The sequence below is a fragment of the Streptomyces atratus genome (genome assembly GCF_040655115.1).
GTDB classification, from domain to species: Bacteria; Actinomycetota; Actinomycetes; order Streptomycetales; family Streptomycetaceae; genus Streptomyces; species Streptomyces atratus_D.
On sequence record NZ_JBFAJH010000004.1, the window covers coordinates 214065 to 265268 of the forward strand.

General features: G+C 69.0%; 46 protein-coding genes and 9 pseudogenes (1 of these 55 cut by a window edge). 30 read left to right on the forward strand and 25 right to left on the reverse strand.

The genetic code is table 11. The annotated features are described in order from the left end of the window. The 6 genes and pseudogenes from AB0I23_RS07825 to AB0I23_RS07850 all read left to right on the forward strand — a co-directional run. A pseudogene (locus AB0I23_RS07825) lies at positions 1–8 on the forward strand (SPFH domain-containing protein); it begins 1004 nt to the left of the window's first position. Then, the gene (locus tag AB0I23_RS07830; RefSeq protein WP_359107831.1) at positions 5–904 is read left to right on the forward strand and encodes a hypothetical protein; all 900 of its coding nucleotides are present in this window, start codon (positions 5–7) and stop codon (positions 902–904) included. The pseudogene AB0I23_RS07825 and the gene AB0I23_RS07830 overlap by 4 nt, the downstream one beginning before the upstream one ends. A gap of 18 nt (positions 905–922) precedes the next feature. Next, positions 923–1126, forward strand: coding sequence for an ATP-binding cassette domain-containing protein (locus AB0I23_RS07835; protein ID WP_359107833.1), 204 nt, complete (start codon positions 923–925; stop codon positions 1124–1126). A gap of 177 nt (positions 1127–1303) precedes the next feature. Further along, positions 1304–1429 (forward strand): annotated as a pseudogene (locus AB0I23_RS07840) (DNA mismatch repair protein MutT); the annotation flags it as partial. A 1149-nt stretch (positions 1430–2578) separates the two neighbouring features. Further along, positions 2579–4360: a histidinol-phosphate aminotransferase family protein gene (locus AB0I23_RS07845; protein WP_359107835.1), complete on the forward strand. Its 1782-nt coding sequence runs from the start codon at positions 2579–2581 to the stop codon at positions 4358–4360. Beyond that, positions 4357–5160: a phosphatidate cytidylyltransferase gene (locus tag AB0I23_RS07850; RefSeq protein WP_359107837.1), complete on the forward strand. Its 804-nt coding sequence runs from the start codon at positions 4357–4359 to the stop codon at positions 5158–5160. The genes AB0I23_RS07845 and AB0I23_RS07850 overlap by 4 nt, the downstream gene beginning before the upstream one ends. Here AB0I23_RS07850 and AB0I23_RS07855 read toward each other — a convergent pair. After that, positions 5119–5583, reverse strand: coding sequence for a hypothetical protein (locus AB0I23_RS07855; RefSeq protein ID WP_359107839.1), 465 nt, complete (start codon positions 5581–5583; stop codon positions 5119–5121). The genes AB0I23_RS07850 and AB0I23_RS07855 overlap by 42 nt on opposite strands. Before the next feature lie 188 nt (positions 5584–5771). Here AB0I23_RS07855 and AB0I23_RS07860 point away from each other — a divergent pair, with 188 nt between their 5' ends. Beyond that, complete coding sequence (locus tag AB0I23_RS07860) at positions 5772–5912, forward strand: hypothetical protein (RefSeq protein ID WP_359107841.1); 141 nt, start codon at positions 5772–5774, stop codon at positions 5910–5912. Positions 5913–6042: 130 nt separating this feature from the next. Here AB0I23_RS07860 and AB0I23_RS07865 read toward each other — a convergent pair whose 3' ends face one another. Together AB0I23_RS07865 and AB0I23_RS07870 are read right to left on the reverse strand one after the other, a co-directional pair. Further along, complete coding sequence (locus AB0I23_RS07865) at positions 6043–6408, reverse strand: DUF2750 domain-containing protein (protein WP_359107843.1); 366 nt, start codon at positions 6406–6408, stop codon at positions 6043–6045. Positions 6409–6873: 465 nt separating this feature from the next. Further along, positions 6874–7437 carry a transposase gene (locus AB0I23_RS07870; protein ID WP_359107845.1) on the reverse strand — a complete coding sequence of 188 codons (564 nt, stop codon included), beginning with the start codon at positions 7435–7437 and terminating at the stop codon, positions 6874–6876. Between the two features lie 13 nt (positions 7438–7450). Between AB0I23_RS07870 and AB0I23_RS07875 the strand changes: the two are divergent. Beyond that, positions 7451–7921 (forward strand): annotated as a pseudogene (locus AB0I23_RS07875) (site-specific integrase); the annotation flags it as partial. A gap of 152 nt (positions 7922–8073) precedes the next feature. Here the strand turns inward: AB0I23_RS07875 and AB0I23_RS07880 are convergent. From AB0I23_RS07880 to AB0I23_RS07890, 3 genes are all read right to left on the reverse strand, one after another. Then, complete coding sequence (locus AB0I23_RS07880) at positions 8074–9039, reverse strand: alpha/beta hydrolase (protein WP_359107846.1); 966 nt, start codon at positions 9037–9039, stop codon at positions 8074–8076. 95 nt (positions 9040–9134) lie between these two features. Further along, entirely contained in the window at positions 9135–9581 is a 447-nt protein-coding gene (locus AB0I23_RS07885; RefSeq protein ID WP_359107848.1) for a nuclear transport factor 2 family protein, read from the reverse strand. Continuing rightward, positions 9578–10426, reverse strand: coding sequence for an NmrA family NAD(P)-binding protein (locus AB0I23_RS07890; protein ID WP_359107850.1), 849 nt, complete (start codon positions 10424–10426; stop codon positions 9578–9580). The genes AB0I23_RS07885 and AB0I23_RS07890 overlap by 4 nt, the downstream gene beginning before the upstream one ends. A gap of 75 nt (positions 10427–10501) precedes the next feature. On the opposite strand from AB0I23_RS07890, the gene AB0I23_RS07895 reads away from it, so the two are divergent. Further along, positions 10502–11479 carry an AraC family transcriptional regulator gene (locus AB0I23_RS07895; protein WP_359107852.1) on the forward strand — a complete coding sequence of 326 codons (978 nt, stop codon included), beginning with the start codon at positions 10502–10504 and terminating at the stop codon, positions 11477–11479. Here AB0I23_RS07895 and AB0I23_RS07900 read toward each other — a convergent pair. Next, positions 11454–11768 (reverse strand): hypothetical protein, encoded by a 315-nt coding sequence (locus AB0I23_RS07900; RefSeq protein ID WP_359107854.1) that lies wholly within the window; start codon positions 11766–11768, stop codon positions 11454–11456. The two genes, AB0I23_RS07895 and AB0I23_RS07900, sit on opposite strands and share 26 nt — an antisense overlap. A gap of 200 nt (positions 11769–11968) precedes the next feature. Between AB0I23_RS07900 and AB0I23_RS07905 the strand changes: the two genes are divergently transcribed. Both AB0I23_RS07905 and AB0I23_RS07910 read left to right on the forward strand, forming a co-directional pair. Next, positions 11969–12148, forward strand: coding sequence for a hypothetical protein (locus tag AB0I23_RS07905; RefSeq protein ID WP_359107856.1), 180 nt, complete (start codon positions 11969–11971; stop codon positions 12146–12148). Positions 12149–12366: 218 nt separating this feature from the next. Beyond that, positions 12367–12861 (forward strand): FBP domain-containing protein, encoded by a 495-nt coding sequence (locus AB0I23_RS07910; protein ID WP_359107858.1) that lies wholly within the window; start codon positions 12367–12369, stop codon positions 12859–12861. 196 nt (positions 12862–13057) lie between these two features. Here the strand turns inward: AB0I23_RS07910 and AB0I23_RS07915 are convergent, their stop codons facing one another. Further along, positions 13058–13189 (reverse strand): hypothetical protein, encoded by a 132-nt coding sequence (locus AB0I23_RS07915; RefSeq protein ID WP_359107860.1) that lies wholly within the window; start codon positions 13187–13189, stop codon positions 13058–13060. A 368-nt stretch (positions 13190–13557) separates the two neighbouring features. Between AB0I23_RS07915 and AB0I23_RS07920 the strand changes: the two genes are divergently transcribed. Together AB0I23_RS07920 and AB0I23_RS07925 are read left to right on the forward strand one after the other, a co-directional pair. Next, positions 13558–14220 (forward strand): response regulator transcription factor, encoded by a 663-nt coding sequence (locus AB0I23_RS07920; RefSeq protein ID WP_359108033.1) that lies wholly within the window; start codon positions 13558–13560, stop codon positions 14218–14220. Next, positions 14217–15587 (forward strand): sensor histidine kinase, encoded by a 1371-nt coding sequence (locus tag AB0I23_RS07925; RefSeq protein ID WP_359107862.1) that lies wholly within the window; start codon positions 14217–14219, stop codon positions 15585–15587. The genes AB0I23_RS07920 and AB0I23_RS07925 overlap by 4 nt, the downstream gene beginning before the upstream one ends. On the opposite strand, the gene AB0I23_RS07930 is transcribed toward AB0I23_RS07925, so the two are convergent. Both AB0I23_RS07930 and AB0I23_RS07935 read right to left on the reverse strand, forming a co-directional pair. Continuing rightward, entirely contained in the window at positions 15568–16377 is an 810-nt protein-coding gene (locus tag AB0I23_RS07930; RefSeq protein WP_359107864.1) for a COG4705 family protein, read from the reverse strand. The two genes, AB0I23_RS07925 and AB0I23_RS07930, sit on opposite strands and share 20 nt — an antisense overlap. A gap of 222 nt (positions 16378–16599) precedes the next feature. Beyond that, positions 16600–17826: a cytochrome P450 family protein gene (locus AB0I23_RS07935; RefSeq protein ID WP_359107866.1), complete on the reverse strand. Its 1227-nt coding sequence runs from the start codon at positions 17824–17826 to the stop codon at positions 16600–16602. A gap of 107 nt (positions 17827–17933) precedes the next feature. Between AB0I23_RS07935 and AB0I23_RS07940 the strand changes: the two genes are divergently transcribed. Continuing rightward, positions 17934–19166, forward strand: a complete 1233-nt coding sequence (locus AB0I23_RS07940) for an FAD-dependent oxidoreductase (RefSeq protein ID WP_359107867.1) — start codon at positions 17934–17936, stop codon at positions 19164–19166. Positions 19167–19512: 346 nt separating this feature from the next. Here the strand turns inward: AB0I23_RS07940 and AB0I23_RS07945 are convergent, their stop codons facing one another. The 3 genes from AB0I23_RS07945 to AB0I23_RS07960 all read right to left on the reverse strand — a co-directional run bounded on the left by AB0I23_RS07945 (position 19513) and on the right by AB0I23_RS07960 (position 23138). Then, positions 19513–20943: an amino acid permease gene (locus AB0I23_RS07945; RefSeq protein ID WP_359107869.1), complete on the reverse strand. Its 1431-nt coding sequence runs from the start codon at positions 20941–20943 to the stop codon at positions 19513–19515. Positions 20944–21520: 577 nt separating this feature from the next. Next, positions 21521–21940 carry a hypothetical protein gene (locus AB0I23_RS07955; protein WP_359107871.1) on the reverse strand — a complete coding sequence of 140 codons (420 nt, stop codon included), beginning with the start codon at positions 21938–21940 and terminating at the stop codon, positions 21521–21523. Positions 21941–22151: 211 nt separating this feature from the next. Further along, a complete protein-coding gene (locus AB0I23_RS07960; protein ID WP_359107873.1) occupies positions 22152–23138 on the reverse strand; it encodes an NAD-dependent epimerase/dehydratase family protein in 987 nt (328 codons plus the stop codon). Positions 23139–23548: 410 nt separating this feature from the next. On the opposite strand from AB0I23_RS07960, the gene AB0I23_RS07965 reads away from it, so the two are divergent. Beyond that, complete coding sequence (locus AB0I23_RS07965; protein ID WP_359107875.1) at positions 23549–24106, forward strand: lamin tail domain-containing protein; 558 nt, start codon at positions 23549–23551, stop codon at positions 24104–24106. 767 nt (positions 24107–24873) lie between these two features. Here AB0I23_RS07965 and AB0I23_RS07970 read toward each other — a convergent pair. After that, entirely contained in the window at positions 24874–25494 is a 621-nt protein-coding gene (locus AB0I23_RS07970) for an NIPSNAP family protein (RefSeq protein WP_359107877.1), read from the reverse strand. Positions 25495–25764: 270 nt separating this feature from the next. Between AB0I23_RS07970 and pip the strand changes: the two genes are divergently transcribed. Further along, positions 25765–26724, forward strand: a complete 960-nt coding sequence (gene pip, locus AB0I23_RS07975; RefSeq protein ID WP_359108035.1) for a prolyl aminopeptidase — start codon at positions 25765–25767, stop codon at positions 26722–26724. Between the two features lie 114 nt (positions 26725–26838). Here the strand turns inward: pip and AB0I23_RS41615 are convergent, their stop codons facing one another. Then, a complete protein-coding gene (locus AB0I23_RS41615; RefSeq protein WP_436846893.1) occupies positions 26839–27714 on the reverse strand; it encodes an SCO2400 family protein in 876 nt (291 codons plus the stop codon). A 185-nt stretch (positions 27715–27899) separates the two neighbouring features. On the opposite strand from AB0I23_RS41615, the pseudogene AB0I23_RS07980 reads away from it, so the two are divergent. The 3 genes and pseudogenes from AB0I23_RS07980 to AB0I23_RS07990 form a co-directional block, all read left to right on the forward strand. Continuing rightward, positions 27900–28079, forward strand: a pseudogene (locus AB0I23_RS07980) (alpha/beta hydrolase); the annotation flags it as partial. Between the two features lie 654 nt (positions 28080–28733). Then, positions 28734–29573: pseudogene (locus AB0I23_RS07985) on the forward strand (IS5 family transposase). Between the two features lie 136 nt (positions 29574–29709). Next, a complete protein-coding gene (locus AB0I23_RS07990; protein ID WP_359107879.1) occupies positions 29710–30804 on the forward strand; it encodes a barstar family protein in 1095 nt (364 codons plus the stop codon). Positions 30805–30916: 112 nt separating this feature from the next. On the opposite strand, the gene AB0I23_RS07995 is transcribed toward AB0I23_RS07990, so the two are convergent. The 3 genes and pseudogenes from AB0I23_RS07995 to AB0I23_RS08005 all read right to left on the reverse strand — a co-directional run bounded on the left by AB0I23_RS07995 (position 30917) and on the right by AB0I23_RS08005 (position 33071). Next, on the reverse strand, positions 30917–31018 hold the full coding sequence (locus AB0I23_RS07995) for a DUF5958 family protein (RefSeq protein ID WP_359108037.1): 102 nt from the start codon (positions 31016–31018) through the stop codon (positions 30917–30919). Between the two features lie 177 nt (positions 31019–31195). Continuing rightward, positions 31196–31929 (reverse strand): annotated as a pseudogene (locus AB0I23_RS08000) (transposase); the annotation flags it as partial. 212 nt (positions 31930–32141) lie between these two features. Then, entirely contained in the window at positions 32142–33071 is a 930-nt protein-coding gene (locus AB0I23_RS08005; RefSeq protein ID WP_359107881.1) for an NADP-dependent oxidoreductase, read from the reverse strand. A gap of 89 nt (positions 33072–33160) precedes the next feature. Here AB0I23_RS08005 and AB0I23_RS08010 point away from each other — a divergent pair, with 89 nt between their 5' ends. The 6 genes from AB0I23_RS08010 (at position 33161) to AB0I23_RS08035 (ending at position 38529) form a co-directional block, all read left to right on the forward strand. Further along, complete coding sequence (locus tag AB0I23_RS08010; RefSeq protein WP_359107883.1) at positions 33161–34096, forward strand: AraC family transcriptional regulator; 936 nt, start codon at positions 33161–33163, stop codon at positions 34094–34096. Between the two features lie 178 nt (positions 34097–34274). Continuing rightward, positions 34275–34703 (forward strand): DUF6228 family protein, encoded by a 429-nt coding sequence (locus AB0I23_RS08015; RefSeq protein ID WP_359107885.1) that lies wholly within the window; start codon positions 34275–34277, stop codon positions 34701–34703. Positions 34704–35152: 449 nt separating this feature from the next. Then, entirely contained in the window at positions 35153–35881 is a 729-nt protein-coding gene (locus tag AB0I23_RS08020; RefSeq protein WP_359107887.1) for a hypothetical protein, read from the forward strand. A gap of 34 nt (positions 35882–35915) precedes the next feature. Beyond that, positions 35916–36536, forward strand: coding sequence for a HEAT repeat domain-containing protein (locus tag AB0I23_RS08025; RefSeq protein ID WP_359107889.1), 621 nt, complete (start codon positions 35916–35918; stop codon positions 36534–36536). Positions 36537–36790: 254 nt separating this feature from the next. Next, positions 36791–37603: a phytanoyl-CoA dioxygenase gene (locus tag AB0I23_RS08030; protein WP_359107891.1), complete on the forward strand. Its 813-nt coding sequence runs from the start codon at positions 36791–36793 to the stop codon at positions 37601–37603. A 59-nt stretch (positions 37604–37662) separates the two neighbouring features. After that, positions 37663–38529, forward strand: a complete 867-nt coding sequence (locus tag AB0I23_RS08035) for an AraC family transcriptional regulator (protein ID WP_359107893.1) — start codon at positions 37663–37665, stop codon at positions 38527–38529. Positions 38530–38721: 192 nt separating this feature from the next. On the opposite strand, the gene AB0I23_RS08040 is transcribed toward AB0I23_RS08035, so the two are convergent. The 5 genes from AB0I23_RS08040 to AB0I23_RS08060 all read right to left on the reverse strand — a co-directional run bounded on the left by AB0I23_RS08040 (position 38722) and on the right by AB0I23_RS08060 (position 43400). Then, the gene (locus AB0I23_RS08040; RefSeq protein WP_359107895.1) at positions 38722–39819 is read right to left on the reverse strand and encodes a hypothetical protein; all 1098 of its coding nucleotides are present in this window, start codon (positions 39817–39819) and stop codon (positions 38722–38724) included. Between the two features lie 90 nt (positions 39820–39909). Next, positions 39910–40497: a hypothetical protein gene (locus AB0I23_RS08045; RefSeq protein WP_359107897.1), complete on the reverse strand. Its 588-nt coding sequence runs from the start codon at positions 40495–40497 to the stop codon at positions 39910–39912. Positions 40498–40499: 2 nt separating this feature from the next. After that, positions 40500–41678 (reverse strand): tyrosine-type recombinase/integrase, encoded by a 1179-nt coding sequence (locus AB0I23_RS08050; RefSeq protein WP_359107899.1) that lies wholly within the window; start codon positions 41676–41678, stop codon positions 40500–40502. A gap of 93 nt (positions 41679–41771) precedes the next feature. Next, positions 41772–42212: a hypothetical protein gene (locus tag AB0I23_RS08055; RefSeq protein ID WP_359107901.1), complete on the reverse strand. Its 441-nt coding sequence runs from the start codon at positions 42210–42212 to the stop codon at positions 41772–41774. 741 nt (positions 42213–42953) lie between these two features. Further along, positions 42954–43400, reverse strand: a complete 447-nt coding sequence (locus tag AB0I23_RS08060) for a hypothetical protein (RefSeq protein WP_359107903.1) — start codon at positions 43398–43400, stop codon at positions 42954–42956. 103 nt (positions 43401–43503) lie between these two features. Between AB0I23_RS08060 and AB0I23_RS08065 the strand changes: the two genes are divergently transcribed. Continuing rightward, positions 43504–45534 carry a glycoside hydrolase domain-containing protein gene (locus tag AB0I23_RS08065; RefSeq protein WP_359107905.1) on the forward strand — a complete coding sequence of 677 codons (2031 nt, stop codon included), beginning with the start codon at positions 43504–43506 and terminating at the stop codon, positions 45532–45534. 4 nt (positions 45535–45538) lie between these two features. Here the strand turns inward: AB0I23_RS08065 and AB0I23_RS08070 are convergent. Continuing rightward, positions 45539–46408, reverse strand: a pseudogene (locus AB0I23_RS08070) (transposase); the annotation flags it as partial. A 235-nt stretch (positions 46409–46643) separates the two neighbouring features. On the opposite strand from AB0I23_RS08070, the gene AB0I23_RS08075 reads away from it, so the two are divergent. Together AB0I23_RS08075 and AB0I23_RS08080 are read left to right on the forward strand one after the other, a co-directional pair. After that, the gene (locus tag AB0I23_RS08075) at positions 46644–47267 is read left to right on the forward strand and encodes a hypothetical protein (protein WP_359107909.1); all 624 of its coding nucleotides are present in this window, start codon (positions 46644–46646) and stop codon (positions 47265–47267) included. 359 nt (positions 47268–47626) lie between these two features. Further along, positions 47627–48055, forward strand: a complete 429-nt coding sequence (locus AB0I23_RS08080; protein ID WP_359107911.1) for a hypothetical protein — start codon at positions 47627–47629, stop codon at positions 48053–48055. 94 nt (positions 48056–48149) lie between these two features. On the opposite strand, the pseudogene AB0I23_RS08085 reads toward AB0I23_RS08080, so the two are convergent. After that, a pseudogene (locus tag AB0I23_RS08085) lies at positions 48150–48509 on the reverse strand (transposase); the annotation flags it as partial. Positions 48510–49083: 574 nt separating this feature from the next. On the opposite strand from AB0I23_RS08085, the pseudogene AB0I23_RS41620 reads away from it, so the two are divergent. Beyond that, positions 49084–50018, forward strand: a pseudogene (locus AB0I23_RS41620) (IS701 family transposase); the annotation flags it as partial. A 278-nt stretch (positions 50019–50296) separates the two neighbouring features. Continuing rightward, on the forward strand, positions 50297–51204 hold a 908-nt coding region (locus AB0I23_RS08095; protein WP_359107913.1), incomplete at its 3' end, for a pentapeptide repeat-containing protein.

The following is a 51204-nucleotide window of genomic DNA, read 5'->3' on the forward strand; positions in this document are numbered from 1 at the left end:
GCGCGTGAGCCTCGCCCCGCGCGCGGTGCTCGTGCACCGCACCACCGAGTACGAGGAGTTGCTCGCCCGGCACGGAACGCACGGCCAGGCCGCGTTCTTCCTGTCCACTCGCGGCCGCTCCATCGAGGAGGTGGCACGGCGGCACGGGCGAACGCAGCAGGCGCTCGCCGATGTGGCGGCAGCCGTACCGCTCCACTGGCGCCAGTCGCGGGTCGAGCGCGCGGACCTCGACCGCTTCCTCTTCGCTCCGGAGGACGTGGTGGTCGTGGTCGGACAGGACGGGCTGGTCGCCAACGTCGCCAAATACCTCTCCGGCCAACCCGTCGTGGGCATCGACACCGACCCGGGCCGCAATCCGGGGGTGCTGGTGCGCCACCGTCCGGGCGATGCGGCCGCCCTGCTCCGGGCGGCCTCATCGCCCGGCGGGACAACGGACGACCTCACCATGGTCGAGGCCGTCGCCGACGACACCCAGCGCCTCCTCGCCCTCAATGAGATCTACCTGGGCCCGCCCGGCCACCAGACGGCGCGATACCGTCTCGGCCCCGACGCCCCGGACTCCCCCGCCGAACCACAGGCGTCCTCCGGGGTCCTGGTCGGCACCGGTACCGGCTCCACAGGCTGGCTGCGCTCACTGTGGCAGGAGCGCGGGAGCGCACTGTCGCTGCCGCGCCCGACCGACCCCCGGCTCGTCTGGTTCGTGCGTGAAGCGTGGCCGTCGCCCACGACCGGCACCTCGCTGGTGGCGGGCGAACTGGGGCGCGAACAGCGGCTGCGGCTCACGGTCGAGTCGGACCGGGTGGTGGTCTTCGGCGACGGAATGGAGTCCGACGCCATCGAACTGACATGGAGTCAGACAGTACGGCTCGGCGTCGCGGCGACCTCGCTGCGACTGGCGGTCTGAGCATGCGTCACCCGCTCCGTGTGGGGCGGACACGAGCTGTCCGGCGGTCGGTGGCAGCGGCCGGCCTACGCACGGGCCATGTACCGCGGGCCCGGGTTCCTCATCCTCGACGAACCCACCAGCAAGAGGGGCGCCCGGAGCGAGCACCGGATTTCGCGGCGCTGCGGACGACGACCCCGGACCCGATCACCCTGGTCGTCACCCGCCGTCTCGACCATGTGAGGGTGGTCGACCGGATCCTCGTCCTCGACCGGGGAAGAATTCGGGAGTAAGGAACCTTTGATCAACCGGCGTACGGCGACGGTCTCTTCGCCGAACTGTACGCCCTGTCCCAGGTCCGTTGAACCGAGGGGCCGCCGCACCCGCTGCACACCGGGTGCGGCGGCCCCGCCCCCGGAGAACCCCACGCGCAACACCCGTCCGCCCGTCGCCCAAGCGGCACTCGGCGTGGGCGTCATCGTGCAGGACGAACAGGGCCGCATCCTGCTCGGCAGGCACCACGGCGGCACCTGGGAGCTGCCCGGGGTGCATTAGGCAAGTCCGTTGTCGGATACTGCCGCGCCGGATGCGCGGTCCGTGCCGCGCCGGTCCAGGAGCTGCCGTCGTAGGACGCCCACCACAGGGAGTTGTCCCCGTGCCCCCGCCACATGCAGTAGAACCGCCCGTTGAAAGCGGCCGGCCCGACACCGTCATCGGTACCCCCGTCGCCGTTCGGCGCGTCGGCGTGCTCCAGGAGCTGCCGTTGTAGACGCTGCACCACAGGTTGGGATCATCCGCGCCAGGGGCGACGCAGTGGAGCTTGCCGCCGAACTCGGCGAGCGCCGGGCCCAAGGTGCTGCGCAGCGGGGTGGTGGTGTTGGTGCTCCAGGTGCTGCCGTCGAAGGCGGAGCGCCACACGGAGTTGTCGGGGTGCCTCGCTCTACGAGGTGGAGGCGGTCCTGGTAGACGGCGGCGGGCGGGTCGCACTGGGTGGCGGCGGTGCCGGCGTCTTTCTCCTCGCTCCAGGTGCTGCCGGTGCGGGTGGAGTGGAAGACCGCGGCGTCGCTCCAGTCGATGAACAGCTGATAGCGACCGTTGTCGCTGTAGGTGCGGGAGCCGCTGAAGCCGGGCTGGAGCGCGTCGATGGTCCAGCCGACGTTGTACGAGCCGAGGCACCCCCGGCCTGATGAACGGTCCGGAGGGGAGTGCTCCGGGCATCTGCAGGGCTGTCGGCCCGGGAAGCGGCAACGTGGCAGGTCTTGTCGCCGACCGGATCGATGCTGGTGGCGACGGTCCCGGTCAGGACCTCGACGGGAGTGCCCAACACCCTTGATGGTCAAGGGATTCCCGGCAGGCAGGGATCCGATCGTGTCCGCGATGCCAGGGAGCGACGGAAAGCAAGTTCCCACCCGTTGCCGCACCACCACGACAACTACTCACGTACTCAAGTACGCGTACTCATGTGCGGCCGAAAGGCGCCCCCAAAGATGTGCTCATGGCACGAACCTCTGGTGAGGAAACGGCGAATGCCCATCTTCGACGAGGTGCGTTCCGGCCTTCTCCTCCCCCGCTCGTGGCGGGCCCGGCATCCAGTCGTCGCCCTGTTCGCCACAGCTGCTCCTCAGGGGCAGAGCGCCCAGGCCAGTCGGCCTCCGTACCCCCAAGGGGACTCCCCCTTTGCCGAAAGAGACATGCATGAGTCGCGACCTGCACATACGAGCTGCCACTCCCGAGGACCTGGTCTGGATCCACGAGCTGAGGCACCGCGTGTACGCCCAGGAGCTCGGTCAGCACGCGCCGCAACCGGACCGACGGTTGTACGACGCACTGGACGGCGACAACGTCTACCTCGTCGCGGCCCGGGGGCCGGTCCGCATCGGCTTCGTCAGCCTGACCCCGCCGTGGCTGGGCCGCTACGGCCTGGACAAGTACCTGACACGCGACGAACTGCCGCTGTTGTCCGAGGGGGGACTCTTCGAGGTACGCATCCTCACCGTGGAGCCGTGCTGGCGCAGCACCGCGGTGGCACCACTTCTGATGTACGCGGCCCTGCGCTGGATCTCCTCCCGGGGAGGGCGCACGGTGGTGGCGATGGGCCGCACCGAACTGCTCGACATGTACCTGGCGGTCGGCCTGCGGCCCGTCGGACGCACCGTCCGCAGCGGTGCGGTGACCTTCGAGGTACTGACAGGCGAGGTGGCCGGGCTGACGCAGGTGGCCACCACCCGGTATCGCACCGTCCTGGAGCGGTTCGGCTCCGTGGTTGACTGGCAGTTGGACATGGAATGGGCGCCCGGGCCGGACGGCTGTGAACACGGCGGCGCCTCCTTCACCGCTATTGGAACGGACTTTCGCACCTTGCACCGGCGCCACGAGGTCGTCGCTGCCGACGTGCTGGACGCCTGGTTCCCGCCCGCTCCCGGGGCAGGTGCGGCGCTCACGGAAGACCCGGCCTGGTCCGCCAGAACCTCGCCTCCCGCCGGCGCCGAGGGCCTGCTGTCGGAACTCGCGAAGGCCCGGGCACTGCCGGTGGAGACGCTCGTGGCCGGGGCCGGCTCGTCGGACCTGATCTTCAGAGCGTTCGACCGGTGGCTGACCCCGGAGAGCAGGGTGCTTCTGCTGGACCCGGGGTATGGCGAATACGCCCATGTCACCGAGCGCGTGATCGGGTGCCGGGTGGACCGCTTCCGGTTGCACCGGAGGGACGGGTGGCGGATCGACTTCGCCCGGCTGGCCTCTGTCGTCGGGGCGGGTCGTTACGACCTGGTGGTCGTGGTCAACCCGAACAACCCGACCGGACGCCACGCATCCGCCGCCGAACTGCGCACCCTGATCGCGGCCGCCCCGGCCGGGACCCGTTGGTGGATCGACGAGGCCTACCTCGGCTACGTGGACCTGGCGGAGTCGCTCGCCCCACTGGCCGCGGTGGACCCGCGGGTCGTGGTCTGCACCTCGCTGTCCAAGATGTACGCGCTGTCCGGCGTGCGGGCGGCCTTCCTGGTGGCCGAACCCGCCACCGCGGCACTGCTGCGCCGGTGGACGCCACCCTGGGCGGTGAGCCTTCCCGCACAACTCGCCGCCGTGGCCGCCCTGCGGGACCCCGCGCACTACCGCTCCTGCTGGCTCCGCACCCACACCCTGCGCCGTCAACTGGCCGCCGACCTCGCCCGGGTGGCCGACACCGCCGTGGTCGAGGAGGGCGTTGCGAACTTCCTCAACATCACCCTGCCGTACGACGTACCGAGCGCTGCCCGCCTGGTGCGGGAGTGTCGCCGGCACGACGTCTACCTGCGCGACCTGTCACCCCTCTCGCCGCAGTACGAAGGGCGCACCGTACGCGTCGCGGTCAGGGACGCGGCGGAGAACGCGCGCATCGTAGCGGCGTACGGAGCCGCGCTGGAAACGCTGCGACCCGGCTCGCTCTCGCGGCAGTCCGCCGGGTCCCCGGCCGACGTCGCCGCCGGCCACGCCCGGTGATCAGCGTCGCCTCCCTCGCGCCCTTCCTCGGCGGGGCCCTGGCGCTCGGCGGGATCGCTGCGGCACTCTCCGGGCGCCGCGAACTGCTGGTCCGTTGGTGCTGCTGGGCGGTCGGAGTGCCCCTGGTCGCCGGAGCGTTCTGGTGGGGCAGCCCGGGGGTGACGGCCCTCGCGCTCGTGGTCGGGGTGGTCGCGGCGATGGAGTTCGGCGGGCTGACGGGTCTGTCCCGGCCGGACAGGGCGGTACTGGCCGCGGCCGTCTCCGGCGTGGTGCTGACTTCCTGGCTGGCCCCCGGAAACGAGGTGCGGGCGGTGGCGGTCGGCGCGCTGACCATCGCCGCGGTCCCGCTGCTGGCTGGTGACTCCACCCACGGTCTGCGCCGGCTCGGGGCCGGTCTGCTCGGGCTGGTCTGGCTGAGCGTGCTCGCCGCCCTGGCACCGCTCGGCGCGACCGCGCTCGCCCTGTTCGTCGCTGTCTCGGTGGGCGACATCGTCGCGTACTTCGCCGGTCAACGGCTGGGCGGGCCACGGCTGTCACCGCTCTCCCCGGCCAAGCGGTGGAGCGGAACCCTCTCCGGTGCCGCGGCCGCCCTCGGTGTGCTCGCCGCGCTGTCCGCGCTGAGCCTGCCGATGGCGGTCGCGGTGGCGGTCGGCGCCCCGGCGGGGGACCTCCTCGAATCCATGGTCAAGCGAGGAGCGCAGGCGAAGGACTCCGCTCACTGGCTGGCCGGCTCCGGGGGCCTGCTCGACCGAATCGACTCACTCCTCCTCGCCCTGGCCGTCCTTCTCCTCCTGCGCTGACTCAAGGGCTGGCGATCCCGTGGCCTGCGACTCATGTCGCATCTCCCTTCGTACCGCTGGCGTGACGGCGGATGTGGGCGGCGGTCCGGCCGGCCAGCGCGGAGCGCGGTCGCGCAAGGGCTGTGGGGCGAGCGGATCGGACGCGGACCGCTCCAGCAGGTGAAGATCCTGCCCCAGCTCGGTGATGTTGCGGTCGGTGTAGGCGAGGTTGCTGCAGCCGGAGCGGCACTCGCTCTCATCTGGGCCCGTCGGCTCCGGGAGACCCTGGGCGAGGAGGGCAAGGCGGCACGCCGCCGTCTCGGAGCGCCACACGCAGGTCATGCCCACACCGTGATGGAGGTGCGGGTCGATACTCTCCAAGAGCCGCTCGGCGTTACGGGCTGCGATGACCACCCGACCGGGGAAGCGGGCGGCGCCGGCCACCCCGCGGCGGTATTCATCGGCGGCCGGGCCGCCCGGGCCGGCCGCGGAAGCGGCCCGAAGCACTCCTGAGAGACAAGGGCTACGACTCGAACGCTCACCGCCGTGAGCTGCGTAAACGCAAGATTCTGCCCGTAATCTCCCGCAGAGGCGCCCCGAACATCAAAGGCATGGGCAAGCTCCGCTAGGTCGTGGAGCAGACCTTCGCCCTGCTCCACCACTTCAAACGACTCGCCGTCCGATGGGAACGCCGCCCCGAACTCCACGACGCCTTCATCTCGCTCGCCTGCAGCCTCATCTGCTGGAGACGCATCAAGAAGCACCAATCATGATCGTGTTACGAGCACTTCGGGCCAGCTCTCTCCCCGCAGCGCCACGTAGCGAACCGATCTCACGGCCTCGCCCGAGACAGCATCCCGGAGTTCCGCGAGCCCAACCGGCGCAACCGTCACTCGACCGAATCTACCGGTCGTATGGTGGCTCGCCGAGCGAGTGAATGAGACGATTGACTACTTCACCGACAGCGAAGTCCCATCCAGTCAGGCGCTGTCCGCTCCAGTTAATCCCTACCCGGAAGTCATCCTTGGCTAGATCCGGCAAAGCCGCGCTTCGCCAATGATCCAGCGGCATTGAAACAGCACGAAATTGAGGACCCCATAGCTGAGCGGCGCGCTGCGCACGGGTCTCCGACGACCAATAGGGAAAAGCTGGTTGCCCAGAACTTGAGACCGGGGTCGGACTGCCATCGTCGTCTCGAACCCACCAAACGGTACGAGTCCGAGCGATCTCACGGAAGAAGGCCGCTGCCTGAGCCCCGCTTGTGCTCACCTGAATCCTCCTAGATCGTTCCCGACTTGAGCATCACGCTTGAGCGCGGCACCAGAGGGCCCCGGTGCCGCGCCCCGTTCGCACCTTCTTCGCGCGGATGTGGGAGCCGTCCACACACGCGGGTGACCAGTCGAGGGACGGCGCCCCGTCATACGCCGCATACTTCGCGGCTTGCTTATCCGTCAGAAACTACTGGCACTCCGGACCTCCAGACAGTCAGTGATCAACACGACTGCCGAAGGCTCTTCCTCTCACGAACCCCAGGTCAAAGCGCTCTCAGGCTCACGGAGGGCTTAGCCTTGATCCGCCGACAGACCCTGAAGGTGATCTTCTGATCGTTTTGTGAGTCGGTTTCGGGTCGGTGGTCGTGGATGGGTAGGGGGTGTCTGCTGGTCTGCCCAGCTTTTCCACGTTCTTCGGTTCCGGTTGGGCCCTGGCGGGCGGGGTGGTCAGGGGCTGTTCGTGTCAGCCGGGTGAGTCGTGGACGGTGTCGAAGAGGTGTGTCCAGGCGTGTTGCCAGGGCCAGTTGTGCGGCAGGTGCAGGGTGATGCGTCGTGCGGAGCGGGCGATGCGGGCCGGGACCTGGATCAGGTGGGTGCGGAGGGTGGCGGTGGTGGCCTTGGCGTGGAACGCGGAGGTCAGGGAGCCGGTGGCCCGCAGCAGGTTGTAGGTCATCGCCCACAGGGTGAGCCAGGCCGCGTTGGCGTGGAAGTGCCCGGACGGCAGATGGGCGAGGGCGCCGGCTTTGCTGTCCGCGATGACCTGCTCGACCACGGCGTGGTGGCGGTGTTCCCGCTCGGCCTGCAGCGTTGCGGCGGGCTGGTCGGTGAAGAAGGGGTGGTAGCGCCAGACGGGAAACAGTTCGCCCTGCTCGCCCACAACTGGCGGTTTGGCCAGGTCACGGACCCGGCGCACGATCAGCCGGGCAGTGACCCGCTCGCTCTTTTTACGGCTGGCGAACGCAGTGTATTCGGGTATCTCGGCGACTTCGGCGTCCGAGATGAGTTCACCGGTGGCGGGGTCGGGCACCGCGGTCGGGTAACTGAAGGCGAAGGGCGCTCGGGCCAAGACCCGCCGCCGGGGCCAGATGCGGGAGGACTTCGAACTGGAGACCGTTTACTGGGATGCTGGCACTGCGCGCCTGCTTCCCCGCCTGCTTAAGGGCCGCACTCGCGGGCCGGTGTTTGTCACACACCGGAGCCCGGGCCCCGGCAAGGTCGCCAGCGCCCGCGACGTCTGCCCCGACACTGGACGGGCCCGCCTCTCGTACGGCCAGGCGCGTGCCCTGCTGGACGAGCACACCGCGCTGCGCGGACCGGGAACGGGCTGGGACCTGCACGAGTACCGCCATTCCGCCCTGACCCACCTCGGTGAGCATGGTGCCTCGCTGCTCATGCTGATGGCGGAGTCCCGGCACAGGAAGCCGGAGAACGTCCGTCGCTACTTCAAGCCGTCTCCGGAGGCGATCGCCGAGATCACCAGCGTGCTCGCGCCCGGGAACGCCCGCCGCTGATGCGCGGCTGTCGCCGGGTCGGCTGCTCGATGACTTCCGATTCCATCGTCAGCCCTGCTGGCCTGGCATCGTGTTCGGGGGCTCAGGGGCACTCGAAGGCCGCGCGCCCGCGTCGGCTTGTTGAGCGGGCGCGGGCGCAGGACGAGGGCTGGTCAGGCGTTGAGCGCCTTGGCGAGGAAGTCGATCGCCTGGGTGATGGCGGCCTCGGCGGCGTTGGTGCCGCGCAGGGCGTTGAGCATGACGAAGTCATGGATGATGGCCTGGTAGCGGGTGGCGGTGACCGGGACGCCGGCCTGGCGGAGCTTGTTGGCGTATGCCTCGCCCTCATCACGCAGGACGTCAGCTTCGCCGGTGATGACCAGCGCCTGGGGGAGGCCGGTGAGCTGCTCGGTGGTGGCGCGCAGCGGGGAGGCGGTGATCTCGGCGCGCTGGGTGGGGTCGGTTGTGTACTGGTCCCAGAACCACTGCATGGCGTCGCGGCGCAGGAAGTAGCCCTCGGCGAACTGGCGGTACGACGAGGTGTTGAAGCTGGCGTCGGTGACCGGGTAGAAGAGCACCTGGGCGAGGAGCGGGACGCCGCCGCGTTCCTTGGCCATGAGGGTGAGGGCGGCGGTCATGTTGCCGCCGACGCTGTCGCCGGCGACAGCGATGCGGGTGGCGTCCAGGCCCTTGCTCGCGCCGTCGGTGACGACCCAGCGGGCGACGGTGAAGTTCTGCTCGATGGCGACCGGGTAGCGGGCCTCCGGGGAGAGGTCGTACTCGGGGAAGACCACGGCCGCGCCCGCGCCGACGGCGAGCTCGCGCACCAGGCGGTCGTGGGTGTGGGCGTTGCCGAAGACCCAGCCGGCGCCGTGGATGTAGACGATGACGGGCAGGGGGCCGGTAGCACCAGCCGGCTTGACGATCCGGGCCCGGACCGAGCCGGTCGGCCCGCCGGCCACCTCGATCCACTCCTCATCGACCGCCGGCTTGGCGATCTCGGCCGATTGGACCTCGTCGACCGTCTTGCGGCCCTGCACCGGGCCGAGGTCGAACAGGTACGGCGGGTTGGCGGTCGCGGCGGCGAACTCGGACGCGGCCTGCTCCAACACCGGGGCGGTCGGGGTGTATTCGGACATGGCGGATCTCCTCGGGTGAGTCCCGTTCAATGACTGTTGTGGGCTGTGCGGCGCCCGATGTGGGCGTGGCTGTCAGGTGCCTGATGCGCTGGCCGTTAGGAGTGGCGGCGCGGCCATCCGGCTGCGTCGAACACGGCGACGGGGTCGAGGTAGTCGCGCCAGTGGGTCACCTTGCGGTCCTTGACGGTCACGACCGAGACGAAGCGGTTGTCGTAGGGCCGGCCTGTCTGGACCGACGTGCCGTGCACTTCGTACTCCAGGACCACGACAGAGGTTTCGGGGTCTCGGTGGACGCGGAGGTTGTCGGCACTGCGCAGCTTCATGTAGTCGCCGTAGTCGCTGTAGAGGTCGATGATTCCCTGCCGTCCCTCGACTCGTTTGGGGTACCCCGGCACGGAGATCACGTACTCGAAGACCACGTCCTCGGCGAGGAGATCGAAGTAGTCCTCCCCGTCGGCCAGGCCGTCCAGGCCCTCCTTGATGATGCGGAAGAACGGGCTGTTCGCCCCGAAGGGAGCGTTGTCGCCGACGGTCTTGCTCATGATGCCTCCAGCGTCCAGGCGCGGGCGTTGCGCTCGGCGAACTCGCGGAAGGTGGTGGCCGGGCGGCCGGTGACCTTCTCGATGTCGCCGGTGGGTGTGGCGCCGTTGCCGGTGATGATGGCGCCGGTGAGCCAGCGCAGCATCACCGCGTAGTCGGCGGGGACGCCTGCGGCGAGCGCGCCGTTGATCCATGCCTCCTGGTCGATGTCGTTGTAGAAGACGGGGCGGCCACTTACGGAGGCGAGGGTGTCGGCGACCTCACGGAAGGTGAGGTCCTGCGGGCCGGTGAGCGAGTAGGTGGCCCCAGCGTGGGCTTCGGGGTCCAGCAGCGTCTGGGCCGCGACCGCCGCGATGTCGTTCGCGTCGACGAAAGCCTCCCTGCCGCCGTTGCTCGGGGCTGTGATCACCCCGTCGATGACCGGGAGGTGGTCGTCGGCGAAGTTCTGCATCACCCATGCGGGGCGCAGAACGGAATGCGTCATGGATCGCCGGGAGGCGAGGTCGGCCTCGATGGCCGCGATGTCGATCCCGGCCGGTGCCTGGTCGGCATTGTAGGTGCTCAGGAAAGTGACGTGGCGTACGCCGGACGTCTCGGCGAGGTCCAGGAAGTCGGCGACCTGGTCCGCGTACCTGAGGCGCATGACCGGTGTCACCAGGTAGAGGCGGTCGACGCCGGCTAGGGCGTCCGGATGAGTGGCCGGGTCGTCCCAGTCGAACCGGACGTCGGCTCCGCGGCGCGCGGCGGTACGGGGGGTGATGCCTCGGCGGGCGAGTGGGCCGGTCAGCAGCGAGCCGGTCCGGCCGGTGCCGCCCAGGATGAGTGCGGTAGGTGCTTCTTTGTTCATGGCTCCATGATCGAAGCCGTGGCCGAGACAATCCATGTGCGCTTCGCTCGACTTTTTACGCGAAGCTCTCGCGCCTTGACCCGCACGCTCGTCCTGCTCGACCATGATCTTATGGACGTGCTGTCTGATCATCTGGTGCGGGCGCGCGCCACCGGCGCGGTGTTCGCGCGGACGGTCGCCGAACCACCGTGGGGACTTCGGCTGGGCGGCTCGATCCAGCTCGCCGTGCACACCGTCGTCCGCGGACGGGCCTACCTCTGGCTGGACACCCCCGGCCAGCCGGTGGAACTCACACCGGGAACCGTTGCGCTGGTACGCGGCGGGCCGAATCACTACATCGGGCACGAGCCGGGCACCAACTGCCTGGAACCCGAGGAGTTCCGGGCACGCCACGCCCAGGCAGGCCCCAACAACAACCCGCAGGCCACGGTATTCCTCTGCGGCGCCTACCAGTTCTCCGGCGATGTCGGCAGCGGACTGCTCGACGCACTACCCCAGGTCATGACCCTCGCGGCGGCGATCGACGATCCCCTGCGGGAGGTGATCACCCTGCTGTCCCGCGAGCTGGTCCAAACCGAACCCGCCCAGCAGATCGTGCTCGACCGCCTCCTGGACCTGCTTCTCGTGCTCGCCATCCGCAGCGACTTCCGCCGCAGCATGACCGCACCACGCTGGTACCGGGCCTCCGCAGATCCCCGGCTGGGCGCCGCGCTGCAAGCCATGCACGAAAACGCCGCCCACCCATGGACGGTCCCCGAACTCGCCGCGATCAGCGGCCTGTCCCGCGCCGCCTTCGCACGAACCTTCCGCGAAGCACTCGGCCAAGCCCCCATGCAGTACCTGACCGAATGGCGCATGACACTCGCCCGCGACCACCTGCGCGCCGACGACCTCACCCTCGCCCAGATCGCCGACGCCGTCGGCTACGGCTCGCCCTTCGCGTTCGCGGCCGCCTTCCGCCGCCACCACGGACACCCGCCAGGAAACTGGCGCCAGAGGGAACAAGCAGCAGCAGACACGCCACCGCTCACCACCACGCACCCCGGCTCGTGAGGCACTGCGGACGCGACACCGACGGCAGCCCGAGATCGCCCCCGCACAGCTGGGCCACCGCACTGACGGGCGCATCCACTCCCGAGACGTCCTGAGTGACGTCATCCCCTACGGCGATGGTCGGCAGGGACATCTCCCACCGAGCCATACCGAAGCCGGCGCCGCCCTGTCGGGAGGGAGCCCGCCAGCCTGCGCGATCCCACGCGACGCCGATCGCTTCCAGGAAGTCCAGCCAGACGATCATTGAGTAGGCGTAGCGGCGCCAAGTACCCGGCTCCGCGTCCACCATGGCCCCTTTGCGGAAGAAGAGACTGATTCGCCAGTCGGGCCTCCCGGTAGGCGAAAGAATGACCGGGGCTCCGTGCCTAGCCCCATTCGCTATCGCTCTGGCAGATATGTCACCGAACCGATGCAAATCTGGGTAATCCGTAGCGGGAGACGGAATGGTCAGATCGTAGAAGTCGACGGTCCAGTGCCCCGAGTTCACGCGTGTCAGCTCCGCCGATCGCCGCCGCTGCCGCTGCCGTGCGTGAGCTCCACGAGGAGACCGCACTCGATGTTCCCGAGGACCGGGTGACGGTCTTCGCGATGCTCCACGACGTGGCTGCCGGCATCAACCGCGTGACCATGGCCGCCCTCGTGTCGGTGCGGGACGCGAGCCCCCGGTAGACCGAGCCCCATCGGATCAGCGCCTGGCAGTGGACCGGTCTCGACGCCCTGCCGGGACCGCTCTTCGTTCCGTCGGCACAGATCCTCACGGCCTGGCGCCCCGGTCCGGACGTCGACCATCCCCCACGCACCGCCTGGACATCAGGACCGCCGCGCCTCGTAACCTAGTCCTCTTAATCATTTGCCTAGGAGTTTTAGGCACGTTTAGCGTCCTCGGCATGAAGGCCGTGAGTGAACAGGACATCCGGGCGTCGTTCGTCAATTGCTCGAAGGGGGAGGCGAGGCGCCTGCCGATGCCACGCGATCTTGCCGAGCAGCCTTGGGACGACCTGGACTTCTTGGGGTGGCGCGATCTCTCCGCGCCGGGTCGCAGCTACATCGTCACCGAGCACGACGGCGAACTGACCGGCATCAGCCTCCGGTACCCCTCCCAGCAGCGGGGGTTCCTGCACCGCAGCATGTGCTCGCTCTGCCTCACCACGCACCCGGGCAGCGGTGTCTCCCTGATGACCGCCCGCAAGACGGGCTCGGCCGGGCGGGAGGGGAATTCGGTCGGCGTGTACATCTGCACCGATCTCGCCTGTTCGCTGTACGTACGCGGGAGGAAGGTCCCGGCCCCCGGCGGCCGCTTCAAGGAATCGCTGACGCTGGAGCAGCAGGTGGAACGCACCAGGACCAACCTCGCCGCGTTCCTGCGCACGCTCTTCGACTGACAGCCTCCGCCGCGACAGGGAGTGTGCTCCCGACGCTCTGCGACTCCACTTGCCGCGTTGTCGTCAGTCACCGACGCTCGGCGTCGACTCCCTCCTCCGCCTTACGGTGCACGACTTCCGGCCCTCGCCGGGCGACACGGTGAAGCCGCGTACACAGGACAGCCGCAGCAGGGCCCTCCGTACCGTGCCCTTCCTCCTACGCGGGCGTCGTGAAGGAGTTCCCGACCGCGCCGAAGAACAGCTTCTTCGTCGCCAACGCCTCGTCATCGCCCGGAGGACCGGCAGCGACGCCCTCGGTGCGTTCCTCGTCGACACCGGCGGCACGCATCGGAAGGACGTGGCACGGCTGCTCCGGCAGCGGCCGGCACAACCGCAACCGTCACCGACATCAGCGGGACCCGCTCCGCGGTCGGATCCGGTCCCACCTCTGGGTTCGGTCCGGCCAAGACCTTCAATGTGACGACGACCTCGCTGCGCAGCCGGCTCCAGGCGGGCCGCCGATGCGACGGCGGCGCCCCTGGACCTGTCGCGGATCACGACACCGCGAGGAAACGGCTACGGCCTTGAGACCGACAGTACAGGTCACGATCACGGCGGAGCATGAGCCGGTCAGTCTCGTCTACAGTCCTGTAGACGATAGTGCTGCGACCGGGCTGCGGGCCCCGACAGAAGGAGTCGACTGCCGTGACGGAACTCATGCAACGCCGCGTCCTGGTCGTCGAGGACGACCACGGGCTGCGCGACGTGCTCGCCCGCGGACTGCGCGAGGAGAACTTCGCCGTCGTGACCGCCGCCAGCGGAGCAGGCGCCCTGCGCACCCTCGACGACCAGGTGGATGCCGTCGTCCTCGACATCGGACTGCCCGACTCGGACGGCCGGGACGTGTGCCAGGCCATGCGTTCGGCGGGGCTGCAGGCCCCGGTGGTCTTCCTCACCGCGCACGACACGCTCACCGACCGGCTCTCGGGCTTCTCCGCGGGCGGCGACGACTACCTCGCCAAACCCTTCCACCTGGCGGAACTGGCCGCCCGGATCCGCGCGGCACTGCGCCGCGCCGGACCGGACCCCGTGGTCGAGCTGGCGGAGCTCCGGCTCGATCCCGTACGCCACCTCCTGGAGGTGCACGGCAAGCCGGTGGCACTCACCCCCACCGAGTTCCGCCTGCTGGCGGCACTGATGGCGGCGCCCGGAACCACCGTACGCAGACGGGACCTGCTGCGGGCGGCCTGGCCCGACGGGGCTCAGGTCAGCGACAACACGCTGGACCAGTACCTGACCCGGCTGCGCCGGAAGCTGCGCGAGGCGGACAGCCCACAGGAGATCAGTACGGTACGAGGTGTCGGGTACCGACTGATATGAAATGGTTCCGCCTCACCGGACGACTCCGCGCCGCGCTGCCCCGCACTCTGCGGGGCCGCCTCGCCCTGCTCGCCCTGGCCTCCGCCACGGCCTGGGTCGCCGCGCTCACCGTCGCGTTCAACATCGTTCTCGCCGGACGGCTGAGCAGCCAGGCCGCCGACCTGCTGCAGACCCGCGCCGCGGCGGTGGCCGCCACCGTCGAGGCGCGCCCGGACGGCAGCATCGTCGTCAACGAACCGGCCGACGACCGTGCCCTGGATGTCGGCACGTGGATCTACCGCGGCGGCGCAGCCGTCGAACGGCCGAGCGCGCCCGCCGCCCTCCAGCGGCAGGCGGACGGGCTCACCGGCCAGGGCATCAGATACCAGGAGTCGGGCGGCAGGAACGCCTCCCGGCTGTACGCCCTGCCGGTGCGCGTCGGCAACCGGCAGACCGGCACCGTTGTCGTCGCCGTCTCGCTCGACCCGTACCGCAGCACCGCCCGCGCCGCCCTCGCCGGCTCGGCAGTCCTCGGGCTGCTGCTCCTGGCCGGGGTCTACCTGCTCACCCGCACCATCGTCGGGCGGGCCCTGCGCCCGGTCACCGAAATGAGCTCCCGGGCCGCCCGCTGGAGTGAGCTCGGCGCCGCCGAACGCTTCGGCACCGGCCACCGCCCGGACGAGCTCGCCTCGCTCGCCACCAACCTCGACGAGCTCCTGGACCGGCTGGCCGCCGTACTGCGCCACGAACAGCTTCAGACCGCCGAGCTCTCGCACGAGCTGCGCACCCCACTGGCCCGCATCGTGGCCGAGACCGACTGGCTCACCGCCCGGCCACGGGACGCGGCCGGACAGCACGCCTCCCACGAGGCGATCGCTGCCGCCGCCACGAGCATGCGGCACATCTGCGACACCCTGCTGTCCGAAGCCCGCGCCCGCACCGAGCAGTCGCCCGGCCGCTGCCGACTGCCCGAATGGGCCCATCACGTGGCCGAGCAGTACGCGCGGCAGCACCCCGACGCCCCGCCGCTGTCCGTACGGGGCGGCGCCGCCGTCACCGCAGGGGTCTCCCCCGCGCTCGTGGAACGCATGCTCATGCCGCTGCTCGACAATGCCCGCCGCTACGCCGCCACCGCCGTCACCCTGACGTACACCCAGACCCCGGACGGTGTCGAGCTCGCCGTGACCGACGACGGCCCGGGTGTGCCCGCGGAGACCGGCCCGGAGGTCTTCGAGCCGGGCCGTCGCGCCGACCCGGACGACGGTCATGACGGGGCCGGCCTCGGGCTGGCCCTCGCCCGGCGGCTGGCCCGCGCGTCCGGCGGCGACATCGAGTGGGATCCGGCCGCCGCCGGAGCGCGGTTCGTGGTCAGCCTCCCGACGGGCTGACGGGAGCGGGGGTCGCGTCCCGTCGGGTCACCGTCAGATAGCTGACCAGGGCCAGGATCAGGACGAGGAAGATCGCGCTGGTGCCGACCGTACCGAGGCCGAGACCGCCGTCGGCGCGCGCCTGAGAGAGATAGTCGCCGAACGAGGCGCCGAGCGGGCGGGTGAGGATGTACGCGATCCAGAACGCCGGGACGGCGGCGAGGCCGAGCCCGTAGTGGGCGGCGGCCACGGCGGCGATGAGCACGGCGAACAGCACTGCGGACACCCAGTACCCGAGGTCCATCCGCTCCGCCGTGAGGTCACCCGCCGAGGTGCCGAGAGCGAACGTGAAAAGGATCGCCGCCCAGTAGAACGCCTCACGGCGGGCGGTGCGAATGGAGTGGATGGAGAGCGTCCGCTCGCTCGCGTACCAGGCGGCGAACACCGCGACGAGCGCCACGGCGAAGACGGCCGTCGTCGTCTCCAGGGCCACCCCGAAATTGTCCGTGAGGTTGTCGCTCACCAGCGTGCCGACCACGCTGATCAGCACCACGGCGAGCCAGTAGAGCCCGGGGACGTACTTCTTGGCCCGGAACTGGAACCAGAGCGTGCCGATCAGCAGCACGGCCATGACCAGCGATGTGTTCGTCAGCCCCAGACCGAGGTTTTCGTTGAGGAGATCGGCGGCGGTCTCGCCCACCGTCGTGCACAGCACCTTGATCACCCAGAAGTACACCGTGACTTCGGGGACCTTGTTCAGCATCTGCCGAGCCCCGGCGCGTACCGGATACGCAGCTGTTTCATTCGTCATAAGCGGTGAGGCTGGCACGGCGAACCTGAACACATCCTGACTGCTTCTCTGCGGCCGGCCCCGGTTCGCCCACACCCGCTGTCGGGCCCCGCGCGGAAGACGTGAGCTCGGGCCGGATGTCGAGGTCCTGCGCCGGTTCGGCCTGACCGTCCTCGGGCCGGTCGGCGGCGCGGCGTTCGGCACCGGCGGCGGCGCGTGTGCGCGCTCCGGATTCTGGCGCCCTCAGCTCGCGCCGCCGGATGTGAAGGTGACAGGCAGGCGCTCGGGGCCGCGCAGTCCGCCCGGCCGCCAGCGCAGCTCGCCGGGCGGCACGGCCAGCGCGAGGCCCGGGAGGCGGCGCAGGGCGGTTCCGATGGCGATCTGACCCTCCAGCCTGGCCAGCGGTGCACCCAGGCAGTAGTGGATGCCGTGCCCGAACGCAAGGTGGGCGGTGTCCCGCCGGGTGATGTCCAGCCGGTCCGGATCGAAGAACCGTGCCGGGTCCCGGTTCGCGATGGCGGAGGCGATCAGCACGGTCGCGCCGCATGGGATGTTCACGCCCGCGATCTCGACGTCCTCGCGCGCGAACCGGGCGATGCCGGGGTTGACCGGTCCGTCGTAGCGCAGGAATTCCTCGATCGCGCCCGGCAGCAGCGCCGGATCGTCCCGCAGCATCTCGAGCTGACCGGGGTTGGCGAGCAGCGCCGTGATACCGCTGCCGATCAGGTTGACGGTGGTGATGTATCCCGCCACCAGCAGCAGGAACGTCATGGCGATCAGCTCGTCCTCGTTCAGCTGCTGCTCCTCGTCCCTGGCGGTGATCAGCGCGCTGAGCAGATCATCCCCGGGCCGGGCCCGTTTGGCTTCCAGGAGCTTGGTCAGGTAGGAGTGCATCCGCTGCCAGGACTCGTTCACCAGCGCCGAGTCCGGAGGCTCCGCCCCTCTCAGGAGCATGTCGTCGGTCCATCGCTGGAAGTCGTACCGGTCCTCCACGGGCACACCGAGCAGTTCGCTGATCACGGTGACCGGCAGCGGAAGCGCGAAGTCCGCGACGAGTTCGGCCCGTCCGGCGGGTACGACCGCGTCGAGCAGCCGGTCGCTGATCTCCTGGATACGGGGCCGCAGCTCGGCCACTCTGCGCGCCGTGAACGCCTTCGAGACCAGACGGCGCAGGCGGGTGTGGTCGGGCGGGTCCGAGCGAAGCATGTTGCTGATCATCGACTCGCGTTCCGTCGCGGGCAGCTGCCGCAGCAGCTGGGGATCCGAGGCGTCGCGGACGTCGCTGCTCAACCGGGGGTCCGCCAGGGCCGCGAGACCGTCGTCGTACCGCGTGACCAGCCATGCCTCCAGGCCTCCGGCGATCACGGCACGGCGCACCGGGCCTTCCTCGCGCAGCTGGCGGAAGAGCGGGAAGGGATCCGCGACGAAGGCCGGGTCGGTGTACGGCAGAAGGACCGGTTGCTGACTCATGATGCCTCCGGGGATACGTTGCACCCTTTTAGTGCGAACTTGTCAGGACTGAGGGTATATGTCCCCATGTAGCTGACCCGGGGACGCCACCGAGGGGAACGGTTGCCATGGAACGGACCACGTGCTGTGTGGTGGGCGGCGGCCCCGCCGGTATGGTTCTCGGGCTGTTGCTGGCCCGGGCGGGGGTGGCGGTCACGGTCCTGGAGAAGCACGGAGACTTCCTGCGCGACTTCCGCGGTGACACGGTGCATCCGTCCACCCTGGCGCTGCTGGAGGACCTGGGGCTGGCCGCTCGGTTCGGCCGACTGCCGCAGCGTCGGGTGACGACGGTCCAGCTGCCGCTCGGCCCGGACCGTTCGCTGGTCACCGTCGGAAACATCGGCGCGCTGCGAGGCACGTACAACTACATCGCCATGGTGCCGCAGTGGGATCTGCTGAACCTCCTCGTGGACGAGGCCGCGCGGGAGCCGTCCTTCTCCATACGGATGAACACCGAGGCGACCGCCTTCGTGAGGGAGCGCGGACGGGTCACGGGGGTCCGGTACCGCACGTCCGACGGCCGCACCGGCGAGCTGCGGGCCACCCTCACCGTGGCCTGCGACGGCCGGGGCTCACTGGCCAGGTCCTTGCCGGAACTGGGACTGCGGAAGTTCACCTGCCCGATGGACGCCTGGTGGTTCCGGCTGCCGCGGAGGGAGGGCGATCCGCGCGGGCTCGTGGGAGGCGTCGGCGAGCGGTTCCTCACCGTCATGATCGACCGCGGGGACTACTGGCAGTGCGCCGCACTGATCCCCAAGGGAACCGACACCCAGCGCCGCGCCGCCGGCCTCGACCGGTTCATGGGCGAATTCACATCCGCCGTCCCCTGGCTCGCGGACCGGGTGCACGCGCTCGGGTCGTGGGACGACGTGAAGCTGCTCGACGTACAGCTCGACCGCCTCCGGCGCTGGCACCGTCCCGGACTGCTGTGCATCGGCGACGCGGCACACGCGATGTCACCGGTCTTCGGCATCGGCATCAACCTCGCCGTCGAGGACGCGGTGGCCGCCGCCCGGTATCTCGTCGAACCGCTGCGCGCGGGCGCGGTCGGCCTGCGGACCGTACGCCGCGTCCAGTGCCGCCGCTGGCCGACCACCGCCGCGACGCAGGCCCTGCAGCGCTTCGCCCACACGAACGTCATCGAACCGGTCCTGTCGGGCCGCCCGGCGTTCGGCGACCCGAAGCGCGCCCAGCGGCTGAGCGAGCTCATCACGACCTCACGGTGGCTGAACCGCCTGCCGGCATACTTCCTCGCCTACGGCGCCCTGCGCGAGCGCCCACCGGCCGCGTCGGTGCGCTGAGCCGGTTGCCTGCGTCGGCGGAGCCGGCACGACACCCACCCCGGTTCGGGGGCGACGGCACCGGATCAGGCACATTCCGACGTCCGGTGACTCCGCGGCATTGCTGCCGATCTGCGACGAGGACGGCCGGCGGAGACGGTGGACCACGGGGACGTCCCGGAGCCGTCCGAACCCTGCGCAACAGCCCCGTCCACCGCTGGAACCGTCCGGCAAACGGCGCCGCGCGGGGCAAGTCCGCATGTGGCTGCGAAGGACAGCGCCCGATGACCGCCGACGCGTCGAGCACACGCATGCCGACGCGCCGTCCACAGCCGGCCGGTCCTCCGACCGGTGCCCCACCGAGGCGTCAGGCGCGCGCCCTACGGGCCGACATCCATGCGTAGACCAGTACGCCCGCGAAGAGGAACAGCACGCCCTGATAGACGGCGGCGTAGCCGGAGCCCGCCAGGAGCCACATGGAGAAGCCGAAGGCGGCCAGCGCGAGCACGGCGTCACGGGCGAGGCGAGCCGGGCGGACCCGGTCGCGCTGCCCCGAGGCAAGGAAGTACAGCTGGGCCGCCGTCGCCAGGAGATACGGGACGGTCGCGGTGAAGGTCGTGACCAGCACCAGGATCTCGAACACCCGGGCCGTCCCGGCCATGTAGTTGTAGACAGTCAGCAGCGAGGCGAGGACGACCGTGACGATCACGCCGAAGGTCGACACGCCCCGCCGCTTCACCGCGAAGCGTTCCGGGAACAGCCCGTCCCGGGCGGCGGCGTACGCGGTCTGGGCGCTGAGCAGCGTCCAGCCGTTGAGCGCTCCCACGATCGATACCAGCGCCGCGCAGGCGACCGCCGCGCCGCCCCACGTGCCGCCGAACATGACGTTGACGGCGTCGGTGAACGGGGCGCTGGAGGTGAGCAGCTTGTCGTGCGGGACGGTACCGAAGACGGCGAGAGTGCCCAGCAGGTACACCAGCGCGGCGCCGAGCGTGCCCAGGACGGTCGCCCGCCCGACGTTGCGGCGCGGGTTGCGCACCTCACCCGCGCTGACCGCCGCCGACTCGACGCCGAGGTAGCTGAAGAGCAGGATCGCGGCAGACGCGGAGACCGCGCCGAGTGCGCCACCTTCCGTGGCCCGGAAGGGACCGAGGTTGTCCGGGTCGAAGAAGATCAGCCCGCCGATCGCAACCAGCAGCAAAGGCACGAACTTCAGCACGGTGGAGACGAGTTGCACCGCGCCGACATAACGGGTCCCGGCGAGGTTGGAGAGAGCCGGCAGCCACTGCACGACGAGTGCGGCGGTCATCATCAGCCACGGCGAGTCGTGCAGAGGCAGCAGCACGTCCAGGTAGCCCACGGCGGTGACGGCGAGCGCCGCGTTGCTCACCCAGGAGGTGATCCAGTACGACCAGGCGGCCAGGAAGCCCGCGAAATCGCCGAAGGCTTCGCGCACGTAGACGTACGGCCCACCGGTGCGCGGGTCGCGCTGCGCGAGCCGCCCGAAGACGAGGGCGAGCGCGATGGCGCCGACGGTGAGCACACCGAAGGCGACGAGGCTGATGGTGCCGTACGGGGCAACCGACACGGGGAGCAGGAAGATGCCGCCGCCGATGATGTTGCCCATGACCAGCGCGGTGGCGACCGGAAGCCCGAAGCGCCGGGCGTGCCGGCTGCCCCCTTCCCGCTCCCGGGACGGAATGTGCCCCGTCTGGGCAGAGGAAGGGCCTTGGGTCGATGCCGGAGCGGGGGTACCCGGGGCCGGAGCCGATTGCGAGACGGTTCCGGTGTCGTGCATGGGGATGGTGCGCCTTTCATCGTGCTGGGTACCGTTGCCTGCCCCGCGGGGCAGCGCCACGGCCCCCGGCCCGTGCAGCGGCGGCCCAGCGTGCGGGCGCACGCCTGCTGCGGGGAACCTCCGGGGAATCCATTCCATGTTCAGTTATCGGACACCGCATACCAAATCGACGGCGAATCTTCACCGAAGTGCGGGACGCGACCATAAATCGGACGGAACTGGGCCCATGTGACCGCGCATCCTTCTCCACAGTCCGGCCAGGGTCCTGTCGGTGTGCTCGCCCGCGGCGGGAACGGCACCCATACGCGGGACGGTGCCGGCCAGATCCACGGGGGGATGGGGCAGGAGCGCGGCCACCGCCACTCCCCCGGGGATCCGTACGTCCCCGCCAACGACCGCGGGCTCAGCCGTTCGGTGGGAAGCGGGCTCCCGCGGACGCAGTGCGCCGGCGGCGCGAACCGAAGGGCCGGGTCGACCCAAGGCGTGGCGCGGGCCGGTGGCCCTGCGGTCGATCGTGCCGGGTGCCCATGGCGAGGCCCGGCCCCGGTACGGAGCAGCCGGCGGGGTACGCCGGCTGTCACGGCAGATCGGTGCGGTCCAGCCAGATCGGTCGCACCGGCACCCCGTCCGTATATCGCTCCACCGGCGGCGACGAGGTCGGTGGCTGCACCGCGTCCGCAGGCTCCGGTTCAACCTCGAGGGTGACCGTTCGGCGTGGCGGTGCAGCGCTGTCGTCCAGCAGCTCCGCCACCGTGAATCGAGTGCTGAAGGACTGCCAGGCGCCGTCGATCACCAGAAGGTAGCCGTCGCCTTCCCGGAAGAGCCGACGCCGCTTCGGACTCCTGGGATGCTCCGGCATATGGCGCCGGGCACGCCGCTCCAGCTCCAGCAGAGCCTCGTCGCGCGTACCCTCCATGTGCGCCAGCACGCAGGCCTCGGTGTGCTTGCGCTCACCCACGCCCACAGTCGTCTCGATGACCAGTCCCCAGGTCGCCATGCGCCCCGCCCCTTCCCGTTCGGATCAAAAACAGCCCAGGAGTCGCGGCGGGGCGGAGGGCCCGCCCGGCAAGGACACCTCGATCGACAACACCCGGGCCGTCAGGCCGGTTTGCGGACAGCGATCCGGCAACGGTGTGTTGCGGTCAGGTCCCGGCTCCGGACGGATCCGCCACCCCGGTTCGGCGGCGCGCGTGTCCCGCCTGCCCCGTTTACCTCAGCGCGTCCAGGAGAACACGCTCGCGCTCCGTGCTCAGACCGGCCCGGCGGGGTCGGTCCAGACCCTCTTTCCGCTCCCAACGCAGCGTGTCCGCCAGCAGTTGGGCCCGGGGCCGATGCCGCAGCCCGGCCCCGCTCGCCGCGGCACCGTTGCGGGCGCTGAAGCCGGCCCAGTCCGGGTCGGCCATCCACATCGCGAGAGACTCCGGGCCCATGAACTGACCCACCTCCTGCCCGAGCAGCCAGTCGGGGTCGGCCTCCACCACCGGCCCGGTGTGCCCGCCGATCTCCCGCGACAGTGCGACCCACTCCGCGAAGGGCACAATCGGGCCGACCGCGTTGTACGTTCCGGTCGTCCCCTTCTCCGCACAGTCGAGCAGCCACGCCGCGAGGTCCCGCGCGTCGACTGCCTGCGTCGGTATGCCGGAGGAAGCCGGCACCAGCAGCGGCGCCAGCGGGTCGCGCGCCGCGCGGCTGACCCAGTACCCGGTGCGGCCGCTGTGGTCGCCCGGGCCGCCGATCAGTCCGGCCCGCGCGATGAGGAGCCGGTCACCCACCGCGGCCGTCGAGGCGTCCTCGCAGGCCACCTTGGCCTCCCCGTACTCCTCGCGGTCGACCTCGTCCCCCTCGGCCGCCGGGAGCCGTTCCGCCGACTCGTCCGCGTCCGGCTCTGCGTGGGAGGCGTACGCGCTGACCGACGACACGTACGACCAGTGGCCTGCCCGCTCGCCGAGCGCCGCCAGCGCCCCACGGACGAAACCCGGCTGCCACGACACCTCGACCACGGCGTCCCAGTCCCGGCCCGTCAGTCTTTCGTATGCCGACGGGTCACGCCGGTCCGCGGCGACCAGCGCCGCGCCTTCGGCCACTTCGCCGCTCTCTCCGCGGGCCAGGCAGCTCACCCGATGCCCGCGTTCCAGTGCCTGCCGCGAGACCTCGCGGCCCACCCACGCCGTTCCACCCAGTACCAAGATCTCCATCAGCCCACTCAAACACGGACTATGAGCCTGCGTTGCCCTGCTTCGCCGAGAGCGAAGCGGCCCGCCGGCCGACCCGAGCCACTCGCGCGGATGTGTGATCATCGTGCCGTTGTCCGAATTATTAAGCATTGCGCCTGTTACCCGATTTACGTGGCGCGATGACAGGGCGCAGGGCAGGGCCCCACAGTGCACCGAGGGCCGGAAAGGGCTTGCCGCCGAACGCGGCCGGGATGAGTGCCACTCCCAGTAAATGTCAGGGCCACGCTCACACGGAGTGCATGACCATTACAGTTGTCCGTTACTAAAATGTCCGCATTGCGTAACGGGGGCCGGAGTCTCCGCCGGCGCCGGGGCGGGTGCTTCAAGGTGTGGGTCCTCGGCTTGTTCGGCCGGGACCCACACTGCGCAGCATGGCCCTGACCTGGGCCTGGGCGCCTCACCTTGAGGGGACATCAGTGTCTGCTTCTCGTACCGTCCGTCGTCTTGTCGCCACCGGTCTGGCGGCCGGTTCCGTCGTCGCCGTGGCGGCGATGCCGGCGTCCGCCGACGACGGCCACCACCACCGTGACCGTCACCACCAGGAGTACTCCAGGGTGGTGCTCGGTGACATCCAGTACAACAGCCCGGGCCGTGACGACTACTCCAACCGTTCGCTGAACGAGGAGTGGGTCGAGGTCACCAACACCGGTCGCCGGGCCGTGAATCTGGACGGGTGGACGCTGTCGGACAGGGACGGCAACCGTTACACCTTCGATGACCTGCGCCTGGTCGGCCGGGCCACGGTCCGTGTCCACACCGGTTACGGCCGTGACACCCGCGCCGATGTCTACCAGGACCGCGGCGACTACGTCTGGGGCAACCACTCCGACCGGGCCACGCTGCGCAACGACCGCGGCCGGGCCATCGACACCGAGTCCTGGGGCCGTGACCGCGACCACCGCTACGGCGACCGCTGGCACCGCCGCTGATCTGGTTCCCGCCCGCCACTGATCGCGGGCCTCTCGGGGAACCCAGGCGCGCCGCCATCCCCCCGCCCCGGGGTGGCGGCACGCCACTCGCGCGGTCGCCTGTGTTCTTGCGGGCAGAGGTTCGCCGGGGCAGCACGGACTGGACACACACCGGGGTTTTGGTGTGTGCATCCTGTGGATTGGTACATGGCCGCGCACGCTACGTTCAACGACGCACGCACATGACAGGCACGGGTCCGGCCGACGCTGTCGCCTGGTCGGAGCGAAAGCTCTCTGACTTCGCAACCAGGGCCGGCTGCGAAGGTCACAGTCGGCAGCGAGTGTCGATGACTCGCGGAACGGGACCTCGGCTTCGACCCCCCTCGCCGCCCACCGGCTGTGCCCTGTTCGGGCGCCGAGCCGGTCTGACAAGCCGAGGGCTGTCCCGTCATCCCTGGCGGGCGCCCGACGACAGCGACGGCACCTCGCCGTGTTGCCGGAACTCCCGAATGCGCCTCCTGCGAGGACGCCCCTCTGCCTTGCCATGCACCACATCCGACGCCGCGCTGTGATCCACCAAGGATGACGGGACAGCCCTCAGGGCCTGTCGGGGTGACCTTCGATCGGAGAGCGGACGCGGCATGGTGCGTGCGATTCCACGGCGCCGGGATGGCCTTGGATGGGGGTCTCCCCTGCTCGAACGAAGCTGAGAGCTCGGGGAAGGAGCTATCAGGGCATTTCGCAACGCCGGAAGCGTGCGTGCCAGGGCGTGGCCGCCCGATCAGAGGTCACCCGACAGGCTCTGAGCGCCGCCCCCGGACGGACTCCAGCCGTAGCTGCTGCGGAGCCGATTTCAGATGGGCCGAGAGGTCCGGAAGGGATGTTGCCTCCCCCGCCGTGAACCAGAGCATGACGTCCTCACCGGTACGGACCGGCAATGCGGGGAAGTCGTTCTCCGCGTGCTCAGTGCGGTGGACCGCCTGCGGAGGAGCTCCGGCGGCGGCCAGCCGGGGTCGCAGATACTGCTCGAAGTGGTCAGCGAAGGCCACGTCCAAGGGGTGGCAGATGGTCGCGACGACCGGCCCCGCGGCGTCCGGGGCTGCAAAGCCCGGCCCGCGCAGCAGGAGGACGTCGTCCGAGTTCAGCATGGTCGCGTTGGCCGCCTCGCGGTGGGCCTGCCAGACGGGACCGCAGTAGAAGGCGTGCAGCGCTCGCGCCCGCGCAGTCATGTCCGGGAAGCTGCGCAGCCAGACGAAGCGGTCCGGGTCGTCCAGGTCCCGGAACCGGCCGCCGACGGTGATACCGGCCGCCTCCTGGCCTCTGACGAACTCCTGCTCGAAGAGGTCGACCAGCGTGTCCCGGGCGCCCGGGTACAGGGTGTACTGCCGGAGTTCGACTATGGCGTTCATGGCCGGGAAGTTAGCAGCACTCCACTGACATCTTCTGTCAGTGGAGTGCCGGCATGCGCACGCCGGACGCCGCCCGGGCGGACGGGATTTCGACGACATGCTCCGGCCGGTCCGGCAGCGCGTTCCTTGTCGTACCAACCCCACCTGCCCCGACGCGATCTTTATGCGTCAACTTCCAGCCATCGCTCGAAGGCTGAGGAAGGGGACCTGGTCCGCACGTACTCTGTTCTGTTCATGCCTTCGACGAACTCGATGGAGGAGAGCCCGACCATGGCCGCCCCTTACCCGCCGATCGAACCCTACGACCACGGAATGCTCGATACGGGCGATGGAAATCTCGTCTACTGGGAGGCCTGCGGCAACCCCGACGGAAAGCCTGCCCTCGTCGTCCACGGTGGCCCGGGTTCGGGCTGCTCGACAGGACCGCGCAAGTCCTTCGATCCGGAGCGCTACCGGATCATCCTCTTCGACCAGCGCGGATGCGGCCGAAGCACACCCCACGCGAGCGACGCCGCCACCGACATGAAGCTCAACACCACCGAGCACCTGATCGCCGACATGGAGCAATTGCGCGAACACCTCGGTATCAACCAGTGGCTGCTCTTCGGCGGATCGTGGGGCTCCACGCTGAGCCTGGCGTACGCCGAACGGTACCCGGAGCGGGTGTCAGAGATCGTCCTCGTCGCTGTGACGAGCACCCGTCGCTACGAGATCGACTGGCTCTACCGGGGCGTGCGCCGGTTCTTCCCCGAAGCATGGAAGCGATTCCGCGACGGTGTTCCCGAGGCCGACCGCGACGGCGACCTCGTCGGGGCGTACGCGCGTCTCATGGAGAACCCCGACCCGGACGTACGGGCCAAGGCCGCGATCGACTGGTGCGCTTGGGAGGACGCAGTCCTCTCCGCAGAGCCCCATGGCAAGCCCAACCCGTACGGCGAAATGCCGTCCCGGGCCATGCTGGCGTTCGTGCGGATCTGCTCACACTACTTTGCCCATGGGGGGTGGCTGGAGGAGGGGCAGTTGATCCGCGACGCGGGACGCCTGGCAGGCATCCCCGGCGTTCTGATTCACGGCCGGCTCGACATGAGCGGACCGCTCGACACGGCCTGGGAACTCGCCCACGCCTGGCCCGGCGCGGAACTGGTAACCATCGAAGACTCGGGACACAAGGGCAGCGCTGCCATGAGCGCAGCACTGTACGGAGCGTTCGAGCGGTTCGCGCAGCGGTGAACCCGACTCGAGCGAACAATCTCAATGGTGTTCGCCTTGTTCCCCCACGTCGAGCGATGTCTTGACCGGGTAGCCCACCCGGATATTCTCCGGCCCTGCGGGCGGCCTTCGCGGTCAGCCGACGCACACAGCGATCAGGCAGATCTGCGTCGGAGATGTCGGATCACCCGGCGACGTGATCGGTAGCAGGTCCACAGCCGATGTGCCTGCGCCGGGGCGTTCGGCGGAAGCGGGCGCGGTCGTCTCTGGGGCCTGGGCCTGGGCTGGGGTGTCGGCGTTGCCGACGTGCGTCGCGTTGGCCGACTCGAGTGTGGTGTGCGGCGTTGCGCTCGGGGTCGCGGGAGACGGGGCCATGGTGGCGGCCTTTGGCTGCCGGCTCGTCGTCCCCGTGTGAGGCGCGGCAACGGTGGCGCCCTGCTTGCGGCTGGTTGTCGTGGGTGGGTGAGGGTTGGGATGCCGCGAAACCTGAGTGTCCGGTTGCTCCGACACCGAGTCGGTGGTCGCTGTTCGGGGTGTGGCCGCGGTCACCGGCTCCGGCGGTGAGGCTGCGTGTGTGTGACTGCTGGAAGCCCTGGTGGTCGGCAGCGCGGCAACGGTCAGGCCACCACCGACAAGGGCAACGGCCGTTGCGGCCGCGGCCCGACGCTTGTTCTTCTTCCAACGTGCCAGCTGCCGACGCCGAGCCGCCCGGCCCTGTCCGGTGGAGGCGGTGCCTTCGCGGCCGCTGATCGAGCCAGTGCCCGATGCATCCACCACCGCGTCTCCGAATGCGCCGCTGCCGATCGGTTCGGCATCGGTGTGATGAGTGCCGAGGTAGGACCCCGAAGCGGGCATCTCCTCCGCGCGCCATGCCTGCCTGGTCGTTGCAGTAGAGGAGGCCGCGCCGGAGAGGCTCCGGACGGGCGGGGCAATGTCGGGAGCGTATGCGCCGCACCCTGGACACACGAGTGCCCCATTGAGAATCCGGCGGCACGCGGAGCAGTAGTCCATCTGCGATCTTTCTGTGCTGGCTGCGCCGCCAGGGACGTCGGCGACCTGTCTCGGGTTTCGCACGCGGTATCGAACGGGCAGCAACGCTACTGGCACCCGCCGAAGGTGATGCGCAGCCCTTGTGACACTGCTGCAAAGATCTGCGGACGGTGGCGCGGCCTTTGCGTGGAGCGGGTGAAGGGAATCCGCTGCACGTCCTGCCGCAGTGGGACGACGAAGGGAACGACCGTCAGTCGGCCCTGGACCTGTTCGACGCCTTCGGCTCCAAGGAGAAGTCCCTGCACGCCAACATGGGCGGGCACACAGGCGTCCCGCAGTTCGCGGGGGACGCCGCGGCCCAGTTCTTCACCCGACATCTGAAGTGAGGCCGGGCCGTCAGACCGGCAGCAGGCGGTAGCTGATGTCGGCCGGCATGCCGCTCATCGAGGACAGGTCCCGGCCTTCCTCAACTCTCTGCACCGTGGGCCCCTGCTGAACTCTCGGCAGGGGCCCGTGCTGCCTGAAGTCATGAACTGTTCGATTTCTGCAGAGCTTCGAGAGCTGCCCAAACTCGGATTCTGGCACACATTCCGTTTGCGCCGTGAGGCGCTGTTGGTTCGCGTGGAGGTGGAAGACCTGAACCAACCTGCTGTCGCAGCAGTGGGGTTGAAGCTGAGGGCAGCCTGATCCGGGTGATGCCGGGGAGGGTGAGAGCAGCCCTGACAAAGCCGGGACGTGTCCAGTACTGCCAGATGGGGCGAGTCCGGCAAGCGTGATGGAGAGGAGTACGCGAGGAACCGGCGTTTTACGTCTCTTGGAGGGCGTTTAGAGGCAAGCTGTGTCATTAAGTGAACTTTACGGTCAACGGTTTTCACGGTATTTGCCCCATGTGTGCACCTTCGCGTGCGACGAGCCGTTGACCCAGCCACCCGTTTGCTCCGCTTCTCGTGCGTGAAGTCCGTCTGGTTTGAAGATGCGGCAGAAATGCCTAATAGGCAGCGGAACGATATCGTCCGCCGCGTCCATTCCAACGCTACGACGTGAGTCGGCGCAAGCCGTACCCCAGCGACCTGTCCGACGCCCGATGGGCCTTGATCGAGCCGACGTTGACGGCATGGAGAAAGGCCCGGCTCGACCGCAGGCCCACCGGCCAGCCGGCCAAGGTCGACCTCCGCGACGTGTTCGACGCGATTCTCTACGTCAACCGCACCGGAATCCCCTGAAAATACCTCCCACACGACTTCCCGAACCACGGCACCGTCTACGCCTACTACGCCGCCTGGCGCGACGAGGGAATCCTTGCCCACCTCAACTACGACCTGACCGGCCTGGCCCGCGTGAAAGAGGGCCGAAAAGCCGAACCGACGGCCTCCGTCATCGACACCCAGAGCGTGAAGACCTCCACCAACGTTCCCCTGACCAGCCAGGGAACGGACGCCGCCAAGAAGATCGTCGGCCGGAAGCGCGGCATCCTCACCGACACGATCGGACTCATCCTCGCCGTGACCGTCACCGCTGCGAGCCTCTCCGAGAACGCTCTGGGAATACGCCTCCTCGACCAGGTAAAGAACACCTACCCGACCATCGCCAAGAACTGGGTCGACACCGGCTTCAAAAACGCCGTCATCGAACACGGCGCCAAACTCGGAATCGATGTCGAAGTCGTCAACAGAAACCCTGGAGTTCGCGGCTTCCATGTCGTGAAAAGGCGCTGGGTCGTCGAGCGGAGTCTGGGATGGATCACGACGCACCGGCGTCTCGCCCGCGACTACGAGACCCTCCCTGCCAACTCCGAAGCCATTATCTACGTCGCGTCGATCGACAATCTCGCCAAGCGCATAACGGACGAGACGACCCTCACCTGGCGAGGCACCTACTAGGGCATAACCAGCAATACGCCTACTTCAAACGCCCTCTGAGAACTCCAGTTGGCGCCATGCGCCAGATGGAGCGCTCAGCCTCGAGTCACCCTGACCGACAACGAAATGAACTTCACGGTCCACTCATGGTCCCGGCATGATTCCCATCGTGCATGAGAACAGGCAGCATCGCGGGCAGGGACGGTACAGGCTGACGGACACGGGAAGCGGCCATCTCTGGGGCGTCTGCGCCGAAGCGGAGGGCCTGTTCAGGGAACCCCGGCGTGGGACGTACGAACTGTTCGGCTGGGTTCCGGATGAAGCCGAGGTGCGCGGCTGGGTCGGCAGCCGTGTGTGGCTGGTGCCGGAAGACAGGACCCTCGATGCCTGGCTGCTGGAGGACGCGGAGAGCCTCGGAGGGCACCCGGGAACGGACGGTCTCGTGCTCACTGGTCTGGACGACTACGAGGGGCCGCCCGAGGGACACCGGGCTCCTGTCCGACTGCACGACGGCTACCGGTGGTTGGGCTCCTGCCGGGAGTTCGCCCGCGTCCTGCCGCCTGGGCACGCAGAGCCACCGCTCGTCCTGCGAGGGCTCGCCCCGGGTGATCGGCTTCGGCGGGCACTGACGTCGGGCACCCGGCGCACGCTGGACCTGGCGGAGGCCTGGCTGGAGATACGGGACGATCGGGGCGAGCCGCTCACCGACCGGCTGCTGCGGCCCACAGTCCGCTCGTGGCGCTCTTCTTCCCGCAGGCCGGATCTGATCGATCTGGAACTCGACGGAGAGCTCGCACCCGTACCGGGGTACGCCCAGCCCATCTGGGAGCGCTGGCTGTCCGGCCCACCGGACGCCCCTGGTGCATGGGCCGGCCTCGACACCCGGCAGCGCGGAGCCTGGCTCGATCTCGTCCGTGAGCGGGGCTGCCGGCTCGAGCACCAGGACCAGCCGACCGGACACGCGTACGAGCTGGAGGGCCAGCACATCACCGACGAACCGGGCCTTTACCTGGCACTCGGCGAGGCCGTCAACGGGCCGGGCGGCTACTTCGGCGGCTGCCTGGACGCCCTGGTGGACTGTCTGCGCGGCAACTTCGGCTACACCGCCCCCGCAACCCTTCTCTGGCGGGATGCCGTAACCGCACGTGAGCACCTGTCCCGCGTCCTGGCGCCGGAGGGCGAGCCGTATGACCTGGTCGCCACGGTGCTCGAAGTTCTGGCCGAGGGCGGGATGCGCGTCACCTTCACGTGAATCGGCATCCGCCGCGCTGACGCAGCAGTGACTCAATGCTGCGGTCAGTCCGTTTGGCGACGTTCGCGTCTGGATTCAGGAGGCGAGTCGTGCGCAGGTGCCGACGGAGAGCTCAGTCTGCGGAGGACGGCCTGTGCCACCAGTGACCGCACCCGTCGGCGCAGGAGCGTTCGCGCCGTCGTCCGTCGGCGATTGCGAGTACCGCGACCAGCAGCCGGAACGCCTAGGAGCGTGGGTCGGTAACGGCCAAGCGGCCAGCTGACCGTGATCGATGGGATTGGTCGCGGTCGCCCCGCCGGCACCTGTGAGGCGGCAGTTGGGTCCTGCCCGTCAGGTGTCCGGTCGGTAGGGCCCGTGACGGGGCCGGGAGGCGGCTGGTCAGCCGGCCAGGGCGGCGGCGTTCCTTGTCCTTGGCGTGCTCGCGTGCTTTGTCGGCGGCTTCGGCCTCGATCTGGGCGCGGGCGGCCTGCAGCTTGGCCAGGCGCTTCTCGCGCCGGTCGAGCTCGGCGGGCAGGTCGGTGTCCTTGCCGTCGATGCCGAACCTCTGGTCCTCGGCGGTGTCGGTGACCTCGGCGTCGGCCGGCAGCGTCTGGGCCATGGCCTCCAGGTCGGCGATCTCGGCTTCGATGCGCTCTTCCTTGGTGATCAGGCGGCCGTAGCTCTCGCCTTGTGCTTGGAGGCGTTGGCCTCCAGCTTCGTGCCGTCCAGGGCGACACGGCCCATCTTGACCATGCCGAGCCTGGTCGCCAGGTGCAGGGACTGGGTGAACAGGCCGGCGAGGGCGTCCAGGTGGCGGCGGAACCGCGAGATGGAGCGGAAGTCCGGGGCCTGGTCGGCGGCCAGGTATCGGAACGCGATGTCGTCGGCGCACTTGCGCTCGATCGCCCGCGAGGAGCGCACCCCGGTGGTGTAGCCGTAGATCAGCAGACGCAGCATCAGCCGCGGATCGTAGGGCGGGCAGCCGCGCTTCTCGGTGTAGTCCGCCAGGACCGGCCCCAGGTCCAGCACCTCGTCCACCAGGTCGGCGACGAACCGGGCGAGATGGTCCTGGGGCAGCCAGTCGTCCAGCGACGGGGGCAGCAGCAGGACCTGGTACGGGTCGAACGCCCGGAACCGCTTATCCACCCTCGCCGGACGAACCTGCGGCTGCTTCTTCTCGACCGGCTCGACCTCGAACAGCCCATCCCCACCACGCATACAAACATCATCCCGCACGAATGATCACGAAACGCAGCCGGGTGTCGGCGTACTCGCCAAAGTGCTCAGCCAGATACGCGGGAGCGTGCCCACAGGGAAGTGGGCGTGGAGGCTGAAAGCAAGGTCCGGCCGTCGGCGGCTCAAGGAACGATGATGACCTTGCCTCGGATCCGGCCGGCCTCGCTGAGGCGGTGGATGGCGCCGAGGTCGGCCAGTGGGCGTGACTCGCTGATGTCGATGGCGACCACGCCGGCGTCGATGAGCTCCACCAGCGCCGCCAGATGCTCCACATCATTGCGGGCGACCATGTGCATCGCAGTCACCCCGGCATCGGCAGGCGGCTCGATCGGGGTGGCGATCGAGACGATCCGCCCGCCCGGCCGCACCAGCGGCGCCAGAACCGCGGCGTCCGACGGGCTCAGCGGAACCAGGTTGAGCAGCGTGTCCACCGGGCCGTCGAGCGCGGCAACCACCGGCGTGGCGGTGTAGTCGATCACTTGGTCCGCCCCCTGCCGCCGGACCGCCTCGGCGCTGCGGGCGCCGGCCGTGGCGATCACCTCGGCTCCCGCGTACTTGGCGAGTTGCGTCACGAAGCCACCGACGCCTCCGCCCGCACCGTTGACCAGTACCCGCTGACCGGCGGCTACCTTCCCGTGCTCGAACACCGCCTGCCACGCCGTGAGACCGGCCACGGGAAGGGCCGCAGCGTTCGCGAGAGGGACGGAGTCGGGAGCCGCGACCAGCGTGGCCACGAGCGCCCGGACGTACTCGGCGGCCGCACCCGCGCTGTCGAGCCGCCCGATGACCCGGTCGCCGACGGTGAACCCCTCCGCACCCGCGCCGATCTCGGCGACAGTGCCGGCGACGTCCCAGCCGAGCGTGTAGGGCAGGTCCAAGGGAAAGAACGCCCGCAGCAGTCCGCCCCGCAATGCGGCCTCGGTGGGGTTGAACGAGGTCGCGGCGACACGGATGAGCACTTCACCTGATGCAGGCTGAGGGCGCGGAACGTCGTCGTAGCGGATCACGGACGCGTCGCCGTAGTCGTGGATACGTGCGGTCTTCATCTTCATGCCGCGAATCTACGACCGCACACGGAGACGATCCATGCGGCAGAGTGCCCAGTTCATATGCGTACGTCTCGCCCGCGTAGTCTCACCGCATGGATGTGCTCAGTGACGTCATCGCGGTGATGCGGACCGGCCGGCCTCGGTCGGCGCACGTGCGGTGGCATGCCCCGTGGGGGCAGGAGTTCGCCTCCGTACCGGGGTCGGCGGGCTTTCAGGTGATCCTGCAGGGCTCCTGCTGGCTACTCCCTCCAGACGCAGAGCCCGTCCCGCTGGGCGTGGGCGACGTGGTGTTCCTGCCTCACGGCAGTGGACACACCCTGGCCGACAGCCCCAAAACCCTGGCGACGGCCCCCGCCTGCGGCCCCGACGACCCCCGATTGTCCGAGCCCTACGCGTCGGACAGCGTCGACCGGACCGGAGACGGCGGTCCGGTCACCGTCGTGCTCTGCGGGACCTACCAGCTCGACCCGTCCCGCACCCACCCGCTGCTGCGCGACCTGCCTGACCGGATCCACCTCCCCGCGCACCCGGATCGACACCCGGAACTGCGCTCGGCCGTAGAGCTACTGGCCGCCGAACTGGAGCACCCGCGCCTCGGCACGGACGCGGCCGTCCCCGCGCTCCTGGACACACTGCTGCTGTACATCCTGCGCATCTGGTTCAACGAACAGCCCGCCCGGGGCAACACCACCGGCTGGGCCGCCGCGCTCAACGACCCGCCGGTCACCGCCGCCCTCCACGCCATCCACCGGGCCCCGGCGGCGCCGTGGACAGTGGCGAAACTCGCCGCGGAAGCGGGGCTTTCCCGCGCACCGTTCGCCAGGCGCTTCGCCACACTGATCGGCCAACCACCCCTCAGCTACCTGACCTGGTGGCGGATGACCACGGCCGCGCGCCTGCTGCGGGCATCGGACGCACCATTGAAATCCATCGCCGCCCAAGTGGGCTACGCCTCCGAGTTCGCCTTCGCCAACGCGTTCAAGCGCACGCACGGGACAGCCCCCGGCACGTTCAGACGGCGGAGCTGAATCCAGTGCAGGCATCCTGAGCACGCTCAGCTGTACGTGACTGGGTACATCCGGATGCACTCCGACAGCGGGTAGCCGGTTACTGAGACACGCTCCTAGCGGCGGGCCGTCCTCCACTGACTCCACCGGCGATGAATCCGAGTGACGGCACACGCGGTCCTGACCTAGCGTTCTGCCCATGACCTCTCTCGACGACGGCACTGACGTCAGGTCCCGCGTGACTATCCGCTGCCAGAGCAACGCGTCCATCGGCGTGACGTTCTGCGACCGGTTCACCTTCGACGCAGACGCTGTGCACTATGCCGTCGAGCTGTGGGCCCCGGGTCTGACCGCTCGCGTCAACGAGGTCGTCGCCTGGATCTGGGACAGCGATCTCGCCCCGTTCCTGGAAGAGCTCGCTGCCGACTTCCGAGGATGGGACGGCGAACGGAGCTGGCAGACCAACGACCGGGACTTGGCGGTGTCCGCCGTCTTCCGCTCCAGCGGGCACGTCGGGCTGACCTGGACCCGAGGGGCGGGGAGCCCCGCGCAAGCCGCCTCCTGCACCGGCCGGGCGCCCGGATCCCGGCTGGCGGCAGCCACCGCTGTTCGCACAGATCCCCCGTGACTACAGCCGGCTCACCCTGGCCAATTCCGACCTGGCCGGCCCCTGGCTGGCCTGGGCGAAGTACCTCGCTCACCGGCTCGTCGAGGCCCGCGGCCGGGGACGCAACATCCGCTTCGCCGTCAACCGCGGCCTGGCCCTCGTCCTCACCGGCTACATCGAGGGCGACGTCATCCGGCACACGGAGATCTTCGCCCCGCTGCGGGCCCTGGACCTGCCGGTCGGCCACACCGGTCACGGTTCTCGACGAGATGGAGATCTTCGAGGACGACAGCGAACCCCCCTTCGAACGCTGACTCGCCGAGAGGCTGGAGGGTCTCGCACCCGGCATCCGCTCGGAGGCCGAGCGCTGGACCCGCGTCCTGCGCGACGGCGGCCCCCGCAGCCTCCCGCGACGGGAGGGGACGGTCTGGCTCTACCTCAACCGGGTCCGCCCGGCCCTGCTGGAATGGTTGAACCGCTACGACCACCTGCGGGAAGTGACCCGCGACGACGTCCTCACCTACATCAAGACGCTGCACGGCCACCAGCGCCACGACCAACTCTTCGCCCTGCGCTCGCTGTTCAGCTGGGCCAAGCGGAACGGGCTGATCTTCCGCAACCCGACCAGCCGGATCAAGGTCGGGCAATACGAGTACGCCGTGCTGCAGCCGCTCGTCCCCGAGCAGGTCGACCGTTCCGTCGCGGCAGCCACTACCCCGGCGACGCAGCTCATCCTCGCCCTCGCCGCGGTCCACGCCGCCCGGGTCGCCCAGATCGCCAACCTCATGCTCGTCGACGTCGACCTCGGCAACCGGCGGCTGACCATCGCCGGACACGCCCGCCCGCTCGACGACCTCATCCTGAAGCTGCTGCTGGACTGGCTGGAGCACCGACGCACCCGCTGGCCGAACACCGCCAACCTCCACCTGCTGATCAACAACCAGACCGCGAACAAGACCACCCGGGCCAGCAACCACTGGATCAGCGCCGCGATGCGGGGCCAGACTGCGACGCTGGAGCGGCTCCGCGTCGACCGCCAACTCGAAGAGGCCATGATTCAAGGCCCGGACCCGCTCCACCTTGCCGAGGTGTTCGGACTCGATGAGAAGACCGCGATGCGTTACGCGGACTCGGCCCGTCAGCTGCTTCTGGCCTCGCCCGGTGAGACCCCCGGCGGAACTGTCAGAGGAGCCGAATAGGGTCCAGTGACGTCCATATCCAGTAGGAGAGACCGTGGCTCTCAACGCCGTTGAGGCGATCCGCCAGCTTCAAGACCGGAGTTCCGCCAAGCGCCGCTCGGCCGCGAAGCGACTTCGAAAGCTGGGCGACCCAGATGCCGGTCCTGCCCTGCTCGAAGCCCTGAAGAACGAGGTAAGGGATTCGCGGACCTGGGAGACCCAGTATCAGATGACAATGGCGCTTGGTACTTGCGGCTCCCCGTCCGACCTCCCCTACCTGCGAGATCTCGTCCTTCAGCGCGAAACTCTCCATGCGGTTCACACTGCCGGGGGCGACGCCATCATCCGTCTGAGCTACATGGAGCACTCCCACACAGAAGCGATTCGCTGGTGCCTCAGTACCAGTAACGAGACGCTTGTGGGCGGAGCGTTGCAAGCCGTGGCCATGATCCGGCTTGTCCCGGATCAGGAAACCGTCACCTACGTCCTCGACTTCATCGAAGACAGGTCCCCGCACAATGGGCTCTACTTCTGGCCCGCTGTTGCCGCGGCCGGCTGGACGGGGCAGCGAGTGCACGACTTCCTCACCTCATGCGCCTCCAGCCCCCGATCCGATGTCGCCGAAGCCGCCACTACCTCCCTTGCCGGGAACTACGGCAACTACCGACCTCTGTAGCCGGCCCCGCACCCCAGGTTCGTCGTGAACCCGGGCCTTCTCGCCGGAAAACCTGGTATCGGCCCCGTGGGTTCCTACCGAGAACCCTTCAGTTGTCACGAACTCACGGGGCTCTCCGGGTGTGAGTAGTTGCGGTACAGGAAGTGCCGCTGAGATTGATCATGGTCGGCTAGGCGGTGCTCCGGTGATCACCCGACAAAGGCGGTGCGGAGAATGTCGGGTGATCGGGGCCGGTGTCGCCGCACGATGGGGGCATGGATGACACGACCTTGGTATCCCGTTTCCTCCGCGACGGCTTCGTGAAGTTGGAGGGCGCTGTCGCGCCGCGCGTGGCCGCGGACTGCGCGCGGCTGCTGTGGCGAGAGACGGGCTGCGACCCGGACGACCCGTCGACGTGGACGAAGCCCGTGCACTGGGTGGGCGGCATGGCGCAGGGGCCGTTCGCCGCCGCACCCAACTCCCCGTCGCTGCAGCGCGCGTACGACCTGCTCGTCGGCGCGGGACGCTGGGAGCCGCGCTACTCGCTGGGCACGTTCCCGCTGCGCTTCCCGCACGAGGAGGAGCCGGACGACGCGGGCTGGCACATCGAGGGGAGCTATCTGCCGGAGGGCGAGAGCTGGTACTTCACGAATCTGCGCTCCCAGGGCCGGGCGCTGCTGATGCTGTTCCTGTTCAGCGAGGTCGGTGAGGAGGACGCCCCGACCCGGATCCGGGTCGGCTCGCACCTCGACGTGCCGAAGGTGCTGGAGAAGTACGGGGAGGACGGGGCGAGCGGGCTGACCCTCGCGCCCGACCTGGTGGCGGCGTCCGACCACCGGCTACTTGCCCTCGCCACCGGGTCCCCGGGCGATGTCTTCCTGTGTCATCCGTTCCTGGTGCACGCGGCGCAATCGCACCATGGGGTGCGGCCGCGCTTTATGGCCCAGCCGCCGCTGATGCCGGCCGCGCCGTACGAACTGGAGCGGGCCGACGGCGCGTACTCACCCGTGGAGATAGCGATCCGCCGGGGCCTGGGGCAGGACACCCCCGGTCCGGACGGGGACGGCATCGACCGCAGCGCAGCGTAAACGTGCCTCACGACCATCGCTGGCAAAGTGGCCATGAGGGAATAGGAAGGAGGCCGGGCATGCTGGAGCGGCTGAACCAGGCCATGGAGCACATCGAGTGCCATCTCGACCAGACCGTCGACGTGGAGGAGCTGGCACGCCTCGCGGCCACCTCGGAGCACCACCTGCGCCGGATGTTCTCCGCGCTGGCGGGCATGCCGCTGTCGGAGTACGTCCGGCGCCGCCGGCTCACCCTCGCAGGTGCCGAAGTACTCGCGGGGCGTGAGACGCTGCTGGAGATCGCGGTGCGCTATGGCTACAGCTCCGGCGAGGCATTCGCGCGGGCGTTCCGTGCCATGCACGGCATCGGACCGGGCGAGGCCCGACGTACCGGCGCAGCGCTCACCTCCCAGTCCCGGATGGCTTTCCGCCTCACCATCGAAGGGAGCAGCAGTATGCGATACCGCGTTGTGGACAAGGCGGACTTCAACGTCGTCGGACTCAAGACCCGGGTACCGCTGGTGCATGCAGGGCCGAACCAGGCGATCATGGACTTTGTCCGTGGGATCGACCCGCAGACCCTGGAGCGCCTGGAGAAGCTGTCGGACCAGGAGCCGCACGGCATCGTCGCGGTCTGCGACGGCATGGACCCCAGCCGCGCCGAGGGCACTGAACTCGACTACCACCACGGCGTCATCACCTCCCCGGCCGCGCTGGAGGGCACGACCACGTTGGCCGTCCCGGCCGGCACCTGGGCGGTCTTCACCACCTCCGGGCCGGCACCGCAGGCCATCCAGGAGCTGTGGCGGGACGTGTTCACCGAGTGGTTCCCGTCGAACCCGTATCGCACCCGCACCGGCCCGGAGATCCTGCGCACCCGCCTGTCGCCGGAGAAGACTGAGGCCGACGCCGAACTGTGGCTCCCGGTGGAGCCCGAGCGCGGCTGAACACAGCGGCAAGCCCCCGGGCAGGCGTGTGCGAGCGCTTCGGTTGGCCTTTCGCGCCAACCGAACCAGTCGGACGCCGGCAAGATCAATCTCAGCGGCACATCTTGTACCTCAACTACTCACGCCCGGTCTCGTGGGACGGGCCGTCCACCGGGACGGTGGACGGCCCGTGAGCTGGTCGGCAGGACAGGATCACGTCGCTGATCCCGGGTCGGTGAGGCGGGCTTCGAGGTCGGCGACGCGGCGGTCTCGGAAGCGGAGGTTGGAGCGGGCAGCCTTGAGCCGCTCGTCGAGCGTGCGGTTGTCGGTCGTGAGCTGGCGGACCCGCTGCTTGAGTGTGGTGTTCTCGGTGGTGATCCGCTGGATGCAGCGGCGGCCGGTGACGATGATCGTCTCCCAGGCGTCCCGCAGGCCGCGGTCGAACGGGTCGTAAGTCTCGGAGAGGCCGCGCAGGTTGGTCTCGTCGGCGAGCGCGCGGGCGACGCCGTCGGCGAACGGCGGTCGCGAACGGCGGACTGTCCGCCCTGGCGAGGGCATGGCGGCGATGAACGCCCGGTCCAGGCCGATGCGTTCGGCCTCTCCCGACTCCATCGCCCCGCGCAGGAGGCGCCGGGTGCGGTAGAACACGCGCTGGTGAGTGTTGTCGGTCACGATCGACTGCTTGCCCGGGCGCCCTCTGGCCGCGAGCGAGACGAGGCCGTCCCGCTCGCGTTGCCGCTGGTCGGCGACGAACTGATGCATATGGTCTGCCGTCAAGGCTCGCGGGTCGTGGCCACCGGACGGCGCGTGGAGTTCCAGGAAGGTACTCAGCTCCAGACCGGCTCGGCGCATGTCGTCGAAAGTGCTTCCGCTGCGCGGACAGCCGGGAGAGCGCAGGATCGCGACGAGGTGGTCCCAGATGAGGTCGCGGAGCCATCGCTGGGAGACGCCCGTGAGGTCCATGTGAACCGAGCGGTCGGTGAGCTTCCGTCCGAAGTGCTCGGTGAGGATGTATCCGAGCTCGCGCGTATCGGCCGGCGTCACGTAGAGAGGCTGCAGCCAGCCGGCCACGGCCCGGACGATGTGGACCGCCTCGCGGCTGGCTGCCTTCTGCAGCAGCCGTTCCTCCTCGGGGCCCGCATCCGTCAGCGACCGCAGACCGTGCTCACGGGCGAAGTTCGCCAAGCCCTGCCAGGTGACCAGTTCCCAGCGGCCGTGAGCCTTCTGGGTGTAGGTGAACATGCCCCACTTGATCTCGGCCCGCAGCAGCGGATGCAGCCCCCGAAGATTGACCTGTGCAGGCCGGAGCACGGCCCCGGCACTCCCGCACCAGCGCCGGAACGTGAACTCGTCCTCGTAGCTGACCGGCGTGACCAATCCCCGGCGCCCGAAGCGGGTGCCTCACTGCGACGGCAGCGTCGCTCCTCCCGGCCTGCCGTGCCTGCGGTAGCGGCGCTCGTGACGGAAACACTGCCCGAGCGGGGAATCTGCAAGTTCCGGGCAGACCTGGACCTGGCAATCGCCGAAGCCGGGATGCGATTCCTGATCGACCAGCCAGGCATCGAGGTCGAGGTCACCGCCGCGGCGGCCGCGCTGGTTGTACCAACGAAACTCGTGGTACCGGCAGAGCGCCAGCGTGTGGTGCCGAGCGGGCCGCCCGGGACAGATCTGGCAGGACCTCTGCTCGATCCACTCCCCAGGGCCGACGGGCGGCGCGGTGCGGAGGAACTCGGCTCGTTCTCCACCCAGGTCGCGGTGCTCGCGCCAGAGCGTCTCGTGAGAAGAGCACAAGTCGCCATGTCCCATCGTGGACCGCTCGCAGTCGGCGCAGAGGCAATTCCACCGGTAGACAGGATGGTTCGGCGGGATCTTGATGACATCGGGGCGGAACAGCGGGTCGAACGACGGAGCGCTGATCAGCGCGGTGAGGATTTCCAGCCGGTCCCGGCCAGCGCGGGGGTCCTGCTGCGGCAGTAGAGCTGTCGCCATGCTCACTTCGACTCACCCCAGACAGTGCGCAGGGCGGCGTCGAAAGTGGGGTCGTGGACGTCGACATGTCCGTAGACCTCGTCAACCGTGGCCGTTGAGGCCCAGCCGCCAGCGTCTCGGGCGATCAGCAGATTGCCGTCGGCCGCATCAAGAACCGCGGAGGTGAAGGAGTGCCGGAAGGCGTGGGGTTTCACAAGTCCCAGGCCAGCGCGTTTCCCGGCCCGGCCGAGCATCCGGCGGGCGCCGACCGGAGCCCAGGGCTGCCCGGTGCCGGCACCGTGGAGCTGGACCAGGAGCATGCCGTGTCCGGCCCCGCGCGGGTACTCGGTCGTCATGTACTCGAAGTAGGCGTGCACCATCGCCGGGCTGACCCGCTTGATCAACCCGCCTGTCACCGTGCCGTGTTCAACTTGCCAGGAGTGCTTGGTTTTGGCCTCGGCGCGGTTCGGATTGTTCGGACGATGGCAGACGTGCAGGTGAGGGCTGCGGCACTCGTTGCAGGCCGCGTTCTCGCGCAGATGCAGGTCAACCAGGTGCAGCCCGCAGAGCTCACCAACCCGAAGACCGCCGTCGGCGAGCCAGGTCACCACCAGCCGGTCCCGGGCCGAGTTCACCCTCTCCAGCAGTCTGTCCCTCGCCCCTTCCGGGAGCATCTTCGGATGCCGGCGGAGTGGGCCCTTCGGCGCGAGCGGGTTCGCGGGCATCGCGGATTTCACGTGTCCGAGGAACGAGCGACGACGGTCCACCCGCGACGGGAGCCGGGTGCCATCCAGCTTCTCGCCGAGGTCGACGTTGATGCCGAGGGAGGCTTGGTGCAGGTAGAAGCCCTTCAGACAGGACGCCGCGATCGACAGTGCGGACCGGCCGTAGGGGCGCTTGCCGACCCTCCAGGGCTCGCCGAGCGGCATACGGACCTCGGCGCCGACGATGCCCATGTACCGTTCGAGGTCGCGTACTTGGACTGTGTCGAAGGCCAGGCATTCACGCTCCAGCCACCGCAGATGATCCACCAGGCAGTACGCGTACGTCTTCTGGGTGCCGGTGCCGTCATGGACGCGCAGGAACCGGTCCGCGTCCGTATGGAGGGTGCCCTCGGGCCAGACGATCGTCCACGATCGCCGTCCGTCCTTCCGCTCGATCCGCTGGACCCTCAAGTCCCCGACCACGATGTGCCGTACCACTCGTCCTCCGTACCGACTCCGGAACATGGCAGACGTTCCGGTCCCGGTCGGTAAACGAGCCCATGACGTCCATGTCACAGACCCAGGCGGACATCACGGGCAGCACAACTCACGGTCGGTAAAGACCTTCACGATCCACGTGGCCAGCAGGTGCTCCATCTCCGATGGCGTCCAGGACGCGTCCCCCTCCAGGTTGGCGCCGCGGTCGGCGACGTCGATGCCGCGGTAGCCGAGGAGCAGCTCCAGCAGCAGCGACTGGATCCCGGCGAAGGCCCGCTCGCAGGCGGCCTTGTCGGGCGGCCGCATCGCCTGGGCCGGCAGCAGATCGATCCCGAGCGTCGCTGCGGCCTGAACGAAGTGGTGGCTCTTGTAGACGGCGCCGTGGTCGCTGGTCACCGTCTCGGGAGCGAAGAACGGCAGCCCGGCGACCGGGTGCCCGGCCAGCTCGGCCACCGACGCCGCCGGGGCGCCGGGGTAGGGCCACTCCATCTCCGGCCCCCAGTCCGGCCGCATCGGCAGCGGCAGCAGCAGCATCGCCACCTCGTGTGGGCGCTCTGCGTGTGGTGCCCTTCCAGTAGGCGTCCGTGAGCGTCTCGACAGCGGTGAGGGTGTGGTGGTCGTCGCGAGCGGCCAGCGCCAGGGCGAATCGTACGTAGTCGCCCATGTCAGTGCCTTGACGGTGCTGGTCGGCGAAGCCTTGAAGCCGTGGGGTCAACGCGGGCAGCGTACGGACCGTTGGGAAGACCACGGCGAGGCCGGCCAGTGCCAGACGGACCGCTGGGCACTCGACCGCCCATCGGGCCAACAGGTCCGGAGTGCAGGACCGTACGGCGTCGCGGGCCCTGCCTTCACTGCCGGGATCGGCATGTGGCGGGGTGTCCGGCCAGCACCGCGCGAGGTGGCGGTCTGCGACGGTGGCGATGTCGATCAGCAGGACCAGGGTCTGGAAGCGGTGTTGGGGAGGCACTCGGTCGTCGACGGCCAGGGCCGTGAGCAAGGCGACGCCGTCGGCGGTGTGCGGCTGGCAGGTGTCCTGGTGGAGGATCGCGTTGTAGAAGTCGCCGAGGAAGAACCTGTCGTTGTCCCAGTGCGGGTCCGCAGAGGGTTCGAACAGCATCGTGGCCTGCGGCGGCTGCGGGCCTGGCAGACGGTCGGCGATGACGTCGCGGAAGGTCCGCCGGATCGGCGGGCCGAAGATTCGACCAGTCCGCCATGCCTCGCGAAGGTCGGTGCCGGCAGCGTCATCCGGCAGACGCTCGGGGATGGCGTGCGTGCTCATGATCGGTGCAGCTTACTGCTGCTGGTCAAGACCCGATCCACGCGTGAGCAGGGGCTCGAACCGGTAGCGGGCTGGGCAGTCGTACCGAGATCGGTTCCAGCAGCTGAAACGGCATCAGCAACACCTTCGTCGGCGACTTCACGGGTGACGGTGGGGATGATCTCGGCGGTGTCGGGACGTCGATCGGGGCGCTTTACCTGTACAAGGGTCATGGCGGCGGCGCCACCGATGGCGGTTCCTCCCGTACGGAGATCGGTTCCGGTGGCTGGAAAGGGATCTCGGACTACGTCGGCGGTGACTTCACCGGTGGCGGTACGGGTGACCTGGCAGCCCTCGAATCCCAGCCGGGCGCCACCGGAAAGCCCTACCTCTACAAGGTCAACAGTACGGGCGGCCTCAACGCCCGCATCGACATCGGCACCGGCGGCTGGTGACAACTCCATCAGGCGGGTTCGAGTTCGCTGCGGCCCCGCCCCGCCTCTGTGCGCTCCCACACCCCGACCGCGCCGGCCGTGCCGCATCGGACCCCGACTTCTGGAAGAGAGAATGAAGAACCGTCATCTGCGCCGTTCGGCCTCTGCCTTCATGGCCGTCATCGGACTGACCGCCATGTTCCAGCACTCCGCTAACGCCTCGGCGGCGGAACCGCTCACCCACGTCGAGTACCGGGGACTCTCCATCGACGTTCCGGCCGGGTGGAGGCTGGTGGACCTGGAGACGGACCCGAACGCCTGCGTACGACTCGATCAGCACGCCGTGTATCTGGGGCATCCAGGAGCCGAGCAGTTCTGCCCTGGCCACCTGATCGCGGCGAAGACCGATGCGATCGTGCTGGAGCCGTTCACCGGAGCTGCACCCCGAGAGGATGTGCCCACCGTGAACGTCCCTGCGGGCTCTCCCGCTCCCCGTGTCCTCCCGGCCGGCGACTCCCGCGAAGTACGGCTGGCCTTCGAGGGCGCCGGCGTCTATGCAACCGTCAGCTACGGCTCGTCGACGGCAGCGATCGAGAAGGTCCTGGGCTCTGCCACCACCAGCAGCGCGGCCGAGCCGCAGACAGTTCCGGCGCCCCGGAAGCGAGCTTTCCCGTCCGCCCCTTCCGCGATCCCGGGCACCGGCTACACCGGCAAAGCCTTCGATGCCTGCGCGGCACCCTCTTCGGGCGCCATGGCGGACTGGGCGTCCTCGCCCTACAGAGGAGTGGGCATCTACATGGGCGGACCGAGCCGGGCCTGCTCCCAGCCGAACCTCACCGCTTCATGGGTGGCCGAGCAGAGCGGCCGTGGCTGGCATCTGCTCCCCATCTACGCGGGCCTTCAGGCGGCGAGCATCTCCTCCTTAAATGCGACCAGCCAGGGCCGGTCGGCCGCCGACGCGGCGGTCGATCTGGCACAGGGGCTCGGATTCGTCACCGGCACGGTGCTGTACACCGACATGGAGGCGTACTCCTCGGGGTACCGCACCAACGTCCTCAACTTTCTCTCCGGTTGGTCCGCCCGTCTGCACGAACTGCGCTACCGGTCAGGCGTGTACAGCTCCTCCTCCAGTGGCATCAAGGACCTCTCCTCCGTCTACTCGTCCACGGCGCTGGAGCGTCCGAACGTGGTCTGGTCCGCCAACTGGAACGGTGAAGCCAACACCGCCGACGTGAACATCCCCGCCGGGTACTGGTCCGAGCACCAGCGCGTTCACCAGCACGCGGGCAATGTCACCGAGTCGTACGGCGGGACGACGATCAACATCGACCGGGACTACGTCGACGTCGGCGCGGCTGTGACCATGGGCAGCCCGGGTATGACGAAACTGACGGCCGGTGACTTCAATGGGGACGGCAGGAAGGACCTGGTGGCCGTTGAGGTGTCGACGGGCAATCTTTGGCTGTACCCCGGTACGGGCACGGGAACCCTGACCTCGCGGGTGCTGATCGGTACGGGTGGCTGGAACGGCATGGCGAATCTGGCCGTCGGTGACCTCAACTCGGACGGCAAGGACGATCTCGTCGGCACCGAGGTCGCGAGCGGCAAGCTGTACCTCTACCCCGGTACCGGTAGCGGTCCGGGCCGTCGTAAGGAGATCGGTTCCGGCGGCTGGAACGGGATCAACAACACCTTCGTCGGTGACTTCACGGGTGACGGCAGGGATGACCTCGGCGGTGTCGGGACGTCGACCGGGACGCTTTATCTCTACCGGGGCCACGGCGACGGCACGATCGACGCCGGTTCCTCCCGGACGGAGATCGGCTCCAGTGGCTGGAACGGCATGGACAAGATCGTCAGTCCTGGTGACATGAACAGGGACCGCAGGGACGACATCGTCGCCACCGAGAAGTCCACCGGGAAGCTCTACCTCTACAAGGGCCACGGCAACGGCACCATCGACGCCGGTCCCTCCCGCACGGAGATCGGCTCCCGTGGCTGGAACGGCATCTCGGACTACGCCGGCGGTGACTTCACCGGTGACGGTACGGGTGACCTGGTAGCCGTCAAGTCCCAGCCGGGCGCCACCGGAAAGCTCTACCTCTACAAGGGCACCGGCAAGGGCGGCCTCAACGCCCGCGTCGAAATCAGCTCCGGCTGGTGAGGGACCAGCCTCTCGACGAAGGCAACCAGGGGCGGACCCGGACCAGGCAGCGCCGGACCCGGATGTCGGTCGTGGTGGTGGTCTCCGGCTCGTGCCAGCTGTCGGGCTTCTTCAGGGTGAAGACCCCGCCGTGCTTGCGGGGCTGTCCGCCCCGTGGACCGGAGCGGCGCTCGCCGGCGTCGCGGAGCATGAGGCGGTCCGAGCGCAGGCGCCCGGCCACCTCAACGGGCAGGTCGGCCAGGACATAGGCGAGGCGGGTGACGTCGTAGCCGGAGTCCATGACGATCAGGATGTGCGGATCACCGGGCTTCCAATGCCCGGCGCGGACCAGCCGCCCCACGACTTCACGGAGCTGGGCGGCGGTGACCGCGGTCGCATCGTCGGCCGGTCCGAGCCGGACGGCGTCCAGGACCCGCGTCCACGAGGTGCGGCCCGGCTCCAGGGCGGCGACAAAGGAGTAGGGCCAGCCCGGGATGCGCTGATCCGCACTGCGGCCACGCCCGTAGACGTGGCAGAACAGCCGGTCAGGGCTGGTAGGGGCGTCGGGGCGCAGCCAATTGGAGACGTCCACGGCCAGCGCGATACGCCCCTGCGATGTGCGCGGGATCGGCAGGCTGTCCAGGACGCGGCGCAGACGGCGTGGCTCCAGCCAGCCGGAGTTCAGCGCGTCGTACATCGCGCCGTGCCCGCGCCGGTGCTCGGCCGCGAGCGTCAGCTCGACCAGCGACTTCACCGGGCCGTCCGCGCACAGCACCGCGTCGGTCAGCTCGAAGAGCGCGTCCGCGCGGGTGTAGAGGCAGTCGTAGAACTCGATCCGGAACCGGGACAACACGGACAACGGCTCGACGTCGGAGACCTGAACCGGAAGACTCATCACAGCGGCCGTTCTCTCGCGCTCTGTTACTCGACATCTCAAAGCGTGAGGGGCGGCCGCCCCTGCTGTCCCGGAAACATCGCATTTCAGCACGCCACAGCGTCAGCGAGGTTAAACGCCAAGCTCAGGTTCGGCATCTACGCCAGCACTCCACAGAGCTTCTCGGCACTGGCGGCACTGGCTGATCTTCGTGCCCTCCCCTCCCGGCTCCTGGTCGATGCCGCGGACAGCGGTCTTGCCGCACGACACGCGGGAGATCTATGAGGGCGTGAAAGGGATCTTTCCCGAAGTCACAGGGGCCGTTCCTGCCCGGCGCAGCCTGACTGCTCCCGTCCAGGCCATCGGGATCGCCGCCGCCCTCCAAGTCCTCGGGCAGTCCGACGTCCACATAGCCGGCCGTGAGCTTCGGCACCTCGTCGCCGCCGAAGTCCCCTCAGAAACGATCAAACATCTGACGGGTTTCCACAGGATGCACGGCATCACTCCGCTGCTGAGCGCCGTCCAGCTGACGGCTCAGGAACCGATGCTGCGACCGAGTGATCAACTCCGCTACGGGCTTCCGGCTTTCCTCCCCTCCAGGCCGTCTCCTCGAGGAAGCCTGGCGGACCAGCGCGTTCACAAGATCCCCTCGCGCTTCTGGCCCGGTTGGTCCGTCCTGCTGTCGCCGCCGCAAGGCGCATACGGCCGGACGTTCCGTCCTTGCCTGTCCGCTTCCCTGGCTTTGGTGGGCACGCGCGACGACCTCAGAATGAGCACACGTCGCCTCGGCAGCGTGACCACCCGGCAGATGACCTCGAAAGTCCTACAGCTCTTGCATGCACAGGGGTGCTGGCCGGTCATGTCCCCTGGTGTGGTGTAGCGGCGGGCAGCTGTTCTCTGCCCTGGGTGGTCAGCAACCTGTCGCGGTGCCCGTCGCGTCAAGTGGTGATGGCATGGACCGTCGCGTGCGCCGGGCCAGGAAGCGGTTCGCGAAGAAGTTGATCCATGGGCTATTTGCGGCCCGACCTCGATCGGCCACTGTGGTTGCGGTACTTCGCTGCCGTACCGCCTCACGCCTCGCGAAGAGTGGCCGCCGACAACTACGACTTGAACGCGTTCAAACTCCGTGCCAGGGTACGGCATGAGTTCTTGAGCCCATCGGTCGCGCACGCGGCCTGCGGAACCCGCTAGGGGTGGAGTGTGTTGCGTTCCTGTCGTACTGCGCTGATCTTGCTCGCCATGGCCCTCGCCCTGACGGCCTGCGGCAGGTTCACCGTCATGCCGCCGCCCGACGGCGAACGGGTCGTTCTGAAGCCGGCCGAACTTGCGACCGCGTGGACCGATGCCGACGGCGGCACCCTCACGCTGAAGCAGGACGGGACGTTCATCGCCGATAAAGTCTGCGTCGCCGTCGACTGGTACGACGGTTTGACCTGGTCCGGAACAGGCACCTGGGAGCAAGGCTCCAACAAGGAGCAAAGCTTCGTCGCTGTTTCCTTCGACGCCGCTCACCCCGTGGGCTTCGACGCCGCTCACCCCAAAACGTATGAGCGGGAGCCCGACTCCTACGCCGCCTTGAGGCAAGGCAAGCTCCTGAAGCTCTGGGTCGCCGTCGGCGATCCGGACAACGATTATCCGAACTGCGTCCTGACCAGCCCGGCAAGTTGACCCGGTTGCCGCGCGGCCGGGTGAGCTGCACATGGTCCGGCATGGCGCATGAGCGATTTTAGTCGATCGTGTCCCCCTGCCGTGATGCAGGGGATCAGCCCTCGGTAGTGCCGGGGAGGGCCTCGGTGTCGACGGTGGCGTAGACGGTGGCCATGCTCTCTTCGGAGAGATAGCGGCGGGGGAAGGCGATCCATTCGTCGTGCATTTCGGCCAGCACTGCGGTGGCCAGTCGTAGGACGGCCTCGGGGTTGGGGAAGACCTGGACGACGTCGGTGCGGCGTTTGATCTCTCGGTTGATCCGTTCCAGCGGGTTGGTGGACTGGATCTTTTTCCAGTGCTGCTGGGGGAAGTCGGCGAAGGCGGTGAGGTCCTCTTTCGCCTCCAGCAGCATGGTTTTGACCTTGGGGAACTGTCTGCCGAGCATGTCGGCGACAGTATCCAGCTGGGCCCGGACTGCCACGCGGCCGGTTCATCTCGTCGATCGGGCACTCAACGACCCGGCCGGTCATCCGGTGGAGCTCGACCTTGTGCCGCAACTCCAGGAACATGAAGTATGTCGTCAGCGCCTGCGACCGGGCCAGCCGGGTGCCGCTGGGCGAGTTCCGCAGCACCTTCCCGACGTACGCGTCAGCGTCAGCGCGCTCCATGTCCCACAGGGGCCGGCCGAACCAGGACCTGATCTGGTCCAGGTGCCCGACGTCCCCACGAATCGTGCCGTCCGCCAGGCCAGCCGAGGCCCGCGCAAGGACAAACCCGGACAGCACGTCGGTCTCGAACCGCTCCAGCTCCTCCGCCGACCCGGGTGCCCAGTGCTCACGCAGGTCCCGTACGACTGCCAGCGCCGCCAACCCGAGCCTCCTCGCCTTCGACCCGACTGCGGATCGGTCGGACGAGGTGAGAACGCTTCAAGAATCCCGAAGTTACGTCACAAGGCCACAGGGCACCCGAAGGAGGAAGAACCCCCTGGCCACGTGGCCAGGGACTCAGCGAGGCTCAGAAGAACTCACGGGATGTCGCACACAGGAACCGGCCATCACTTCCCCAAGGGCAGGAGCGATCCCGGCTTCCGCACGAAACTGCAGATCGCCGCAGAACTCGCCCGCACCGCCAAGGCCACCGGGGTGGTCTTCCGGGCCGTGGCCGCCGACTGCGCCTACGGCGACCAGGACAGCTTCCGCAGACAACTCAGCGAGGCGGGACTGCCGTTCGTCATGGCCCTCAAACCGAGCCACGGCACCTGGGCCTACGGCAAGGACGCCTACACCCCCGCCGACGCCGCCCGTGCCCTGACCTGGACAGACCCCGAGCATCCCGGCGACTGGAACTGCCATCGAGCGAACCTTCCGCGACGGGCACACCGAGACCTGGTGGGCCGCCGACGCCCATCTCGGCTGGTGGGGCCCCGACGGAAACGTCCGTCTGGTCGTGGCGACCGCAGACCCGGCCACTCTGCCCGCGAAGGCCACCTGGTACATGGCCACCGACCTGCCCCGACCCGGCGGCCTCCGGGAGGCCGACAGTCCCGAAACCCGCCGCTGACCTGCACGAAGTCGTCCGGATCTACGGCATCCGGCACTGGATCGAGCAGAACTACAAGCAGGTCAAGGACGAACTCGGGCGGGCCGACTTCCAGGTCCGCTCCGACACCGCCATCCGCCGCCACCAGACGCTGGTCACCTGCGCGTTCTCGTTCTGCTGGGACGCCTGGTCCAGCCCGCCACCCAAGGTTTCGCCCGGCACAGCACCACCGGAGCCGCCCGAAGAACCGGGCCGGCCCGAGAGGGGGACCAACCAGACCCCACCAGCCCCACACGGCCAGCTGGCCCAAGGCAATACGCGCCGTCCGGGCCTGGCTCGACCCCTGGACCAGCCTCCAACGATGCTGGCGAGCCTGGACGAATGCACCCCCACCACCGGAACTCCAAGCCCTGATCAACGCCGTCGGCGCAGGCCACCCGCTTGACCTCTACTCCCCGGCTCAACAAACCACCGCTAGTTGTCCAGTGAGCGGGCTATCTGGCCAGTTGAGTGTGACTCGCAGCGATAGGTGGCCATTCGCAGCAATAGTTGACCTTACGTTCCTGGGACGGGATGGTCGAGCCCTTCGTATGGTTGGGCCTCCCAGGGGTGCCGGGTGTGGCTTTTAGTTGGCTGCCACCAGACAGGAACTGGCCAGCAACAACCCCACGTCCTATCCGAATGAGCCCCAGAACCGGCACGGATCAGCGGAGCCGCCAAGCGATGAGCACACCCCAACCCCCTATGCCCGGGGCACCTTCCTGGCCGTACTGCGCGCACGGCGCGGACCCCGTCACCGACGCTGTCGGCTGCCGAGGCATCCACGCCCCCGGCCACACCGCGTGCCTGGCTCACCTGACCGACATCGATCGCGACGCCTACTTGGCCGGCCTGGCCTCCGGCACCGACATCGACCACCGCGGTACGCCCTTCACCCAGCTTCTCCTGAATGCCCTCCTCGACGCCCTCCGCGACCCCGCCACCGGACACCCCCGCCTCGGCGTAGCCCGATTCGATTCGGCGACCTTCGAGGACACAGCCGTGTTCGATTCGGCAACCTTCATGGGCTTGGCCGACTTCAACCGTGCGACCTTCGAGGACTCCGCCTGGTTCGCCTCGGCGACCTTCGAGGACGGCGCTTGGTTCATCTCAGCGTCCTTCAAGGGCGCCGCCGGGTTCGGGTCGGCGACCTTCGAGAGCGCCGCCGGGTTCGATTCGGCGACCTTCGAGGTCGACGCCCAGTTCGATTCGGCAACCTTCAAGGGCGCCGCCGGGTTCGGGTCGGCGACCTTCAAGGAGAGCGCCTGGTTCCAGTCGGCAACTTTCGAGGGCGCCGCCCAGTTCGATTCGGCAACCTTCGAAAGTAGCGCCTGGTTCGAGTCGGCGGCCTTCGAGAACTTCGCCGGGTTCAGGTCGGCGACCTTCAAGGGCGTCGCCGGGTTCAGGTCGGCGACCTTCGAGAACTTCGCTGGGTTCGAGTCGGCGACCTTCGAGAGCGACGCTCGGTTCGAGTCGGCGACCTTCAAGGACGTCGCCGGGTTCAGGTCGGCGACCTTCGAGAACTTCGCTGGGTTCGAGTCGGCGACCTTCGAGAGCGACGCTCGGTTCGAGTCGGCGACCTTCAAGGACGT

What these genes read in the sequence shown, in the direction of transcription:
- AB0I23_RS07965 (WP_359107875.1), top strand. Translation starts at nt 23,549, where the DNA reads ATGGCCCTGACCTGGGCCTGGGCGCCTCACCTTGAGGGGACATCAGTG.
- AB0I23_RS07935 (WP_359107866.1), bottom strand. Translation starts at nt 17,826, where the DNA reads ATGAGTCAGCAACCGGTCCTTCTGCCGTACACCGACCCGGCCTTCGTC.
- AB0I23_RS07880 (WP_359107846.1), bottom strand. Translation starts at nt 9,039, where the DNA reads ATGTCCGAATACACCCCGACCGCCCCGGTGTTGGAGCAGGCCGCGTCC.
- pip (WP_359108035.1), top strand. Translation starts at nt 25,765, where the DNA reads ATGGCCGCCCCTTACCCGCCGATCGAACCCTACGACCACGGAATGCTC.
- AB0I23_RS08005 (WP_359107881.1), bottom strand. Translation starts at nt 33,071, where the DNA reads ATGAAGATGAAGACCGCACGTATCCACGACTACGGCGACGCGTCCGTG.
- AB0I23_RS07900 (WP_359107854.1), bottom strand. Translation starts at nt 11,768, where the DNA reads ATGGTGGACGCGGAGCCGGGTACTTGGCGCCGCTACGCCTACTCAATG.
- AB0I23_RS08010 (WP_359107883.1), top strand. Translation starts at nt 33,161, where the DNA reads ATGGATGTGCTCAGTGACGTCATCGCGGTGATGCGGACCGGCCGGCCT.
- AB0I23_RS07915 (WP_359107860.1), bottom strand. Translation starts at nt 13,189, where the DNA reads ATGCGTGCCGCCGGTGTCGACGAGGAACGCACCGAGGGCGTCGCTGCC.
- AB0I23_RS07960 (WP_359107873.1), bottom strand. Translation starts at nt 23,138, where the DNA reads ATGGAGATCTTGGTACTGGGTGGAACGGCGTGGGTGGGCCGCGAGGTC.
- AB0I23_RS08080 (WP_359107911.1), top strand. Translation starts at nt 47,627, where the DNA reads ATGGCCCTCGCCCTGACGGCCTGCGGCAGGTTCACCGTCATGCCGCCG.
- AB0I23_RS07955 (WP_359107871.1), bottom strand. Translation starts at nt 21,940, where the DNA reads ATGGCGACCTGGGGACTGGTCATCGAGACGACTGTGGGCGTGGGTGAG.
- AB0I23_RS07940 (WP_359107867.1), top strand. Translation starts at nt 17,934, where the DNA reads ATGGAACGGACCACGTGCTGTGTGGTGGGCGGCGGCCCCGCCGGTATG.
- AB0I23_RS07885 (WP_359107848.1), bottom strand. Translation starts at nt 9,581, where the DNA reads ATGAGCAAGACCGTCGGCGACAACGCTCCCTTCGGGGCGAACAGCCCG.
- AB0I23_RS08035 (WP_359107893.1), top strand. Translation starts at nt 37,663, where the DNA reads ATGCTGGAGCGGCTGAACCAGGCCATGGAGCACATCGAGTGCCATCTC.
- AB0I23_RS08045 (WP_359107897.1), bottom strand. Translation starts at nt 40,497, where the DNA reads ATGGCGACAGCTCTACTGCCGCAGCAGGACCCCCGCGCTGGCCGGGAC.
- AB0I23_RS07845 (WP_359107835.1), top strand. Translation starts at nt 2,579, where the DNA reads ATGAGTCGCGACCTGCACATACGAGCTGCCACTCCCGAGGACCTGGTC.
- AB0I23_RS08015 (WP_359107885.1), top strand. Translation starts at nt 34,275, where the DNA reads ATGACCTCTCTCGACGACGGCACTGACGTCAGGTCCCGCGTGACTATC.
- AB0I23_RS41615 (WP_436846893.1), bottom strand. Translation starts at nt 27,714, where the DNA reads ATGGACTACTGCTCCGCGTGCCGCCGGATTCTCAATGGGGCACTCGTG.
- AB0I23_RS08030 (WP_359107891.1), top strand. Translation starts at nt 36,791, where the DNA reads ATGGATGACACGACCTTGGTATCCCGTTTCCTCCGCGACGGCTTCGTG.
- AB0I23_RS07920 (WP_359108033.1), top strand. Translation starts at nt 13,558, where the DNA reads ATGCAACGCCGCGTCCTGGTCGTCGAGGACGACCACGGGCTGCGCGAC.
- AB0I23_RS07925 (WP_359107862.1), top strand. Translation starts at nt 14,217, where the DNA reads ATGAAATGGTTCCGCCTCACCGGACGACTCCGCGCCGCGCTGCCCCGC.
- AB0I23_RS07930 (WP_359107864.1), bottom strand. Translation starts at nt 16,377, where the DNA reads ATGACGAATGAAACAGCTGCGTATCCGGTACGCGCCGGGGCTCGGCAG.
- AB0I23_RS08065 (WP_359107905.1), top strand. Translation starts at nt 43,504, where the DNA reads ATGAAGAACCGTCATCTGCGCCGTTCGGCCTCTGCCTTCATGGCCGTC.
- AB0I23_RS07990 (WP_359107879.1), top strand. Translation starts at nt 29,710, where the DNA reads ATGATTCCCATCGTGCATGAGAACAGGCAGCATCGCGGGCAGGGACGG.
- AB0I23_RS08060 (WP_359107903.1), bottom strand. Translation starts at nt 43,400, where the DNA reads ATGGAGTTGTCACCAGCCGCCGGTGCCGATGTCGATGCGGGCGTTGAG.
- AB0I23_RS07910 (WP_359107858.1), top strand. Translation starts at nt 12,367, where the DNA reads ATGAAGGCCGTGAGTGAACAGGACATCCGGGCGTCGTTCGTCAATTGC.
- AB0I23_RS08055 (WP_359107901.1), bottom strand. Translation starts at nt 42,212, where the DNA reads ATGCTGCTGCTGCCGCTGCCGATGCGGCCGGACTGGGGGCCGGAGATG.
- AB0I23_RS07945 (WP_359107869.1), bottom strand. Translation starts at nt 20,943, where the DNA reads ATGCACGACACCGGAACCGTCTCGCAATCGGCTCCGGCCCCGGGTACC.
- AB0I23_RS07890 (WP_359107850.1), bottom strand. Translation starts at nt 10,426, where the DNA reads ATGAACAAAGAAGCACCTACCGCACTCATCCTGGGCGGCACCGGCCGG.
- AB0I23_RS07970 (WP_359107877.1), bottom strand. Translation starts at nt 25,494, where the DNA reads ATGAACGCCATAGTCGAACTCCGGCAGTACACCCTGTACCCGGGCGCC.